Origin of the sequence: Serratia sp. YC16, assembly GCF_009707615.1 — a bacterium.
Classification (GTDB): Bacteria; Pseudomonadota; Gammaproteobacteria; order Enterobacterales; family Enterobacteriaceae; genus Serratia; species Serratia surfactantfaciens.
The window spans coordinates 966044-1021020 of sequence record NZ_WLYN01000001.1 but is presented as its reverse complement, the minus strand read 5'-3'; the positions used below and the strand labels follow the sequence as shown (position 1 = coordinate 1021020).

Here is a 54977-nt window from a genome sequence, read left to right as displayed (position 1 = left end):
AGGCTGCCGACGTGGCGATGCGCCAACCCTTGTTTGCTGCGGATAAACACTTCATACAGCGGCCATTCAACGTGGCTCATGATCTCGATTCCTTATGGTGGCTATGCGGCGGAGGCGGCGTTTTTCGCGGCGTGGGCCATGGCGCCGTCGCGCACCCAGGCGCCGTCTTCCCAGGCGCGGCGCTTGGCCTGCAGGCGTTCGTGGTTGCACTGGCCGCGTCCTTTGATCACCTCATGCAGTTCGCTCCAGTCGATCTCGCCGAAGCGATAGTGGCCAGCGGCATCGTCCCAGATAAGGCCCGGGTCCGGCGCCGTCATGCCCAGCGCCTCAAGCTGCGGCACGGTGTTGTCGACGAATTTCTGCCGCAGCTCATCGTTGCTGTGGCGTTTGATTTTCCACGCCATGCTTTGGGCGCTGTGCGGGGAGTCGGCGTCGCTCGGGCCGAACATCATCAGCACCGGCCACCAGAAGCGATCGATGGCGTCCTGCAGCATGGCGCGTTGCGTGTCGCTGCCGTTGGCCATCGCCATCACCGCCTCATAGCCCTGGCGCTGGTGGAAGCTTTCCTCTTTGCAGATTTTCACCATCGCCCGCGCATAGGGACCGTAGGACGCACGGCATAACGCCACCTGGTTGACGATGGCGGCGCCGTCGACCAGCCAGCCGATCACGCCGATATCCGCCCAGTTGAGCGTGGGATAATTGAAGATAGAGGAGTACTTCATCTTGCCGTCGAGCATCTTTTGGTAGATGTCCTGGCGTGAACAACCGAGGGTCTCGGCGGCGCTGTAGAGGTACAGACCGTGGCCGGCCTCATCCTGCACTTTGGCCAGCAGCACCGCCTTGCGGCGCAGCGTGGGGGCGCGCGTCAGCCAGTTGGCTTCCGGCAGCATGCCGATGACTTCCGAGTGGGCGTGTTGGCCGATCTGCCGAATCAGGTTCTGACGGTAGGCGTCCGGCATCCAGTCTTTGGCCTCGATAGCGATATCCGCCGCGATCTTGTCGTCGAAATGCTGCTGGTACTGTGCTTCAGTTGTCATGCTTGCCTCTTGGTGATTCGTATTTTTCACATTAAACACAAAAATGTGAATCACTTTAACTAACCATAAGGCTACAAACTGATAACAAAAATATCAAACGAGATTTATGTGGTTTTGCGAGCTCAATCACAGGGTGTTGCGTTAATTTATTGATTTAATTTGATAAATAAGGTGGTTAATTCCGCATTAACGGCAAGGTGAGCGGCTTGGCGGTGCCTTTTGTTCTCTTTTTGTTAAAATTGAGCTTGGCGTTGACTGGCATTTATGTGATACGTAATTAAGCTGTATGGTGAAAATTTATGAATTTTGGAGGGCACATGCAGCAGTTACACAGTTATCTTTCTGGCGCCTGGGTGTATGGGCAGGGAGAGGGCCGCCAGATCCGCCACGCCGTGACCGGTGAAGCGCTGTTCCAGGTCTGCTCCGACGGCCTGCCGTTAGCGGCCAGCCTGAGCTATGCCCGTAGCCACGGCGGCCCGGCGCTGGCGAAAATGACGTTCCAGCAGCGCGCCCAGATGTTGAAAACGGTGGCGAAGCACCTGCTGGCGCATAAAGAGGCGCTGTATCAGATCTCCTATCAAACCGGGGCGACGCGCAGCGACGGCTGGGTCGATATCGAAGGCGGCATCGCGACGCTGTTCGCTTATGCCGGCATGGCCGGCCGCGATCTGCCGGACGATACGCTGTGGCCGGAAGATGAGCTTATCCCGCTGTCGAAGCAGGCGCAATTCGCCGCCCGCCACGTACTGACCTCGCGCCCGGGCGTAGCGCTGCATATCAACGCCTTCAACTTCCCGTGCTGGGGGATGTTGGAAAAACTGGCGCCGACCTGGCTGGCGGGCATGCCGGCCATCATCAAGCCGGCCACCGCCACCGCGCAGTTGACGCAGGCGATGGTCAGGCTGATCGTCGACAGCGGCCTGGTGCCGGAAGGGGCGCTGCAGCTGGTGTGCGGCGGCGTTGGCGACATGTTTGCGCACCTGGATTATCAGGATGCGGTAACGTTCACCGGTTCGGCGCAGACCGGCCAGCGGCTGCGCGCGCATCCGCGCCTGTTGGAGAAATCGATCGCGTTCACCATGGAGGCGGATTCGCTCAACTGCTGCGTGTTGGCGGAGGACGTGACGCCGGAAATGCCGGAATTTGCCCTGTTTATTAAAGAGGTGTGTCGTGAAATGACCGCCAAGGCGGGGCAGAAATGCACCGCGATCCGCCGCATCATCGTGCCGGCGTCGCAGGTGGCGGCGGTGCGTCAGGCCTTGCTGCAGCGACTGTCAGGCGTGAAGGTGGGCGACCCGCAGCTGGAGCAGGTGCGCATGGGGGCGTTGGTCAGCCACGAACAGCGTGATGATGTGCAAAGCAAGGTGGAGTTCCTGCTGCGCAACGGTTGCGAGCCGCTGTGCGGCGCAGCCCTGGATAAGCTGGACGTGCTGGGGGACGGCGCGCGCGGTGGCGCATTTTATCCGCCGACCCTGCTGTATTGCGCCGATCCGTTCACCCATCAGGCGGTGCACGGTACCGAGGCCTTCGGCCCGGTGGCGACGCTGATGCCGTATGCGGATACCGAGCAGGCGATCGCGCTGGCGTTGCTGGGGCAGGGCAGCCTGGCGGGATCGCTGGTGACCGCCGACCCGGCGCTGGCCAAGCGCTTTATCCGCGCGGCGGCCTGCGCTCACGGACGTATGCTGATTTTGGATGAGCAGGCGGCGGCGGAATCCACCGGCCACGGCTCGCCGTTGCCGATGCTGGTGCACGGCGGCCCGGGGCGCGCCGGCGGTGGCGAAGAGCTGGGCGGGTTGCGCGCGGTGAAACATTATATGCAGCGTACGGCGATCCAGGGCAGCCCGGCGATGCTGGCGGCCATCGGCGGTGAATGGGTGCGCGGCGCGCCGGTCGCCGAGCATCCGGTGCATCCGTTCCGCAAATATTTCGAGCAGCTGCAGCTGGGTGATAGCCTGTTGACCGCGCGCCGCACCGTGACCGAGGCGGATATCGTCAACTTCGCCTGCCTGAGCGGCGACCATTTTTACGCGCACATGGACAAGATCGGCGCTGCCGATTCGCTGTTCGGCGAGCGGGTAGCGCACGGTTACTTTGTGGTGTCGGCCGCTGCCGGGCTGTTTGTCGACGCCGCCGTCGGGCCGGTAATCGCCAACTACGGCATGGAAAATCTGCGCTTTATTGAGCCGGTGAAGATCGGCGACACCATTCAGGTGCGGTTAACCTGCAAGAAGAAGATCCGCAAGCCGCAGAAAACCGCCGAAGATCGGCCGCATGGCGTGGTGGTGTGGGATGTGCAGGTGCTGAATCAGGAACAGCAGCCGGTGGCGCTGTACAGCATCCTGACGCTGGTGGCGCGCCAGCAAGGGGACTTCGAGGCATAATGCGCGCTTCGCCGCCGCCGGCGCCCCGGCGGCGGCGAGTCATTCAGATCAGCGGCTGCCCGCGCAGCTGTTCCAGCACTTTCAGCGGCGAACGCTGCGGATCCTGCATTTTATTCACCGGCAACAGGAAGGTCTGCTCCAGCATAAACTGGCCGCCCATCGCGGCGTGCGGCGTTTGATCCGAGAAGCAAATCCAACTGCTGCCCGGCGGGAACTCCAGCGCCAGCTGCGGACCCCGTTGCTGATAATCGCTGTCGGCCTTCATCGCGTCATGCAGTTGCAGCATCAGATGGTCATAATGGCTGCGGCGGGTTTTGGTGATGCGCACCTGATGTTGCAACCAGCTGCTGAAGGCGGAGTAACGGGCCAAACGCGGCATAAAGCGTTCCGCCAGATCGGGGAAGGGTTCTCCGACGCGCCATTGGCGATTCTCACCGTGAGGATTGATGTTGGTGAAGATGCGCAGAATGCGTTCGCCGTAGTTTGGACGCGACGGGAAAGCGTCGACGTGCAGCCGGCTGTCGTCTTTGCGCCAGGAGTTCTTGGCGCGCCAGGCGGAAACCGGATGCAAGCGCAGGCTGCCGGTCGGATGGTGCAGCACCTCCTGATACTCGGGCAACAGCCCGGCGATCAGCTGGCGACAGGATTGGTAATAGCGTTCCAGCAGCTGCTGCACCTGCTGCTGGCGCTCCGCAACGGCGACGCCGGTCAGCTTGCCGGACAGAGGCTGATAGCTGATGTTCTTGCGCTTCGGATCGACCAGCGTCGGATCCAGCAGCGGCTTTTCCTGCTCAGACAGGGTGAAGGCCAGTTCAGGCAGAAACAGCACTTTGCCCTGTTCCAGTTCGCTGACCGCGCTGGATGTTTCCGCCGCCGCCCATTGCCGCAACGGCAGCGTCAGTACGGCCTGTTCACGCATAATATCGCCAGTAGGCATGAGATCTCCTCGCAAATCTGTATCGCTTTATTCCCGCCTTTCAGGTTGCCGCGTGGATGGCTGCACTGGTTTGCACAGTGGCTGGCTGGAGCGGCGTCAGAACGCTTTGCGCCGGTCGCCCAATGGCAACGTGAAATAGGTGAGTTCTATTATGGTTGTATCAGCAGGGCGCATTGCGCCGAAGCGTGCGATGGCTTCCTGATAATTAGAATAGTCCTGACAAGGGTATCACCGGCAACGCCAATAAAAAGTAAACGTAGGCTAAACGAGTCCCGCTGTAGGCACGAATAATCAAAAAAGGCACGAATTGTTCGTTAAATGGCGTGTTTTTTATCTTGTTGAATTTTAATGGAAATAAATACCCTGCTTATTTTTCGCCGCTATTCTATTCAGGAGGGAAGATAACGCCGGAGAGAAAAAGTTTTGGGGGGGAATTATTTCATTTTTCCGGATAAATAATTTGGGCCGCCTGGTTGCGACGGCCTAATTATTGGTCAAGCGCCGTAAATGCAGTTTTTGCCTTTTTTCTTGGCCTGATACAGCGCGCTGTCGGCCTCATTGATAAAGCCGATCGGCGTATCGTTGTACATATGCGGCACTTTGGCGCAGATACCGATGCTGATGGTAACGATGCCGTGCGGATTGCCCTGATGCGGGATCTTCAGATCGCGCACCGCATTGATAACGCGTTCGGCGAAAATCAGCGCGCCTTGCACATCGGTATCCGGCAGAATAATCCCCATCTCTTCACCGCCGTAGCGCGCCAGCACGTCGTTGCTGCGGCATGCCAACCCCTTCAGCGTTTGGCCGATCTGCTGCAGGCACTGGTCGCCGGCGACGTGGCCATAGCTGTCGTTGTACTGTTTGAAGTAGTCGATATCCAGCATCAGTAGCGCCACGCTGCGGTAGTTGCGCGAAGCGCGCGCCAGCTCGTTCTTCAGCGCGATATCAAACTGGCGGCGATTGGCCAGGCCGGTCAGGCCGTCCAGCAGCGCCAGCTCTTCGAGCATCTGGTTGATGCTGGTCAATTGATCGCGGGTGCGCATCAGTTCGGCTTCGGTTTGCATGCTGTGCTTGATTTGCCGCAGCAGCACCATGCCCATCGCCAGCAGGATCATCAATAAAGAGAGGCCGCCGGCGGCGAACAGGCCGGCGTCGGTGCGCCAATCCGCCAGCGCGTCGCGTTTCGACAATCCCGCAGCGATCACCAGGGGAAAGCGGTTCACTCGCGAGTAGCCGTAGATGCGCTCCACTTTGTCGAACAGCGAGGTAATGGTGGCGTTGCCGAACTCCGAATGCGGCAAAATCTCGCTGAACAGCACGCCCTTGGCGATGTTTTTACCGATCGACGTTGCCGAGTACGGGCGGCGGTACAGGATGGTGCCATCCGCCAGCAGCAGGTTTAACGAGGCGTCGGTGTTGAGCGCGAAACTATCGTAAAACTGGCGGAAATAATCGATGTACAGCGTGGCCAGCACTACGCCGCCAAAGCTGCCGTCCGGGTTGTTGAATCGCCGCGAAACGGGGATGATCAGATCGCCGGTGGTGCGGCTGCGGATCACTTTGCCGATGTACAGGCCGGCGCCATCGCGATTCTGATGATATTTGAAGTAATCGCGATCGGCGTTGTTGGCGTTCTTGATGAATTTGCCTGAGGCCGTCGCCAGCCAGCGGCCGCGCGCATCGTAAACAAACAGCCCATGCAGCTGCGGCAGGTTGCCGACCTGTGTCTGCATCACCCGCTGCAGCCGCATCAGCTGTGACGGACCCAGTCCGTCGGTCTGAATACGCTCGGTCAGATCGAGCAGATTGCCATCCACCTGCATGAAGGTGTCGTCGGCATGCTGCGCCAGCGAACGGGCGAGGTTGGCGGATTCATGCTCGGCGCTGCGCAGATCGCGCTGGTGCGCGCTCCAGATTTGCCAGCTGTTAAAGAGGATCAGCGTGGCGGCAACGATGATGACAAACACGCCGGCCTGAAATAATAATGGGGAGCTTTTAACGCTGCGCGGCGGCACGGCATCCTGTAGGGGTTGCTGCTGAGTCATGTCACCCTTGTGGTTTGATTACTATTCAATTTGAGTTAAGAGCAATCCTATATTTTATGCATAAATGCGCCAGACCTCTAGCCCTTAACGTGGCGATGTGGGAAAGTCGGGCCGCAAACTGCATCAGCGGCGGCGTAAACACTACGGAGTGAAAGGATCCATGTCGGATTACATCATTATCGCGTTACTGACGTTGGCGGTGTATTACCCCCTCACGCTGGGGGCGCTGGCGGTGATGATGTACTTCGCCTGGCGGCGGCGCCGGTCGCCCTACTGGCGGTTGGGATTGGTGCTGTTGGCGCTGCTGTTCGTTCTGTTCGCCAAGGCGGCCTATGACTGGCACCGCTATAGCTAGCGGCGCCATGAAGGGGTTATTCGACGTTGATCATCCAGTTGACGCCGAATTTGTCGGTCAGCATACCGAAGCCTTTGGCCCAGAAGGTGGCTTGATAAGGCATCGTCACCTGGCCGCCCTGCGCCAGATTATCGAACAGTTTGCGTCCTTGTTCCGCATCGCTGGGGTTCAGCGACAGCGAGAAGCCTTTGTGGGAAGCCCCGCCGCTGTCATCCTGCGGACAGCCGTCTGAAGCCATCAGCACGCCGTCGCCGATCAGCAGGCGCGCATGCATGATCGCATCCGGGTTGACGTCCTGTGGCCCGCCTTGTCGGGCCTCTTCGGGCATATCTTTGAAACGCATGACCATTTCAATTTTGGCATTCAGCTGCTGCACATAGAAGTTAATCGCTTGCTCACAGTTACCGCTGAAGAACAAATAGGGTTGTACCAGCATGACATTGACCTCGGTTAAGACCCGGCAGGCAACGACCGGCCCACGGGCGGGAAAAATGGTTGCTGGCGGCAATAATTGCCGTCGGTGACTTATTAGTGTAGTTCCCCTGCTGCAGAATGCTTGAGCGCGGCGAAGGCGATTAATACAGCGGAGGTTCGCCGGCCGCGCACATTTCATCATCCCGCGGGAAGTCCACCAACGGCGGTTGCACGATCGGCTCGTCACCCTGTGCATTCGGCAGGCGTCGCGGCACGAAAGGCCGTGTCCAAGCCGGTAAATGAGCAGAATGCTAGAGCGTTTTGTACGGAATAGGGTCTTCCATGGATGCTTTTTTACGTTTAAGCGCAGATGGAAAGCGGAACGAAATGAGATTTTTACCGAGGAAAGGGAGGAGATTCACCGCTATTTCAACCGGCTGGCGCCCTTGAAAAATAAGGACACAATTAAGCGCATCGCAAAAGTGACAACCGCTATGTAACCTTAAAGAAACAGTAACGCGGCGGAACCGTCCCAGATGGCGGCCAGTGCGTACAGTAGCGCGAGAATCAGAACAAACGGGCCATTGAACATCGGCGTTTCCTCCCAAAGGATTTGTTCAAAGTTTAGTCTGCCAATATGACGACGAGATGAAATGCGAGCGTTTTTTATACGGTGAAATTCAGACGGACGGAAATGGGTAAACCGCTGATTTTTTACTATAGTCATAGTGTGAAGTTGCGCGTTTGTCGCCGCACACCCTGCATTGAGCTGCTGCGGGCAAGTCGCCCAGAGCAACATCGCGGAGCGGACGGCGTCTGGCGTGAAACAGGTGACGCAATTCTCAGAGGGTGGGTCTGTAAGGATTTGACATGTCATATGAAAATGACGATCTAAACGGTGTTGAGCAACCGAGCGACTACGTGAAAACCACCGCCTGCGAAGTGCGCAGCGGCGTACAAGCAGCGCTCGAGCAATCATGTGCCTGCATCAAGGATAACCCTTGGGCGGGGATAGGCGCCGGCGCCGTCGTGGGCCTGGTCATAGGATTTCTGTTAGGCAAAAGGTAAGAGGGAGAGTAAAGATGGGCATTATTTCCTGGATCATTTTTGGTTTAATCGCCGGTATCCTGGCCAAATGGATTATGCCGGGCAAAGACGGCGGCGGGTTTATTATGACCGTGGTACTGGGGGTCGTGGGCGCCGTGGTCGGCGGCTATATCAGCACCTTCTTCGGCATGGGTCGCGTTGACGGTTTTAACCTGGGCAGCTTTGTGGTGGCAGTCATCGGTGCCCTGGTGGTGCTTTTTGTCTACAGGAAGATCAAAGGCTAAGCAGCCGTTGCTCAACAGGGTCGCCGCGGCGGCCCTTTTTCGTGAAATCAATCCGGCGGCGCGGCGCGGCCGAATCGCTGAAAGGGGAATATCATGGGTCTGTTCGATAGCGTATTGGGTAACATTTTAGGCGGCGGTGCCAACGGCAAAGGCATCGATTACATCGCCATTATGCAGTGGGTCGAGCAACAAGGCGGCCTGCAGGCCATTTTGGACAAGTTCCGTCAGGGGCAGTTCGGCGATATCGTCGGTTCCTGGCTCGGCAATGGCGAAAATCAGCCGATTACCGGCGATCACGTGCAGCAGGCGTTGGGCAGCGATGCGATCAATCAACTGGCTGAAAAGCTGGGCGTCGATCCGGCCCAGGCGTCCAGCACCATTGCGCAGTTCTTGCCGACGGTAGCCGATGCCGCTTCACCAAATGGCGAAGTACAGCAAGACAGCAATGAATTGGGCGACATGGTCGGCAAATTGTTCAAATAATGATTATGCTCCCGGCGTCTGGCCGGGGGCATTCACTCCGCTGATTCCCTCGATCGTCGTCAACGCCTGTTGCAGATGCGCCACCCAGGCGCGCACTTTTTCCGGAATAAAACGTAAAGCGGGGTAGACCGCGTGCAGCGCCATGGGCGGGTAGCGGTATTCCGGCAACACGGGAACCAACGCCCCTGTCGCCAGCTGCTCGCCGATCAACGGCCGCTGAGCGCCGCCGATTCCGGCGCCTGCCTCGATGGCCGCCAGCAGCGATAACGTATTGTTGGCGCGGAACGTGGGCCGCAGAGCGACTATCTCGGCGCCGTGTGGGCCGAGCAGGGTGAGCGTATCACCGTCGTTTAATCCGCTGTAACGAATGTGCGCATGTTTCACCAGCTCCGCCGGCGAACGGGGGGTACCGTGCTTGGCCAGATAGGCCGGCGACGCCACCAGCAGGCGTTGCAACTCACCCAGCCGTTTCGCCACCATGCCGGGCGCGTGCAATTCGCCGAAGCGCAGCGCTACGTCGATGCCTTCGCCGATCACGTCGGCGCGGCGATCGTCCAGCAGCAGCTCGATGGTGAGTTCCGGGTGACGCTGCTGGAACGCGATGGCCAGCGGCGTGACGTGTCGTTGCCCGAAACCGGTCGGTGCGTGAAGGCGCAGATTGCCCTGCAGCCGGTGGTGCTGCCCGTGCAGCGCCTCTTCCGCTTCGTCGACCGCCGCCATAATCGGTTTGATACGCTGATAGTAATCATTGCCGGCCTCGGTCAGGGTGACCGCCCGAGTGCTGCGAAACAACAGCTGCGCTCCCAGCTGTTGCTCCAGGCCGGCGATTTGCTGACTGACCGCCGGCTGCGTCAAACGCAGATCGCGAGCGGCGGCCGACAGGCTGCCCAGCTCCGCTACCCGCAGAAAGGTTTTCATCGCGTTCAGCTTATCCATGATGTGCTTGCCTATAGATTTTTCTTATTAGTGTTAGTAGAAAGTCTCTTCTACCACAAGTATTGCTAATCAATAACACTCTGGGCATCGATAACCCGAGGAGTGGCAAGATGAACGCAATGCGACAGGCGCTGGTGATCGGCGCCAATGGCGTGATTGGGCGCCGATTGATTGAGGAGCTGACCGGCCTGGGTTGGCCAGTGGTGGGCGTTTCGCGGCGGGGTGGGCAACCGGCGCCAGGGGTGAGCCATCTGCAGGTTGACCTGCTGGATGCGGCGGCGACGCGTGACGCGCTGCGACCGCTGAGCGCGATTAGTCACGTTTTCTATGCCGCCTATCAGGATGTGCCGGACTGGGCGGGACTGGTGGCGCCGAACCTGCAGATGTTGCAACACGTTGTCGAAGGACTGGAGCCGATCGCGCCGGCGTTGGAGCATATCAGCCTGATGCAGGGCTATAAGGTCTATGGCGCGCATTTGGGGCCGTTTAAAACGCCGGCGCGCGAAAGCGACGCGGGGCATATGCCGCCGGAGTTTAACATGGCGCAGCAGCAGTATTTGGCGCAGCGTCAGGCAGGCAAGCGCTGGCGCTGGAGCGCCATTCGCCCGAGCGTGGTGGGGGGCTTCTCGCTCGGCAACCCGATGAATCTGGCGTTAAGCATCGCGGTTTACGCCTCCATCAGTAAAGCGCTCGGGCTGCCGCTGCGCTTTCCCGGTAAGCCGGGCGCTTACCACAGCCTGTTGGAAATGACCGACGCCGGGCTGTTGGCGCGCGCCACTCTGTGGGCGGCGACCGAACCTGCGGCGGCCAATCAGGCGTTTAACATCAACAACGGCGATCTGTTTCGCTGGAGCGAAATGTGGCCGAAAATCGCCGCGTACTTCGGGCTGGAATGTGCGCCACCGTTGCCGATGACGCTGGAGAGCATGATGGCCGACAAAGCGCCGCTGTGGCGGGAGCTGGCGCAGCGGCACTCTTTGACCGAGGCTGATTATCGCGCGGTGGCTGGCTGGCGTTTCGCCGATTTCGTCTTTTCCTGGGACTATGACATGTTCGCGGACGGCAGCAAGGCGCGGCGTTTGGGTTTCCATCAGTTTGTTGAAACCGAAACCATGTTTATCACGCTGTTTGATGAGTTCCGCCGTCGCGGCATCATTCCCTGAGTGCGTATTGGCTTCCCCGCCGCGAGGCGGCGGGGAACGGTCTTAGAACGTCAGCATGATTTTGCCGATATGCTCGCTGGACTCCATCAGCGTATGCGCTGCGGCGGCCTGCTCAAGCGGGAAGGTTTTAAAGATCTGCGGTTTCAGCACGCCGCGTTCCAGCAGCGGCCAAACCTTCTCTTGCAGCTCGGCGGCAATCTGCGCCTTGTCCGCGACGCTGCGCGAGCGCAATGTCGAACCGGTATGGGTCAGGCGTTTCAACAGCAGCGGCATCAGGTTTAACTCTTTCACCACGCCATGTTGCGTGCCGATTTGCACGATGCGGCCTTCCATCGCCGCTGCCTGATAGTTCTTGGCGACATAGTCGCCGGCGATCAGATCGACGATTACGTCGGCGCCTTTGCCGCCGGTGACCTCTTTGGTGCGCGTGACAAAGTCTTCGTTGCGGTAATTAATCGCCACGTCGGCGCCCAGCGCCAGACTGGCCTGGCGTTTATCTTCGGAGCCGACGGTGGTGATCACCTGTGCACAGAAGGCTTTCGCCAGCATGGTGGCGACCGTGCCGATACCGGAAGTGCCGCCGTGGATCAACACGGTTTCGCCGGCTTTGAGGTGGCCGCGTTGGAACACGTTGACCCAGACGGTAAAGAAGGTTTCCGGCAGTGCGGCGGCCTCGGTCAGGCTCAGACCCGCCGGCACCGGCAGCGCATTGCTTTCATGTACGGTGCAGTATTCCGCATAGCCGCCGCCGGCGATGAGGGCGCAAACCCGATCGCCAAGAGCGAAATGGGTTACGCCTTCGCCGAGGGCCACCACTTCGCCGGCGATTTCCAGACCGGGGATATCCGAAGCGCCCGGCGGTGGCGCATAGTTTCCCTGGCGCTGCAACACGTCGGGGCGGTTAACGCCGGCGGCGGCAATTTTCACCAGCAGTTCGCCCGCTTGCGGGACGGGTACCGGGCGCTCGGTGACGACCAGAACCTCGGGGGCGCCTGGCTGGCTGATCTCAATCGCTTTCATCTTGCCGGGCAGCGCTGCATTTGTTGACATGGTCACTCTCCTCATCGTGGTGGACGCGGCTATCAGGCGGAACGCCCGCAATAAAGTCTGCCGTTAGCTTAGCGAAATCGAATGAGGTGCGCGTGGTCGAATAGAGCGGTTTTGCGAGGAAGGGGCGAAGCCGCCGCGATGGGCGGCAGGCGATCAATCGTTAGGCGGGATGCGGAAGCCTTTTAACGAGACGATAAAGTGTTCTTTTCCTTTGGAGATCTTGGCGCCTTTATCGCACCACAGGCTGGCAAGCTGGAAGAAATCGTCGCTGTCGATATCGTAGGCCAGTTCGATTTTCTTGGCCGTGCCGGCGCGGATGAGCTTTTCTGCTTCCTGGTGGTTTGCAGCTTTAATTAGGGTCATGGGCGAAATCCTTGGTGTTAAGCCAGAGCGGATAATCGCCAATCATGATATGGCCATATTGTGACATTTTTGTGATGAAAGGATGACAATCAGCGAAGGCGCGGCGTGCGGTGAGCCGCGCCTTTGCGGTGAAAATGCGTTGCCGGTTACCGATCGTACGGGCGAACCAATGCGCTTTTCTTCTGAGATTTGAAATGCTTGTAGAGCGCATAGCCCGCAATGCCGGCCAAGACGGCCAAGAGAGCAAGGGATCCTGTGGCCATGAACATCACCTCCGAAATAAGAATGGCAAAGAGGCGTATTTGTGACATTCATCACTTAGTCGGGCAATGAGAGCAATCTGTAATCGGCAAAGCGCGATGACGAGAGGCAAAAAAAAAAGCGCCTATAGGGAGGCGCATAAAGATTTGCAACACAGCTTGTTAGGTTCAACACCAGGAGGAGTGGTGAACTGACGCTATTCTAAGCGGCCGTGATAGCGGGGTGTATAGGCATTACTCCGAAAGCGCTATTACCATTCATAACCTAACTGAATGTTGTAATCGGGATCCTGGTTGGTGGAATAAGGATCGGATTGGCGGCGGCGATCGGTTTTCTTCACCGGGCCTTCATACGCGGGGTAAGGTTTGGTGCGCGGCTTGCTGCAACCCGGATGATCGCACTCGATATCGACGCGAAAGCCGCTTTTATCTCGTGCTTCCGCCCAGGTAATCGGCGATTTCGCCGCCTTGGGGGCCGGCCCTGGCGGCGCCACCGGTTTAGGGGCAGGGGCAGCACTGGGCTCTGGAGGCTGATAATTCAACTCCAGCGCGCCAAGCGGGGCGCTGCAAGTGGCAAAGGCCAGCAGCGCGGCGCGGCAGGCGGTCGGTAATGTGAGCCATCTCGGCATGGTGAGTCTCCCTGGATGATTTCGCCAGGCAACTATAGAACAGCAGAACGAGAATTACTATCATTTGAGCAGGGTGTTACGGATACGCCAGACGGCGATTCCATCGGCAAGCAGGGTCAAATCCTGTGCGCTTAGCCGCGATTAGCGTCTCATCACGGCGAAAAAGGTTGCTATTGCTGCTCGCTCATGAGTTAATGATGTCGGCCTGTGGTACAGACCTATTTATGCACGACATTTTGAGTAAAGTAGTTCAAATTTAAAGCGTTATCCCGGATAGCCCTTCTCTGACGAATTTCCTTTCCAGTGCCTCCATAAGTAACTGATGACCGGCTATCTCGCCCATGGCGGCTTACATTATTATTGAAGGAAATTAGACATGTCCAACATGATCAAAGGTCAAGTGAAGTGGTTCAACGAAGCTAAAGGTTTTGGTTTCATCACCCCAGCAGACGGCAGCAAAGACGTATTCGTACACTTCTCTGCTATCCAGGATCAAGGCTTCAAGACCCTGGCTGAAGGCCAGAACGTACAGTTCTCTATCGAGAACGGTGCGAAAGGTCCATCTGCGGCTAACGTTACCGCTATCTAATTGGCGTTTACCGCTGATTGAAAAGAACCCGCTGCGGCGGGTTTTTTATGCCTGTAATTTAGCGCAGGGCAAAAAAAAGCCCGCAAGTCAGCGGGCAAAAGTTCCTTGTTACTTCTTCATTTGCGAGCGCTTCTCTGGGGGGGAAACGCCTACGGACAGGTTACGCGGGGCCGGCTTAAGATTCTGCGGCCAAAATGTTAAGGAAGTGAAAAATCCTGATGGCTGCTACGCTGATAGCAGAGTGTGGCAGGACAGGGCGGTGTGTTCTCCCTGCGTTTTGTAATACACTGACGCCAATCGCAAATAATGGGGAAAGGTATGCAGGTTAACGATCGCGTGACGGTAAAAACAGACGGCGGCCCACGGCGGGAAGGCGTCATCCTGGCCGTAGAGGTGTTCAACGAGGGCACCATGTATCTGGTTTCCCTTGAGGATTATCCGGCGGGCGTGTGGTTCTTTAATGAAATAGATAGCCGCGACGGCACCTTTGTGGAGCCGCACCGCGAACGCGGGCAGTGACTTCGGGTAATCTCATTAATCAACTTGTGAAATAGTCTATTTTGAGACTATTTCGTTACGGTAGGATTTATTTTATCTATGTAAAAAAATACCCGTTGCGCTAGCGGGGGATAACGCAGCAGGTATTCTTTTGGCGTTTCCGACGCTTGACACCCGGATTACATTATCACCGGATATTTAACGACGGCCAAAACAGAGTGGGGGGCGTTCTCTGTATGTTTAACGGCTATTGACAAATATTCCACTGGTCAGCGTGTCAGTCAAACGAACAACGTGGTATATGATTTGCTTGTTGTGCGTTTTTATTTTCCGCTTGATGTTTCCCTTGTGGGAAGAGACCGTTTTAGCTTTTATTTGCATCTGGTCTGATATCTGGATGGTACCTTGACCGGACATCCACATGCGTAACATGTTCGATTCAGTCTGGCTCAACGTGACCGGCGTTTGATCCAGGGAGGACTTCTCCACCCGAAGGGACTTTTTCTCGAGATAGTGACTAAGTAGCTGATTCATAGTCTCTGGTTTGATGGATTTTGACGATATGATGACATTCTTGCGAACATATAAGTAATCGTCGAAATGTACGTTGGTAATGGCCATAAAGATAAAGAATAACGTATCCGGGTGCAGTGAAATCACCCGTTTTATTCGCTCGGTGGCGTTTGCTTCGTGGATGAAGCAGTCCTCGTTAATAAACACCAAACTGGGATTCAACTTACTGCATTTTTCATGCAGGCTGTCAATATCCTCAATGGCATTAATATGGCGTTTCTTCACGCCGTGCGAAGTCAGATAGTCGGTTAATCCCAATCTGGTATAGCTACATGAATCCATGATGATCGTTGGCATATCGCACCCCCACTTAAATCCGTTTTACTGCGGTAATATGAGAAAAAGCCTAAAAAGCCGAAAGGCAAAATGAAACAATAATTCAGTGTAGCGAGTGTTCTATCAATAAACGCGACGGCACTCAATGATATTTTCATACTAAACTTATTAATCACATGAATCTATAAGTTTAGCTTAAGTCAGAGCGTTCCACTGACGGCTCCGCTTCAATATGATAGGCCTGATTTGTACTTGGCGCCCGTGCCTGGCGGCATCTCTCGCCGGGATTCTGCCCATCATGTCACGAAACAAAATTTTAGTTTGCTAGGAAAAGTCTTAAAAAAAATTCATGTGTTGTTTTTTTGAAGCTTTTCAGCGGGCTTTTTGAACGCTCAAAAACAACTCACTTTGCGTAGTTGGTTTTTTATGGTTTAAAATCAATCAATTATCTAGCATGACGATATTTTTGAGAATGACAATCACTTCATTTTGTATCATAACGGCAAACAAAAGTTAACGTTATTGCTGAAATGTGTAGCTTAATTGTTGCCATAAATCACCGTTTTACAATGAGTTATATGGATATTTATTTCAGCTGAAATCATTTCCGTGAATGCTAGACGGGAATTGAGTTATTTCTCTAAACAGTTGCGCCGCTTTCTGGCAAACCTGCGCCAAAAAGCAGGTCGGAGTTGTCTCTGGCCTGAGTTGGTTTTAACTTGCTTTTTCCCTTTCAAAAACAGGACGCCGCGATGAGACGGAATCCGTACGGGCAGCCGATAGGCGACGCTCTTCCCCATTGGCAGCCGGCAGGCATGCCCGGACAGACGTTACTGCAAGGACGGTTTTGCCGTCTGGAACCGCTGAACATCGATCGCTGGGGCGATGAGCTCTATCGCGCTTATCAAACCGCCGAAGACGATAGCGACTGGACCTATCTGTTCTGGGAGCGGCCGCAGACGCGCGAGGATTTCCAGCACTATCTCCAGGCCCAGGCAACCAGCGCCGACAGAAACACGATGGTGGTGATCGAGCAGGAGAACGGGCGCGCGGTGGGAACCTGCGCCTTTTTGCGCGTCGATCCCGCCAACGGTGTGGCAGAGCTGGGAACCATCAACTGGTCGCCGTTGATGAAACGCAGCGCCCTCGGCAGCGAAGCGATCTTCCTGATGCTGCGGCATCTGTTCGACGATCTTGGCTACCGGCGCTGCGAATGGAAGTGCGATAACCTCAATCTGCCTTCGCGCCAGGCCGCCGAGCGTTTTGGCTTTCGTTACGAGGGCACTTTCCGCCAGGCGATTGTCGTCAAAGGGCGCACGCGCGACACCGACTGGCTGTCGATCATCGACGGAGAGTGGCCGCCGCTGCGCGCGGCGTTTACCGCCTGGCTGTCGCCGGGCAATATCGGCGATGACGGGCGGCAAGAGCGGCGTTTGCAGACCTTTCACCTCGGTGACCTGCCGGGCGCCTAAGCCGTCTCCGCCAGGCAATGGCGCAACGAATCCAGCGCCAATTGGATGTCCTGCTCCTGCGTCATCCAGTTGACTAACGCGGCGCGGATCCCTGGCTGATGGTTATAGGTGGTCGGGGTGCAGCGTACTACGCCATGCCGATTAAGGCGCTCGAGAAAGCGATCGCGCGCCGCCTCGCGCTCACCTTGCGGATGGCTGAGCGCAAAGCACACCACGTTCAAATTCACCGGTGCCAGCAGGTGGAACCCCTCGTCTGCCGCTAACGCCGCCCCCAGCGCCTGCGCCAGTTGGACGTTGCGCTCGACGATATCCCGGATACCGCTGCGGCCATAGGCTTTCAGCGTCAGCCAGAGCGGCAGGGCGCGAAAGCGGCGCGAGTTTTCCGGCGTCAGATGCAGGTAGTTGTCCGGCCGCAGCGTCGGCGCCTCCAGGTAGGCCGAATGGTTCTGAAACACCTGCATCTGTAGATCCAGATGGTGGGTAAATTGGATCGCGCTGTCGTAAGGCACGTTCAGCCATTTGTGGGCATCGACGGTGATGGAATCCGCATGTTGCCAGCCCTCGAGCCTTGGGGCGTATAGCGGCGAGCAGGCCGCCACGCCGCCGAAGGCCGCATCGACATGCAGCCAAAACGGATAACGCTCCCGCAGCGCCAGCAGACGCGGCAGATCGTCGAAAGCGACGGTGTTGACCGTGCCGGCGCTGGCGAGCACCAACGTGGGCCGGCCTTCGCCAGCGGCGAGCTGCCGCTCCAGTGCTTCCATATCCATGGCTTCAGACTCCGGCAGGCTGGCGACGGTCGTCAACGCTTCGCGGCCGATGCCGAGCATGCTGAGCGCCTTCACGCTGCTGGAGTGTGGATTGGCCGCCAATACCCGGATGGGGCCCAGTGCCGCCAGGCCCTGTTGGGCGACATCGACACCGTGTCGTTGGCCCAGCCACTGTCGGCCAATGGCCAGCCCGGCGAAATTGGCCATGGTGGCGCCGCTGACCAGGCTGCCGTTGAACGCTTCCGGTAGGCCCAGCAGGGATTTCAACTGCGTCACGGCCGCCAGTTCAATCGTGGCTGCGATGGTATCATGGCTGAGCAGGCTATTTTGGTCTGTCACGCTAACCAGCCAGTCAGCGGCGACCGCCGCCGGGGTGCCGCCGCCGGTGACGAAGCCGAAATAACGCGGGCCGGCGCTGGCGGAAATGCCGGCCTGATACTTCTGCCAGAAGTCATCCAGCGCCGCCAGGGCGCCGGCGCCGTTTTCTGCTAATCGGTCATCACCCGGTTGCAGCTGCTGGTGCGCGAGCAGCGGGCAGACCGAGCGCTGTTGCAGCCCAACCAGAAAGTCCTCCGCCAGCTGGCGGGTGTGGTCGAGGATCTGCGGAAACTGAGCGAGATCCTGTTGTAAACGTGGGTGCATGGCGGCTCCGAAAGCGTCAGGAATGGTCAGGTAAACATAGAACATTTGCCTGCCGGCCAAAATCGATAAAAAATACCCTTTTTGGATAGCCTGGTTAACCAATGATGAATGAACGTCTTCCCCTGCATGTCTTGCCGACTTTTGCGATCGCCGCCCGGTTGGAAAATTTGCGTGCCACGGCGCAGCAGGTGCATTTGACGCATGGCGCGGTCAGCCAGCAAATTCAGCAGCTGGAGCAGGCGGTCGGCTACCCGCTGTTTGAACGGCGCGGGCGCGGGCTGCGTTTGAATGCGGCTGGGCGAGAGTTGCTGGCGGCGGTGGAACCGGCGCTGCAGGCGCTGCAGCAGGGCGTGGCCCGCGCCCGACGTGCGGCGGCACGCCAGACGCTGCGCATCAGCGTGTTGCCGTCTTTTGCCCATTACTGGCTGTTGCCGCGTTTGCCGGCCTTTAATCAGGCCTGCGCCGATATTGCGCTCGATATCGATGCCTCATTGACGCTACAGGATCTGTCGCAGCGCGGCTTCGATGCGGCGATCCGCATCGGCGGCGGGCATTGGCCGGGGCTGCAGGCGCAGCGCATCGCGGTGGGTGATGTGCTGCCGGTCGCTTCACCGGACATGGCGCGGCAGTGGCGGGAGGCATTCGAGAGCGGCGGGGATATACCGTTGCTGGAGCACGACGTCAGCCCCTGGCGCGATTGGTTCAACGCACAGGGGCGCTCGTTGTGCGGGCGGCAACAGGCGCTATTCAACGATGCCGGATTATTGATTCGCGCAGCGGAACAAGGATTCGGCATCGCGCTGGCGAAAAAGCTGCTGGTGCAGGACGCGATCGACGCGGGAAAGTTGGTGGCGCTGGCCGCGTCATGCCGCCTGAGCGATGACGACGTTTATCTGGCATGGCCGCAGACCGCCGGGCTGACGCCGGCGGTGACACGTTTGCTGCAGTGGCTGCAGCAGCAGCTGGCGGCGGTTTAACGGCGCAGCCACTCCGGCTGCGAGGCGCCGAGCGTGGTCGCCGGCAGCGCCCATTGCAGTGCGGTGCCCTGCAGGTTTAGCGGCGTGCGCAGGCGTTGCGCGGCGCCCCAGTAAGTCAGTTCCGTTTCCGGATTCTCGTCGGCGGGGCCGGCAGGCGCCAGCGGTTCCGGCCGATAATGCGTCGGATGCGGATGCGCCAACAGCAGTTGCGCCGTGCGCGCCAGCGACAACCGGGCGTGGTAGCCGGCACCGTTTTTCATGCGCTGCGCCATACCGGTCAATACCGCTGCCGCCATCAAATAGCCGGTGGCGTGGTCCAGAGCCTGTACCGGCAGCGGCACCGGCATACTGGCGCTGCGCCAAACCATGCCGGCCTCCGCCAGCCCGCAGCTCATCTGCACCAGACTGTCGAAACCGCGCCGGGTGCGCCACGGCCCGCTCCAGCCGTAGGCATTCAGGCAGACGTCGATCAGGCCCGGCGCCAGCGCGCGCCTTTCCTCCGTGCCATAGCCCAGCTTCTCCAGCGCACCGGCGCGGTAGCCGTGCACAATCACGTCGGCGTTCTTCAGCAGGTGTTCAAACGTATGGCGATCGTGCGCATTGCCCAGGTTGAGGCGCGCGCTGCGCTTGCCCAGCATCACCTCATGCTCGACGCCGGGCTCATCCCAACCGTAGGGATCGATGCGCAGCACGTCAGCGCCCAAACCGGCGAGAAAACGCGTGGCGATTGGCCCGGCGAGAATGCGCGTCAGATCCAGCACCCGTACGCCGTGCAGCGGCCGGGCGGCGGGCAGCGCCCAACCCGGCGGCGGCGCTTCCGGCTGCAGCGAGGTGTGGATCAACGGTTCGAGCGCCACGCTCTTGCCCTGAATATGCTGGCGCCAGTCGGCCGCCGAACGCATTTGGGCCGCGCAGCCGCCGGCCTCGATGACCGCCTGTTCCAGTTCGCTTTTTTTCCAGCTCAGCACGCGCGCCGCCAGCGAGCCTTTATCCGATGCCGCGCCCAGCACCTGTTCCACCGCTCGCCGATGATGCGGCGCATTGGTATGCAGGCGTATCCAGCCATCCGCCGTGGCATAGTCGCCGGCCAGCGCGTCCCACGCCGCAGGCAGCGTCCAACCCAACGGACGCAGCGTCCAGCCGAACCAGAATGAGGCCAGGCGTTGATCGATCCAGGCCTGCGGTGCGTCGGCAGCCTCACGGCGCAGCAATTCGCCGCAGGCCAATCCGGCGGCGCCCCAGGCGGCGGTGGCCAATTCGGTGACGGGAAACGCCGAAGGCAATGCGCCGGCGCCGCTGACGGTGAGCCGGTCGACGGGCGCGGGGCGTTGCCCCAGGCTTTGCCAAATGTCGTCGAGCAGAGTGTGAATAAGAGGTGTCATCGGCCGCTCCTTGCGTGTCGTCGGAAATATAGCCTAGCGTAGCCCACCACCGGCGACCTTGCTAAGGGGCAACGTCGAGCGTGCGGCCGTCGGCCAGTTTGGCGCGCAGACTGTGGGCCGCTATGCCGGCGAAAGGCCGTTCGCTGAAGTTGGCGGTCAGCGTCGAGCCGTCGCTGAAGGTCGTTTGTTGCACCCAGCCTTCCCGATCGAGCCAGCGGAAGTCGGTCAGCGCTTTGTCCCACAGAGCCTGATGCAGCGGCCGGAAAGCGGCATCGGCGCGTTTGATCGCCGGCAAGCGTGCCGCCAGGGTGGCGCGGCTCAGATGGAACATCGGCGCAGTGTTATACAGCTGGCTGAGCAGGCTGCGGCTGGTCTGAACGTCGCTGAACTTCAGATTGTCGTAATTCCAATGGTGGCTGCTGACGATCGCATCGTGGAAAACGGCCTGGTAGAGCGGCAGGCGATAACGCGGATCGAATTCGACCGTGCGGTAGGGCTGTTTCACTCTGGCGGGGCGGAAGAAAAACGCCGGTTGGGTGTTGGGCCACCAAGCACCGAGATAATAGGGCGAGGACTTATCCTGATTCATCTGTTTATCGCCCCAGCCGAATCCCCAGGTTTCCATGCCGTGGGCGAACATCAGGCTGCGGGCGGTCACCGCGTTGCCGTCCTCCGAGCCGAGCGGCAACTTAAGGGTGGCGCTGAACCAGGCCAGCCGGGCGTTGCGCGCCTCGGCCATCTGCGCTGCGCCGGTCGGGTGGCCGGGCTGATAGTCATCGGACACCATGCCGGTGCCGTCCACGTCGAGAAACAGGCTGTTCAACCCGGCCAGTTGCACCAGCTCGCGCATGCGCTGTTGAGAATAGGGCCGGACGCAGCCCGGATTAAGGTAGTAACCCTGTTTGCCGAAGCCGGGTTTCTTGCTGCCGTCGGCGCGCACGATGGCGCAGGTTTCGCGCAGCGCCGTCGGCAGTTGCGCGGTGAGCCAGCTGTCGTTCACGCCGCGCGCAATGGCAGTATCATAGGAGTCGTAGCTGGCGATCAGATAGCCGGCCGCTTTGGCGGCGGCCACCGCTTGCGGGTGCAGGAAGGCGGCGGTCCAGTTGTCGGTGCCCAACCACAGGCGCGGCAAACCGGCCTGGCGCAGCGCATCGATCAGCGGTTTGGCCAGCCCTTGCCCCCAACCGTCCACTGGGGTTAACCAGCGTCCCAGCTCTTGCTGCGCCCGCTCACGCACTGCGGCGGCCTGGCGCTGCTGCGCCAGCAGGAAATCGGCGTCATCCGGCGTCGCGCCCAGCGCGAACTGCGCCGTCAGCGCCTGGTTGATGCCGTCTATCAGGGGCTGTTGTTGCCAGCCTTCCGGCGTTTTGCCCGCCAATTGCCGCAAGGACTTCCTGCTCTCGGCATCCATCTGCTGCCGCAGCGCTTCGGCGGCGGGAGAGGCGAGGTAGTGCAGCAAGCCCTGCCAATCTTTGACATCTTCCGCCGCCAGCAGCTGGTCGCCCCACAGGTAGATATGGGTTGCGCCGATCAGCTTTTCGCCTTCGGGCGCCTGTTTCATCTTTTCGCGCAGGCTGCTGAACTGGCCGCTTTGTTGCAGAATCTCGCGGTAACGGCGGGCGCCGGACAGCGGCGTGTTCCCCACGTGCAGCAGCACCTCGAATGCCTGTTGTTGATTGAAGCGGTTGAACTGATGCTCGGCGCGCATCGCCAGCTTTTCCTGCTCTGAAGCGAAGGTGACCCGGTTGCTGAACGGCGTCAACATCAGCCAGCTGTAGACCTTGTCCTGATGTTGCTGGCTCCACAGCGGCAGTTTCAGATCCCAGTTGGTATCCAGCGGCGTCATTTCCGTCGTCAGGTAGTTGCGCCAGACCGGGTTGTCGAGCGGAATGCGGCTGCCTTCGCCGATCGGCAGCAACAGCGCCGCCGCCTGCGGAGGCAGACGATACCAGCTCAGGGTTTGCGGCCGGTCGCTGCGGAAGCTCAGGCGCAGATCGCCGTCTTCCAGGCGGGCGCTCACGCTGACCGCGCTTTGCGGCCATCGCCAGCTGGCGCGCTGTGGCGACGTGGTGAGGTCCGCCACCTGTTGCGTGGGCTGAGCCAAGTTGACCGGTACCGCACCTGCGGCGATGCGCAGCGTGGCGGGATCGAGTTCAAACTGCACGTCGCCTTGCCGCAGCAGCAAGGCATCGGCGGAAAAGCTGACGAGCAGCGCAAGCGCGAGCGGGGAAAACCGTTGTTTCATCGGAGGCGTCCTTGAAAGATGAAGGAGGGCAGTTTACCGATAAGCACACCGCTACCCAACGTTGCCGCGCCCTATTTGTGACATCGAAATATCAGTGCGGTATTTCAGTTTATTTTTCGTTTAATAAATTAGCCTTTACTTCATTATCCGACGTCACTATACTCAGCCAAAATTTCGGTGGAGAAACCCAATTGGACAGTTGCAGTTGTAATAAAATAAATAAGGCAAGCTGACCAATTCTCTTCTGATTTGTTGCTTGCCGCTAGCGGCGGGCAGCACCCCTCTCCAGTTATTTCTGAGCTGTGCATACCCGAATAAGAAAACGTTTCCTGATGCCAGGTGGCTTCAGGTGAATTGAGTTGGACGTTATTATGGTATTCTGCAGCCACAGCCTTTTCCCTCCAGGCATGACACGCTGATTCGCTGATTTATTTTCAGCGCGTTTTCGCGTGTGCTAAACAGCACATGATTTTATCTCCTGTCGTTAATTAAGGGGAAAGTCATGGCTATGACTCCTTTCGTTTTAAATTTATTGCTGGCGATGTGCCTGGGCGCGGTGATTGGCGCCGAGCGCCAGTGGCGCCAACGCATGGCCGGTCTGCGCACCAATGCGCTGGTGGCGACCGGCGCGGCGGTCTTCATTCTCAGCTCTATGTCCACCGATCCGGCCAGTGCCGGCCGCGTGGCCGCGCAGATCGTATCCGGCATCGGCTTCCTCGGCGCCGGCGTAATCATGCGTGAAGGGCTGAACATTCGCGGCCTCAACACCGCCGCCACGCTGTGGTGTTCTGCGGGCATCGGCGTGCTGTGCGGCCTGGGCCAGCATTGGGATGCGGTGGTCGCCACGCTGGTGATCCTGTGCGCCAATATCCTGCTGCGCGAAGCCGCGCAGCGCATCAACCTGCAGCCGCAACAGCAGGCGACCGATCTCGAACTGTGCTATCGCATTCAGGTGACCTGCGGCGAGCAGGATGAAATTCTGGTGCGCACCCTGATATTGCAGGCGTTGAACGGCGTGGCCTTGCGGTTGCAATCCTTGCGCAGCGCCGATATTGCCAGCCCTGGGCAATTGGAAGTGTGCGCGGAAATTAACGCCACGCCGGCCGCGCAAAAAGAAATTGAGGGTATTGTCTGCCGCATCAGCCTGGAAAAAAGCGTGAGCGCCGTTCGCTGGCGCGTTGCGTCCGAATTACCGGTCTGATTAATCATATAAATACTTATTAACTTGATTACATGTTCGGGTTTATTCAGGCACGCCGTGAATAACGTTGGGCATTAAGGAGGCGTTATGGACGATGACCCCGGAAGGGAAATAATTCTTGCGTGGCTGGCCGGGTGATCTCGCCATTCAGTCGCGCTAATTAAACAAATTCCAAGCTGTGCATAGTCACCTGTTTATCGGGCGGGAGAACCCTGTGCGCAGAACTAAAATAAGAGAATAGCGTTATGACTCAGATTAATGAAAGAACGCGCCGCCGTGATAAAGACGCGGTGAGCTACGCCATTGCGCAAGAGGCGACCAACAGCATCGCCCAGACGCTGGCAAACCTGAAGTGCAACCGCAACGGCTTGACCCAGGACGACGCCGATGAACGGCTGGAACAGTTTGGCGCCAACCAGGTCGCCCACGACAAGGCACCGCATGCCCTGATCCAGCTGATCAAGGCCTTCAATAACCCGTTTATCTTCGTGCTGATGGTGCTGGCTGCGATCAGTTTCTTTACCGATTATTGGCTGCCGCTCCAGAGCGGTGAAGAAACTGAACTCACCGGCGTCATCATCATCCTGACCATGGTCACGTTGAGCGGGCTGTTGCGTTTCTGGCAGGAATACCGCACCAACAAGGCGGCGGAAGCGCTGAAATCGATGGTGCGTACCACCGCTACGGTGCTGCGCCGCAGCAGCTACAGCGCGCATCCGCTGACGCTGGAGGTGCCGATCCGCGAACTGGTGCCGGGGGATATCATTCAGCTCTCCGCCGGCGACATGGTGCCGGCCGACGTGCGCCTTATCGCCTCGCGCGATCTGTTCATCAGCCAGGCGATTTTGACCGGTGAAGCGATCCCTATCGAGAAATACGATGCGATGGGCAACGTGGCGCAGAAGTCGAGCGAAGGGGAGGTCTCCAGCGAGAACGCGCTGCTTGAGCTGTCCAACATCTGCCTGATGGGCACCAACGTCGCCAGCGGCACCGCGACGGCAGTGGTGGTGGCGACCGGCGGGCGCACCTACTTCGGCTCGCTCGCCAAGTCGATCGTCGGTTCGCGGGCGCAAACCGCGTTCGATCGCGGGGTGAACAGCGTCAGCTGGCTGTTGATTCGCTTCATGCTGGTGATGGTACCGGTGGTGTTGCTGATCAACGGCTTCACCAAAGGCGACTGGAGCGAAGCGGCGTTGTTCGCGCTGGCGGTGGCGGTCGGTCTGACGCCGGAAATGCTGCCGATGATCGTCAGCTCCAACCTGGCGAAAGGGGCGATCGCCATGTCGCGCCGCAAGGTGGTGGTGAAGCGCCTGAACGCCATTCAGAACTTCGGCGCCATGGACGTGCTCTGTACCGACAAGACCGGTACGCTGACGCAGGATCGCATCATTCTCGAGCACCACATCGACGTCAATGGCGCCAGGGATAACGAGGTGCTGCACCTGGCCTGGCTGAACAGCTTCCACCAGAGCGGCATGAAGAACCTGATGGACCAGGCGGTGATCCGCTTCGGGCGCGGCAAACCGGGGATCGAAGCCCTGGGACGTTTCAGCAAGGTGGATGAGCTGCCGTTCGATTTCGTGCGCCGCCGTCTGTCGATCGTGGTGGCGGATGAGCATGGCAGACAGCAGCTGATCTGTAAGGGCGCGGTGGAGGAGATGCTGGAGATCGCCACCCACGTGCGCGAAGGCGACAAGACGCTGGAACTGGATGAAACGCGTCGTGCGGCGCTGCAGGCGCTGGCTCGCGAGTATAACGAAGATGGCTTCCGCGTGCTGGTGCTGGCGACGCGCGAGCTGGATGCGCAACGCTCGGCCGAACCGCTGAGCGTGGCCGATGAGCGCGACATGGTGGTGCAGGGGCTGCTGACCTTCCTCGATCCGCCGAAGGAGAGCGCGCAGCAGGCGATCGCCGCACTGCAGGAAAACGGCGTGACGGTGAAGGTGCTGACCGGCGACAACCCGGTGATCACCTGCAAGATTTGCCGCGACGTCGGGTTGGAGCCGGGCGAGCCGCTCTCCGGGCTGCAGATTGAACAGATGGATGACGAAGAGCTGGCGCGCGAAGTGGAGCTGCGCACGGTGTTCACCAAGCTGACGCCGCTGCAAAAATCGCGGGTGCTGAAAATGCTGCAGGCCAACGGCCATACCGTCGGTTTCCTCGGCGACGGCATCAACGATGCCCCGGCGCTGCGCGACGCCGACGTCGGCATTTCGGTCGATACCGGCACCGACATCGCCAAGGAGTCGGCGGACATCATTCTGTTGGAAAAGAACCTGATGGTGCTGGAAGAGGGGGTGATCAAGGGGCGCGAGACCTTCGGCAATATCATCAAGTACCTGAACATGACTGCCAGCTCCAACTTCGGCAACGTGTTCTCGGTGCTGGTGGCCAGCGCCTTCATTCCGTTCCTGCCGATGCTGGCGATCCACCTGTTGATTCAGAACCTGATGTACGACATTTCTCAGCTGTCGCTGCCGTGGGACAAGATGGACAAAGAGTTCCTGCGCAAGCCGCGCAAGTGGGATTCCAAAAACATCGGGCGCTTTATGCTGTGGATTGGGCCGACCTCGTCGATCTTCGATATTACGACCTATGCGCTGATGTGGTACGTGTTCGCCGCCAACAGCGTGGAACACCAGGCGCTGTTCCAGTCTGGTTGGTTCATCGAGGGGCTGCTGTCGCAAACGCTGGTGGTACATATGCTGCGCACCCAGAAGATCCCGTTCATTCAGAGCACCGCGGCGCTGCCGGTGTTGCTGACCACCGGGTTGGTGATGGCGCTCGGCATCTACATTCCGTTCTCGCCGCTCGGTGCCCTGGTTGGCCTGCAGCCGCTGCCGTGGGAATACTTCCCGTGGCTGGCCGCGACGTTGGTCAGTTACTGCGTGGTTGCGCAGATGATGAAGCGTTTCTACATTCGCCGCTTCGGCGAGTGGCTGTAAGCCGCCTCGGCGTTCACTTCGGGGGCGAAATGCTTCGCCCCCTCACCGCTACAGCAGTTTGTTGACCAACAGGCCGAGCATGATGGTCAGCGTGAAGGAAAACAGCGTGCCGAGCAGCACATACTCGGTACGCATCTTATCGTCGCTCTGGCGCAGATCGCCGAAACGGAAGATGGATTTGGCCGCCAGCAAAAAACCGATCGCCGGGATCTGCCCCAGCAGCACAAAGGTCAGGATCAGCGTTCTCTCCAAGTAGCCAATCTGTTTGCCTGCGCGCAGCAGCGAGTCGTTGTCGGCCTTGGCCGAAGGCGGCATTTGCGGCGTCCAGCGCGCCAGCAGTTGCCCGATCAGCAGACTCATCGGCAGATAAATCAGGCTGTAGGCCACCAGCACCAGACCGGTTTGCCAGCTCCCCAGTTGCCGCCCCAGCGCGGCGAGCAGTTCAGCGGCATTCGGCGTCAGCCCTAGCCACAGCAAGGCGATCACCGCCAGATGCAATCCCTGATCGAGCAGGAAACTGCGGGCCGGGCTCAGGCGGGCCATGGCGGTGACTTTCAGCCAATCGATCAGGTAGTGGCTGAGGGCGATGACCAGCAGGCTGGCCAGCACCTGGCGTGAAGAGAGCCCGCCGTGCAGCAGGCCGAAACCGGCCACCACCCAGGCGGCCAGCACCCCGTGCAGCAAGGCGTGCAACAGCAGAAAACGCGAGCGCGCGCGATGTTGGATTTTATCTTCCACCCAACTCCGCGGCTGCAGCGGAAAATCCGCCAGCAAGTGGGCGAGCAACAGCCAGGCCAGCAAGGGCGCATAGGTCAGATCCATAGTCAGACGATCCTGTTAATGGCGTGAATAAACCGCATGATTTCCTCGTAGGCCGCGCGTTTCAGCGCGGCGGAGACCGTGGAGGCGGCTTTTTGCAGTTGGTCCGCCACGGCCGCGCCGCTGTCGGCGAACATTCTTGCCTGGACGATGCGCGCTTCGGTCTGTGACAGGCGGCTAATCACATGATCTAACATCGGCAGCAGATCGCTGACAATGGCGTTTGTCCGATCGTTGTCGGTTTTCAGAGCCAGCCGGCAATTTTTCGTCATGGCGTCCAGTGCGCTACCGGAATTGATAAAGGCGCTGCCGTAACCGATGGCGTCGGGCCGCTGGCTGCCCAGCCCGACGGCGATGCGCGCATCCCAGTGCGCGGCGCCCATCGCCCGCAGGGCAAGGCGAACGTACACCGCCAGAAACAGCCCGTCCTCGGGGGCGGCCTGCGCCTGGAAGGCGTCGCCGCGGAAAATCTCCACCTGATGCAGCCGCCCATCGCGCTGCAGCCGTTCGAGCAGGCTGTGCAGCCCGTTAAGATAGTTGACGGTGTCTGACCGGCGAGAATCGACCAGATCGCCGCTGATTACGCTGATTGGCGTCGGCATGGCGTGATCCGTTGTTGGCAGAAGGAAGACTATAAATTCGCATCTGGATGCGAATAAGTCAATAATTCGCTTTTGGGGGCGAATTTGTCAACTTTTCGCCTGTGGGGGCGAAATTCTGCGGTGAGGCGAAGGGGATGCGCAGCCGGGAATACGCGGGCCCGTCAGGCTCGCCACCGGCGACGTAGAGGGGAAGGGGCCGGCAACCGGCGTTTAGAAACTTTTGACCAGCACTTCACGCGGCATTTCGCTGCCGTGTTTCAGCAGGTGTTCAAACGATCTTTCGCTGCTTTTCAACTGCTGCAAAAACTCCTGTGGCGACAGATCGTGTTTTTTGCCGCTCATGTAAGCCAGCGCCAGTTCTTTTGCCTGATAGCGGGAGAAGTTGTACATGGTGTCCTCGATACGGTGAATGTCAGTGCTCACGATTGTAGCGAAAGAGCACATAATGAACAGCGGCTTTGGCGTATGGAATCGATAGCTGAAACTTAACTCGCCGATAGCCGGGCGTGCGCGATGACATGTCGCGTGAATTTATATTCGTTTAAACGAATATGATTTTGAAATGTTCCAGCGCTGGATTATAGTGGGGCAAAGAATACCAGGAGCGCATTATGTCGTCATTGACGCCGCTGAAGCTGTTTAAAAACTTGTCGGACGATACGCGTCTGACGCTGGTGCTGTTGCTGCGCCACGCCGGCGAGCTGTGCGTGTGCGAGCTGTCGGGTGCTCTGGCGCTGCCGCAACCCAAAATCTCAAGGCATCTGGCGATGCTGCGCGAAAGCGGGCTGTTGCTCGATCGGCGCGACGGCAAATGGATACATTATCGCCTGTCGCCGCATATGCCGGCCTGGGCGGCGGCGATTATTGAGCAGGCTTATCTGTGCCGTCCAGAGCAGGTGGCGGCGTTGGGGCAACGCGTGGCGAAAGGCTGCTCGTAACGGTAAAAAAATTTGCCGTTATATATTCGAAAAAACATATATGTAAGCTTGAGAGAGCAGTGAGGCAGCGATGATAGTGGCGGGGACGATCTTTATTCTGACGTTGATCTTGGTTATCTGGCAACCGAAAGGGTTGGGTATTGGCTGGAGCGCGTCAATCGGGGCGGGGTTGGCATTGCTGAGCGGCGTGGTGCACGTCGGCGATATTCCCGTGGTGTGGCAGATAGTCTGGAATGCGACCGCGACCTTCATCGCCGTCATCATTATCAGCCTGTTGCTGGATGAGAGCGGGTTTTTCGCCTGGACCGCCTTGCATGTCGCCCGTTGGGGCAACGGTAAAGGGCGCTGGCTGTTTACCTACATGCTGTTGTTGGGCGCGGTGGTGGCGGCGCTGTTTGCGAACGACGGCGCCGCGCTGATCCTGACGCCGATCGTGATCGCCATGCTGTCGGCGCTCGGCTTTCGCCCTGCGGCGGTGCTGGCTTTCGTGATAGCGGCAGGCTTTATCGCTGATACCGCCAGCCTGCCGCTGGTGGTGTCCAATTTGGTGAATATCGTTTCGGCGGATTTCTTCCACTTGGGCTTTACGGAGTATGCGGCGGTGATGGTGCCGGTCAACCTCGTCGCCGTGGCGGCGACGCTGGTGATGTTGCATCTGTTCTTCCGCAAAGATATTCCCCTGCGCTACGCGTTGGCGCGCTTACCGGTACCGCGGGAAGCGATCCGCGATCGCGCGACGTTTAGGACCGGCTGGGCCGTATTGGCGCTGTTGCTGATCGGCTTCTTCGGCCTGGAGCCGCTCGGCGTACCGGTGAGTTTGGTCGCCGCCTGCGGTGCGCTGGTGCTGCTGGCGGTGGCGAAACGCGGGCGGGCGATCGATACCGGCAAAGTGCTGCGCGGGGCGCCTTGGCAGATTGTGATTTTCTCGCTGGGCATGTATCTGGTGGTCTATGGGCTGCGCAATGCCGGCTTGACCGATTTGCTGTCCGGCGTACTGGATGCGTTGGCGCGGCAGGGGCTGTGGGCGGCGACGCTCGGCACCGGTTTCCTGAGCGCGTTTCTCTCCTCCGTCATGAATAACATGCCGACGGTGCTGGTGGGGGCGCTGTCGATCGACGGCAGCAGCGCGGAAGGCGTCATCAAGCAGGCGATGATTTACGCTAACGTTATCGGCAGCGATCTCGGCCCCAAAATCACCCCGATCGGCAGCCTGGCTACGCTGCTGTGGCTGCATGTGTTGGCAAGGAAGAACATCGTCATTACCTGGGGCTATTATTTTCGCGTAGGCGTGATGATGACGCTGCCGATCCTGTTCGTCACCCTGGCCGCGCTGGCGCTGCGGCTGTCCGTTTTGCCATAACCGGAGCAACTGACATGAGCGACATCAAAATTTATCACAATCCCGCCTGCGGCACGTCGCGCAACACGCTGGCGCTGATCCGCAACAGCGGCGCTGAGCCGGAGGTGATTTTGTATCTGGAAACGCCGCCCAGCCGCGAACGTTTGACAGCGCTGCTGGCCGAGATGGGCATGACGCCGCGCGCCTTGCTGCGCAAAAACGTCGAGCCCTACGCCGAGCTGCATCTGGACGACAGCGCCTGGAGCGATGAACAACTGATCGACTTTATGCTGCAACGGCCGCTCCTGATCAATCGCCCTATCGTAGTGACGCCGCTCGGCACGCGTCTGTGTCGCCCATCGGAGGTGGTTTTGGATATTCTGCCGGATCCGCAGCGCGGCGCCTTCAGCAAAGAGGACGGGGAGCCGGTGATCGATGCGCAGGGCCGGCGGATCATACGTTGATCCCCCGGCGCCTGTTTTACCCCAAATCGCCGCCGGCGACCGGCAGCACCGTTCCGTTAATGTAACTGGCTTCGGCGCTGGCGAGGAACAGAATAGCGGCGGCTTGTTCATCAACGCTGCCGTAGCGGTGCATCAGACTGCTGTCGAGCGTTTGCTCAACCACCTGCCGATACCAACTTTCCTCCTGTTGCGTCGGGGATTCGCGATTGCGTGGCGTCAGCCGCGGCGGCGCTTCGGTGCCGCCCGGCGCCGTGGCGTTGATGCGAATGCCGGCGCCGGCATATTCAAAGGCCAGTGATTGGGTCAGGGCGTTGACGCCGCCTTTGGCTGCGGAATAGGGAACGCGATTGACGCCGCGCGTGGCGACCGAAGAGACGTTGACGATCACTCCGCTCCCCTGCGCCAGCATATACGGCAACGCGGCGCGGCAACCCCATAGCGTCGGGAACAGCGAGCGCCGAATCTCCGCCTCAATCTGTTGCGGCGCATAGTCGGCAAACGGTCGTGCCCAGATGGTGCCGCCCACGTTGTTCACCATAATATCCACGCGTCCAAAGTGCTGTTGCACCTGATCCAGCGCATCGCGCGCTGCTTCCCAATGCTCCAAGTCGGCCTGCAGGGCGATGATATCGGCGCCGCGTTCGCGTAAAACGGCCACGACCTCTTCCAGGTAGGGGGAGCGATCGATCAGCGCCAAACGGGCCCCTTCCCGAGCCGCGCGTTCGGCCACCGCTTTGCCGATGCCTTGAGCGGCGCCGGTTATTACCATCACCTGGCCGCTGAAACGTGATTTATCCATGGTCAACTCCTCCCATCGGCCTGGCTGGGGGCGAACTTCTCATAATGGAAGCTATGCGGGATAAAGGCGCGTCGCTGAAAATCGCCAAGCACCGCTTCCACCATCGGCGGCGGCCCGCACAGATACACATCCAGCTCACCGTTATTAAGCAGGCTTTCGTCGAAATGCTGGGTGACATACCCTTTATGCGTCGAAAACGACGTTTCACTGGCCACGCAGGTCAGATAGCTGAAATTCGCCAGACGCTGGCGATACGCCTCCAGCTGTTCCAGCTTGACCAGATCGTGGTCATGGGTGACGCCGTAGATCAGATGCACCGGCTGTTCGCTGCCGCCGAGTGCCAGATATTCCAGCATGGAAAGGAACGGCGCCAGCCCGGTGCCGCCGGCCAAAAATAACATCGGCCGCACCGGCGCACGCAGATAGAAACTGCCCTGCGGGCCGCGCAGACGGATCGCGTCGCCGGGGCTCGCCCGTTCGGTCAGATAACGGCTCATCATGCCGCCGGGCACGTTGCGCAGCAGAAAAGAGAGCTGCCGGCTGCCGGGCGGCGAACTGAACGAATAGGCGCGGCTGGCCGCACTGCCGGGAACGTCGATATTCACATATTGCCCCGGCAGGAACGCGATGCCGCGTTCATCATCCAGCGTCAGGCAGAACTCGATGGCGCTGTCCGACAGGGCGGTGGCGGAGGTGACGGTGGCGGTAAACATTTCGCTGGCGGTTTTACACATCGTCGAAGGCATCGGCACCTCGATGACGCAGTCCGAGAGCGGCACCATCTGACAGGTCAACACCCGCCGCTGTGCGGCTTCCTGCTCTGACAGCGCTTCGTCCAGATAGTCATCGCCCAACTGGTATTCTCCCTGTTCACAGTGGCATTTACAGGTGCCGCATACGCCGTCCGAGCAGTCCATCGGCAGATTGATCTTTTGTCGGTAGGCGGCGTCGAGTACTTTTTCATTCGGGTTGCATTGAATAAAGCGGCTGACGCCGTCTTCAAAATTAAGGGCAACGGTAAAAGACATACCTCACCTCCTGCATTAAAGATGATAAATATCAATTACATGATTGATATAGTCATTATCCAGACGAATTTTCTTGCGCTTAATTTGTAGCGCCTCCCCGCTAAGATCTATCCACAGTCGGGTTGAGCCGAAATAGGTGTCCGTGTGGTTGTAGCGGTGATAGAAGGTGGCCCAGTGGTAGTTCACCTCGGCCTGTTCCGCACCGGACGATAACAGCTCCACGTTGCTGATAAGATGCACCGTGCGCGGCTCCGGCATGCTGCTGGCGGCTGAGCGTTCGGTTTTTATGCGGTAAACGCGGTCTTCCAGGCCTTCGCGATTGGCGTAATAAATCAGCGAAATCTCGCTGTGAGGGTCCGTCGTCTGGCGATCGTCGTCAGCCCAGGCCGGCATCCAATATTCGACCTGCGGATGGTAACAGGCCAGCCAGTCATCCCACTGCCGGTCATCCAGTAGGCGTGCTTCGCGGTACAGGAACTGTTCCACCCGCTGTTGCAGGTTAAATGTGCTCATTGCGCCACCTCGTCGCGTCGTTGCTGGCGCTCCAGCTGGCGCAGCAGAATGTTTTGCCAATGATGATGCTGGCTGAGATACAGGGCCTCATCTTCCGGGCGCGGACCGGTCATGTCAGGTACGATCCCCAGCGCTTTGGCATTGTCGTCAGCCTGGCCCTCCAGCCAGCGGGTAGCGCCGCGGCTCAGATCGCTCCAGGGCATGTTGCCGGCGTTGAACCCGAGCTGGCAGGCGCGGAATTCCTCCAGATCGTCCGGCGTACCCATGCCGCTGACGTTGAAGAAATCCTCATACTGGCGAATGCGCAAGGCTCGCTCGTCGGCGTTTTCGCCCTTCGGCGCAAAGCAGAATACGGTCACTTCGGTTTTATTGACGGCAATCGGGCGCACTACGCGCAACTGGCTGGAAAGCTGGTCCATGATGTACAGATTGGGGTAAAGGCACAGGTTGCGGGTTTGGTTCACCATCAGGTCGGCACGGTGTGCGCCGAAGGCGTCGTTCAAACGGGTGAAGTGCCGATAAATGGGGCGGGACTCCGGGTTCAGCACCCGGGTCCACAACAGCAGATGACCATTCTTGAAGCCGTAGGCGCCACCGTCGTTTTTTGACGACCAGCAGTTGGCGTCCATGGTTTGGGTGCCGCTGGCGGCATCCCGATGCGCCATGGTGGAGACATAGTTCCAGTGCACCACGCTGACGTGGTAACCGTCCGCACCATTCTCCATCTGCAGCTTCCAGTTGCCGTCGAAGGTGTAGGAGGATGAGCCACGCAGAACTTCCAGCCCGCTCTCAGCCTGATCGACGATGAGATCGAGGATCTGTCGCGTTTCACCCAGATAGTCCTCCAGCGGTTGCACCTCATCGCTCAGGCTGCCGAACAGAAATCCGCGATAAGATTCAAAACGCGGCAGCTGTTTCAAATCGTGTGAGCCGTCCCGCTTGAAACAGGGGGGATAGGCGCCGGTTTTCTCGTCCTTGGCTTTCAGCAGGTTGCCGGCGTTATTGAAGGTCCAGCCGTGGAAGGGGCAGGTGAAGGTACTTTTATTGCCGGCCTTGCGGCTGGCCAACATTGCGCCCCGATGCGAGCAGCTATTGATCATGGCATGCAGCTGCATGTCTTTGTCGCGCGTGATCATCACCGGCTGACGCCCAACGGTGAGCGTGTAATAATCGCCTGAGTCGGCGATTTGGCTTTCATGCGCCAGATAAATCCAATTGCCTTCGAAAATGGCTTTCATTTCCAATTCAAACAGCGCCTCATCGGTAAAAATACCGCGGTTGCACTGATATATGCCATTTTCTTTATCAATGATTAAAGCATGATTTATTTTTTCTTTCAGCTTGGATATTGTCGGGTTCAATAATGAGTGCATATTCATGGCCTCATATAAAAGGGATTGACGGGCAATCAATAGCCGATTGCCCGTTATTGGCGTCGCTATTCTCTCGTGCGAAAAAGATTAATCTTGCAGCGCGCGGGGACGGTTTATTCTGTTTTGTTCGATGCGGTCCGCAGCGGCATAAAGCGTGAAATCAAACTGCACTTCGGTATGCGGGCCGGGCAGATCGCGTTTTGCCGCCAGCGCCGAATCGGTGATTTTCACCGGGGTGGCGATCAGCTCATCGCGGGTAGCGAAAGCAAAGTCATCCCACAGATAGCGGTCGCCATTGAGGTTGATTTGCGTCGTCAGGTGTTTATGCGCCGGTGCGGAGACGAAGAAATGAATATGTGCAGGGCGGTTGCCGTGGCGCCCCAGTCGATTAAGCAAAGCCTGAGTGGGCCCATCGGGCGGGCAGCCGTAGCCCGACGGCACGATGCTGCGCGCCGCGTAGCGGCCATCGGCGTGGGTGGTTATCCGCCGGCGCAGGTTGAAGCCGCTCTGCGATTTATCGAAGAAAGAGTAGTTGCCCAACGTGTTGGCGTGCCAAATATCGACCACCGCCCCCGCCAGCGGCTTGCCGTCGGCGCCTTTGACCTGGCCGTGCAGCCACATCACCTCGCCGTCGTCGTCGCCGTCGTCCATCCGCGCGAAGCCGGCGCTCAGTGGCGCATTGGCCACATACAGCGGCCCCTCGATGGTGCGTGGCGTACCGCCGCTCAGCCCTTGTTGACGTTCGCGCTCGTCGTCGCGCAGATCGAGGTAGTGTTCCAGCCCCAAGCCGGCGGCCAGGAGCGCCGCCTCTTGGTGTTCGCCCAAGACGTGCAGATAGTTGATCGCCTGCCAGAATTCCTCAGGGGAAATATCATAGCGATCGATGAGCTGACAAATATCGCCCAGCAGATGATGCATGATTTTTTTGAAACGCGGATCACCATTGTCATTAGTAAAACCGCTGCTGATTTCCAGCAGTTTGATAATGTCTTGACGTTGATTGAAGGAAATAGACATTGTGAATTCCTCATTGCTTATAATGTAGGTTATACAGAGAACAGGAATTAACAGCTAACCTTGCGGGTTATTATCCCGGTGTTTTATTTGTCATCGTCGCGGATCGATGACGGGTGTCGGCATAACGCCGTTACGCGAATTTTCATATAAGGGTAAAGCGGCAGGGCGAATAACAGCTCGTGCAGCTCGGCATTGCTTTCCACATCGAAAATGCTGACGTTGGCGTAGCTACCGGCTACGCGCCAAAGATGTCGCCATTTTCCGCTCGCCTGCAGGGTTTGCGAATACGCTTTTTCGCGCGCTTTTATTTCGTCGGCGAGCGCTTTAGGCATATCGAGCGGTAATTTCACGACCATTTCAACTTTGAACAGCATGGCGTAGTACCTCGTGGTTATTTGCGGCGGTAAAAGCGCAGTTTGTCTTCATCGATATCGAGCCCCAGGCCAGGGCCTGACGGTAGACTGACGTGACCGTTGGCGAAACGCAGCGGCGTGGTGACCACGTCGTCTTTCAGCAACAGCGGGCCGAACATCTCGCTGCCCCAATCCAGCTTCAGCGTCGACCAGGCGTGCAGCGAGGCGACGGTGCCCAGCGTGCCTTCCAGCATGGTGCCGCCATAGACGCCGACTCCGGCGGCCTGTGCGACCTGTGCCAGTTTCAGCGCCTGCGCCGGGCCGCCGGCCTTGGCTATCTTCAGCGCGTAGGCGCCGGTAAAGCCGCCCGCAGCCAATGCATAACCGTCGTGAGCGTCGGCCACCGCCTCGTCGGCCAGGATCGGCAGAGTGAAGCGCTGACTGAGGCGGATTAACGCCGTGCGATCCCATTGCGGCACCGGCTGTTCGACCAGATCGATGCCGATCTGCTGCAGCGCCGCCATTCCGCGTACGGCGGTGGCGGCATCCCAGGCCTGGTTAACATCGACGCGAATGCTGATCTCCGGTCCCAGCGCTTGCTTGATCGCCAGGGTGTGGTGCAGATCTTCCTCCAGCGGCCGGGCGCCGATCTTCAACTTGAAGGCGCGATGACGGTCTTCCGCCAACAGGCGTTGCCCTTCGATGATGTCTTGCTGCGTATCGCCGCTGGCCAGCGTCCACAGCACCGGCAGAGTGTTGCTGAGCGCGCCGCCGAGCAGGGTGCTGACCGGTAGGCCGAGGCGTTTGCCCTGGGCATCGAGAAAGGCGGTTTCCAGTGCCGACTTGGCAAAGGTATTGCCCTGGACCTGGCCATTCATCAACGCAACCAGCGGCGCCAGACCGCTGAAGCTTTTGCCGCTCAGCAGCGGCGCGAGGTAGCCGTCGATCGCCGACTTGATCCCCTCCGGGCTTTGCGGGCCGTAGCTCAGCCCGCCGATAGTGGTGGCTTCCCCCCAGCCGATCAGGCCGTCGGCGCAGGTCATGCGCACCAGCGTCAGCGTTTGGCAGCCCATAGTGGCCATCGACAATTTGTGTGGCCGAATAGTGGGGATATCCACCAGCCAGCTGTCGATGCGTTCAATGCGAAGTTCCATGTTTCATTCCTTTTCAGTAAGAAACTCGACAACGCAGCGGTTGAAGAGATCCGGACAGGCGATGTTGGAAATATGCGATGCCGGCAACCGCCGCAGGTCGGCGAGTGGCGCATTGGCGACTAAAAACTCGGCGTCCGCCACCGTCGTGACCGGATCTTGCTCACCGGCAATCACCCGCATCGGCCGCGTCATCGAGGCGACCTCGGCGCGCAGGTCGGCCCGCGCCAGCGCCTCGCAGCAGGCGGCGTATCCCTGTGGATTACCGGCTGCCAGCGCCGCCACCAGCGCCGCCACCTGCTCGGGGTGGCGTTGCGCGAATGCCACGCAGAACCAGCGCGCGGGGGAGGCGGCGGCGATCGGCGCCAACCCGTGTTCCCGTACCTGCTGCGCGCGTTGTCGCCAGCCTTCGGCGTCGCCGATGCGGGCGGCGGTATTGGCGACCACCAGCCGGCCGATGCGCTCGGGGTGATAACGACTGAGCCAGAGCCCGGTCAATCCTCCCATCGAAATGCCGCAAAAATGGGCGTTCGGCGCATCCAAATGGTCGAGCAGGGTGATGACGTCTTCAGCCAACTGCTGCAGTTGCAGTGGCGCTTTCGCCAACGGGGTGGCTCCGTGGCCGCGCTGGTTGTAACGCAATAGGCGAAAGCGTTCGGTCAGCGCCGCCAACTGCGGTTGCCACATCTCGAAAGTGGTGCCCAGCGAGTTGGACAGCACCAGCAGCGGTGCGTCGGCCGGGCCGTCGAGACGATATTCAATATCCATGATTGACCTCATACCCGTTCGATAATCAGCGCAATGCCCTGACCGACGCCGATGCACATGGTGCACAGCCCGTAGCGCCCGCGCGTTTTCCTCAATTGCCAGGCGGCGTTCATCACCAGCCTGCCACCGGAGGCGCCCAAAGGATGGCCGAGCGCAATCGCGCCGCCGTTCGGGTTCACCTGCGGCGCATCGTCGCGCAGTCCCAGCTCGCGGGTCACCGCCAGCGCTTGCGCGGCGAAGGCTTCGTTCAGTTCGATCACGTCCATCTGTTCGAGGGTCAGGCCGGCAATATGCAACACTTTGCGCACCGCCGCCGCCGGGGCAAATCCCATGATCGCCGGTTCGATGCCGGTGACAGCGCTGGCCACGATGCGCGCCATGGGCTGCAGGCCATGGCGCGCCATGCTGCGCTCCCCGGCCAGCAGCAGCGCACAGGCACCGTCGTTCAGGCCGGATGCGTTGCCGGCCGTGATGCTGCCCTGCGGGGCGACCACCGGCCTGAGTTTTTCCAGTGCGGCTAAGGTGGTGGCGCGCGGATGTTCGTCCTGGCTGAAGGTCAACGGCTCGCCCTTCTTCTGCGGGATAAGCACCTCGATCAGTTGGTCGCTGTAAAAGCCGCTTTCCTGCGCGGTGGCGGTGCGTTGCTGGCTGCGCAGGGCGAAGGCGTCCTGATCGCGACGGCTGATGTCGAATTGCGACGCCACGTTTTCGGCGGTCTGTGGCATCGTGTCCACGCCATACAGCGCCTGCATTTGCGGGTTGATAAAACGCCAGCCCATGGTGGTATCTTCAATCTTCATCGCGCGGCTGAAGGCGCTTTCCGCCTTGCCCATCACATACGGCGCCCGCGACATGCTTTCCACGCCGCCGGCGATCATCAGCCCGCTCTCGCCGGTTTTGATGGCGCGCGCCGCAGCCGCCACCGCATCCAGGCTGGAGCCGCACAGGCGATTGATGGTGCAGCCGGGCACCTGCACCGGCAGACCGGCGAGCAGAAGCGCCATGCGCGCGACGTTGCGGTTGTCTTCCCCCGCCTGATTGGCGCAGCCGAGCAGCACGTCATCCACCTGGTTCCAGTCGAGCGTCGGATGACGTGCCTGCAGGGCTTTCAGCGGCAGAGCGGCCAAATCGTCAGCGCGTATGCCGGCCAGGCTGCCGTTGAGGCGACCGAAGGGCGTGCGGACGGCGTCACACAGATAAGCTGGATTCATGGCGCGGTTCCCCGTGTTGAAGGGTGAAAGTCAGTGCGACCGGGGTGACCTCCTGCAGCTGTTGCGGAGTCAGGCCGGCAAATATTTCGCGCACCACCAGTCCCTGGTGGGTGACATCCATCACCGCCAGATCGCTGTAAATGCGGTCGATGCAGCCGACGCCGGTCAACGGATAGCTGCATTGGCGGACGATTTTGCATTCACCCGTTTTGGTCAGGTGTTCGGTCATCACAAACACCTGGCGTGCGCCGATCGCCAGATCCATCGCGCCGCCGACCGCCGGAATCGCCCCCGGTGCGCCAGTGCTCCAGTTCGCCAAATCGCCGCGTTCGGAGACCTGATAGGCGCCCAGCACGCAAATATCCAGATGGCCGCCGCGCATCATGGCGAAAGAGTCGCCGTGGTGGAAAAAGCAGCCGCCTTTCAGCAGCGTAACCGGTTGTTTGCCGGCATTGATCAATTCCGGGTCCTCTTCGCCCGGCGTCGGCGCCGGGCCCATGCCGAGAATGCCGTTTTCGCTGTGCAGGAAGATCTCTTTATCGGCGGGCAGGTAGTTGGCGATCTGAGTAGGTATGCCGATGCCCAGATTGACGTAGGCGCCTTCGGGAATATCGCGCGCGATGCGCTCAGCCAGCTGTTGATGGGTCAGTTTGCTCATGATGCGCTCCTTAAGCCGAAAGCCGTGCTGCACGGGGAGAAGAGGGCACCAGGCGTTGTACGAAGATGCCGGGCGTGATGATGTTCTCCGGATCCAGTTCGCCCAACGGCACCATATGGTTGACTTCGACGATGGTGCAGTTGGCGGCCATCGCCATAATCGGCCCGAAGTTGCGTCCGGTTTTGTCATAGCGGAGGTTGCCCCAACGGTCGGCTTGTTCTGCCTTGATCAGCGCGAAGTCGGCCTTCAGCGGCAGTTCGAAAACATATCGGCGGCCGTCGATCTCGCGGGTTTCCTTCCCTTCCGCCAATTGGGTGCCATAGCCGGTTGGGGTATAGAAACCGCCGAGCCCGGCGCCGGCGGCCTGGATGCGCGCCGCCAGATTGCCTTGCGGAACCAGCTCCAGCTCCAACTCGCCACGGCGGTAGAGGTCGTCAAACACCCAAGAATCAGCCTGCCGCGGAAAAGAACACACTACTTTGCGCACACAGCCGGCCTTCAGCAGAGCCGCCAGACCAAAATCGCCGTTGCCGGCATTGTTGCTGATCAGCGTAAGCGCGCGTGGCCGGTGACGGATCAGAGCATCCAACAGTGCGTAGGGTTGCCCGGCCGGGCCGAATCCCCCAACCATAAGGGTGGCGCCATCCGGAATATCTGCGACGGCGGCGTCTGCGGACGCCATGCTTTTATCGATCATCAGTTCTCCTCAAGGCTCGGTTAGGACGTTGCGCCAACAAATAGCGGGTTTGAAATTAGCCTAGAGGATGAAAAAAACATCATCAAGTGCGAATATCAGAACATTGTGCGATTATCGATACATTGAGGGTTTAGGTCTGCATTTTGTGATGCAGGCAGCTAAATCGGCATCGGATGCGATACGCAGGGCTTTACTGCCGTATTGAGCGTGTAAATTGAGTGCAGATACTAATGGGAGGCCTGAATGAGTGAAGTTCCTGAATTTGGCACTGAAGAACTGCGTCGCCTGCAGGAGATCGGTGATTTAAGCAACGACCAGTACAAGGGCGACCCTAATTTTATGGCCTCGCTGGCCAGAGGGCTGGAGGTGTTGCAGGCCTTCAAGCCGCAATATTCGCAGATGTCGGTGTCCGAGATCAGTCAACAAACCGGCATTCCGCGCGCGGCGGTGCGCCGTTGTTTGTATACCCTAAGAGCGCTGGGATTCGTGCATTGTCCCGATGGGCGCCACTATCGTTTGCTGCCGCGCGTGTTGACTATTGGCCACGCTTATCTTTCCTCCTCCGAGCTGGCGAAGGCGGCGCAAAACTCGCTGGACTATCTCAGCAAATTGCTTAATGAATCCTGCTCGGTGGCGACGCTGGACGGCGATAACATTTTGTATATCGCCCGCGCCTCGGTTAAACGCATCATGACTATCGATCTGGGGCGCGGCAGCCGTCTGCCGGCTTATGCGACGTCGATGGGGCTGGTGTTGCTCAGCGCGCTGGACGAGGGAGAACTGGAGGATTATCTGTCGCGGGTCACTTTCGAACCGCTGACCGAGTTTACCGTCACCAGTGCGGAGCAGCTGCAGGAACAGTTGGCCAGGGTACGCAGGCAGGGGTATGCCATCAACGATCAACAGCTGGAGATCGGCCTGCGTTCCATTGCGGTGCCGATGCATTCACGTAAAGGCGGGGTTGTGGCGGCGATGAACGTTGGCGTCAATGCGTCGCAGATCTCGGCGGCGGAGCTGCGCGAACGAGTGCTGCCGCAGCTGCAGCGCACGGCGATGGAGCTGGCGCTGCTGCTGTAGGGCGAGCGGATTAATGCAGTTCGGCGCCGCTGCGGTCGGCCAGCGCTTCCAACAGCGGGGCGGAAGGCACGAAGAACAGAGTGCCGGTCACCGCGTGGCTGAAATCGAGCAGCCGATCGTAGTTGCCGGCCGGGCGGCCGATGAACATGTTTTCCAGCATCTGCTCGATCGGCTGCGGAGAGCGCGCGTAGCCGATAAAGTAGGTGCCGAATTCGCGCAGGCCGGGGCGGCCGAACGGCATGTTGTCGCGCAGGATCTTCACCTCGTTGCCTTGCTCGTCAGTGATGGTGGTCAGAGAACTGTGCGACGACGACGGTTTGACCGCTTCATCCAGCTCGATGTTGGATTGTTTGTGGCGGCCGATGATCTTCTCCTGCGTCTCCACGCTGAGCGAGTTCCAGCCCTGCATGTCATGCAGGTATTTTTGCACCAGTACATAGCTGCCGCCGCTGAACGCCGCGTCTTCGTCGCCGATCACCGTGTAGTCGAAGGCCTCGTGCCCCTCCGGGTTTTCCGTGCCGTCGACGAAGCCGATCATGGCGCGCTGATCGAAGTAACGGAAGCCGTGCACCTCCTCGATTACCGTTACGGCGTCGCCGAGCTTGCCGATCAGCTGAGAGGCCAGTTCGAAACACAGATCCATTTCATCGGCGCGGATATGCAGCAGGATGTCGCCGGGCGTGGCGACCGCGACGCGCTCCCCGCTGCCGATCGGGCTGAACGGGTGCAGCTGGCGAGGGCGCGGCGCGCCGAACAGCGTATCCCAGGCTTCGGAGCCGAAGCCGCAGACGCAGGTGAGATTGCCCGCCGGCGCGCGTTTGCCGACCGAACGCACTACGGCGGCGATATCGCCGCACCAGGCGCGCACCGCCGCCAGCTGGGCGGGAACCGGCGACAGGGTGGCGACGATGAAGATGGCATGGCGCGTTACCGGCGTGAATACGGCTTGCGGCGAAGTGTTATTTGCATTCATTGCATTCGGCTCCAGTGTGTTCGGGTGAAAGAGATCAGATCAAATTAAAGTGCTCGTCGGGTTTCATCGGCGGCGGCAGCGGGCTTTGGTCGTTCATTTCCAGCAGGTTGCGCTCGATGGTATTACAGATGGCGTTTAACGGCAGATGGTTGGCCGACACGCCGAACGGATCTTCCAGCTCTTCGGCCAGTGAGTCCCAGGATAAGAAGGTATAGGAAATGAACACCGAAACAAATGGTGTCATGTAATGCAGGTCGGTTACCAGGGCGAAAGGCAGCAGGCTGCAGAACAGGTAAACGGTGCGCTGCAGGATTAGCGTATAGGCGAACGGCACCGGGGTGCTCGCGAGCCGTTCACAGCCGCCGAGGGCGTGGGACAGCTCGCTCAGCTTGTTGTCGAGCAGCTCGAAGGTGATGTCGCTCAGCAGGCCCTGATGGCGCAGTTTGCCGATCTCCTGACCCAGCATCAGCAGAATGCGGTTGGTCGGCATCGGGCTGGCGATCACTTCGGCCAGCTCCTTGCTGTTGAGATTGTGGTACAGATCGGCGGTCGGATCGGTGGCGCGCAGCTGATGTTTCAGACTCCAGCTGAAAGCGATCAGCAGCTTGGCGACCTTTTGCTGCACCGCCGGTTCATCCGGCAGCAGGCTTTTGATCTGACGCAGCAGGGAGCGCTCGGTAATCAGCAGCGAACCCCACAGGTTGCGCGCTTCGACAAAGCGGCTATAGCCGGCGTTATTGCGAAAGCCGAGAAAGATGGCGATGGCGATGCCCAGTAGGCTGAACGGTGCGATGGTTAAATGCACGCCGAGCTGCTCGTACCATTGGTAGCTGATCACCGCCACTATCGACATCAGCACGTTCAGCGACAGGCGAAAGGTGATCTTTGACAGCACGGAACCGTGCCAGGCGAACAGGCGAAAAAACCAGTTCTGGTTCGGGCGAATTATCATGACGTTGGCGCTTCCTGGTGTCCTGCTATTGAGAATAGTCGATTCTTATCCGGCGGCGTTATGCCGTCGTCGTCGATTGCCAGAGCCGCTGCGGATGCGTATAGACGGTGGCGCGTCCCGGCTTGCTGAACCCCACCAGCGTCAGGTTGCTGCGTTCGGCCACCTCCACCGCCAGGCGGGTGGCGGCGGAAACGGCGAACAGGATCTCGACGCCGCACATGGCGGATTTTTGCACCATTTCATAGCTGGCGCGGCTCGAGACCAGCGCTGCGCCTTGCCACCATGCCTGTTGGCTGCGGTAGCCCAGCAGCTTGTCGAGCGCCACGTGGCGGCCGACGTCTTCGCATCCGCCGCTGAGCGCGCCGTCCGGTTGGATCCAGGCCGCCGCATGGGTGCAGCCGGTCAGTTTCCCTACCGTTTGCACCCCTTGCAGCTGCGCCAACGCCCGGTCGAGCAGAGCCAAATCGAAGCGTTGCGTGAAGGGCAGCGGCGCGATGGGTTGAGCGACCTCCTGCAGCTGTTCCACCCCGCAGACGCCGCAGCCGGTGCGGCCGGCCAGGCTGCGGCGCTTCTCTTTCAGCTGCATAAAGCGGCGGCTCGAGAGCTCCACATGCACTTCGATGCCGTTGCAGGCCGACTGTTGACGAATGTCGTAGATATCGTCGGGGGAGGCGATGATGCCTTCGGACAGCGAAAAACCGATGGCGAAGGCCGCCAGGTCTTTCGGCGTCGCCATCATCACTACGTGGGAAATGCCGTTGTACACCAGGGCGACCGGCACTTCTTCCGCCAGCCAGTCTTGTTGCGCCTGAGCCAGATCGTTGCGCTGCCAGACTGCGTGGCGCGACAGGCAGGCCGAGTCGGCATCGCCGGGTTCGTCGAGAATCAAATGCTTGTTCATGATGGTTTCGCGGCGCCGGCGGATACAGCGCCGGCGTCAGATAGAGTCTGATGAGTGATAGCCGATTTTATCATAGATGGCGTGCTTGAACAGGGCGAAACGGGGCGTCTTTGCCACCGCCTTACGGCGCGGCGCGCCACTGCCCGAGATAGCTCGTGACCGCCCGCGTCGCCTCGCGGCAAATGGCCGGCGAAACGGTGCCTTCCCGCGCATAGCCGTATTTCATGCAGGCGAACGCCAATTCTATGGCGATCAAGACGACGTCGGGATCTGACGGCAGCGCATCAAGTTCGGGCAGCTCGCGCACTTTGGCACGGAACATCTCGCCGATCGTCAGGTTCTTGGCGGCGTGCGCCTCTTGCTCCGGTTCAGTGAACGCGCCGCTCAGCAGCAGGACGCTCGCCGCCGGATGCGCGTTGTAGTAGCGGGCGGTGGCCGCCACGGCGGCATTCACCCAATCGTGCAGAGTGCCGGCGCTCTCGAGCTCCGCTTCACGCAGCGCCTGCGCCAGTTGCGCCATATGCGTCTGCGCCAAATGTGAAAACAGCGCGTACTTGTCCGGGAAGAACGGGTAGATCGCGGCGCGCGGCACATCGGCCGCTTCCGCCAGAGCGGGAATGGAGGTTTTTTCCGGCCCGAGGGTGGCGACCATCTGTTCGGCGGCGCTCAGCACTTTGGCCATGCGCGCCGCCGCGCGTTCCTGAACCGGCACGCGCACATTTTTTTTTGCTTGCGGCATCGCTTTTTCCGACATAAGTTGTATTTTAATGATCCGACATTTGTTGGATTATACTGAAATTGAACCCGTCAACCAAGCGCCATAACACCAGAGGTTTCGTATGGAGAATTACGCCAATCAATCTCACTGGCAGGAGATTCAACGATTCCTGCCGGAAAATTTTCGGCTGCGGCCGGGGGAAGAACCGACCGAGGTGTGGTGGCCCTGGCGGCAGCACCGTATTCATCTGGACTGCTATCGCCGCCCGGAGGCGCCGGTGAAAGTGATCCTGTTTCATGGGGTCGGCACCAACGGCCGACAGATGTCGACCATCCTGGGAGCGCCGCTGGCGCGCCGGGGGATAGAGACGATCGCCGTCGACATGCCGGGGTACGGAATGACGCAGATGGGCGGCCAACGGCGGCGCGTGCGTTACGACGACTGGGTGCAGATCGGCAGCGATCTGATCGACGCGGAACGGGCGAAGGATGCGCGGCCGATTGTGCTGTACGGCCTGAGCGCCGGCGGGATGGAGACTTACCACGTGGCGGCGTTGAACCGGCAGGTGAAAGGCATTGTCGGCATGACGTTTCTCGATCAGCGTGAACAGCAGGTGCGCGACGAGACGGCATTGAATCTGTTGATGAGCCGCCTGGGCATTCCGTTGGCGCGACTGATGGCCGCCACGCCGCTGGCGGGTATGGCGATGCCGATGGCGCTGGCGAGCAAGATGCATGCGCTGGTCAATGACAAGGCGGCGCTCAAGGCGTGCCTGGCGGACAACACCTCGGCGGGAGCCTGGGTGACGATGCGGTTTTTGGCCTCGTACGCGGAGTATGCACCCGCCATTGAACCGGAAGCGTTCGACGTTTGCCCGGTTCTGTTGACGCAACCGGCGCAGGATCGCTGGACGCCGTTGCACCTGAGTGAACTGTTTCTGCGGCGCATTCGGCGGGTGCCGGTGACCACCGTGATGCTCGAGAACGCCGGGCATTATCCCCTCGAGCAGCCGGGCCTCGATCAGATGGTTGAAGCGGTGCATCGTTTTTGCCTGGCCGCGGCGGAGCGGTGAGGCGATGGCGCATGTTCTGAAGACGCCACTGCAGCTCAGCATGTTATCCACAGTTTTAGTGGATAACGTGTGTGCAAGGCAGAGTGAAACCGTTAGCAGGCGTAAAAAAAAATCGCTCAGAAAATTATTATATTACGCGTCAAACTGTGTTCTGACGGGGGATAGGGGGGTTNGACAATCCCTCACTCATCCTGCCCATCGATACGCCAACGGGCTGAGTGCTGCATTATCCACAGTTTTGGTGGGTATCATGTGTGCAAACACACGTGAAGAACGCCAAAAGTTGCAGGAAAAATCACTCAGAAAATTATTATATTACACGGCAAAGTGCGATCCGCCGGGGGATTAGGGGTTGCACGCGTTCGCGTTTTGTTTATGCTTTACTGTATAAATATACAGTTTGGTTATGAATATGCTGAGCACTTCAAGGTTGTATGCTTTTTCACCAGGTGAGCCCCTGACGTTACCGCTGTTTGCCGATCGTGTGGCCTGCGGCTTCCCTTCACCGGCGCAGGACTATGTCGAGAGCCGGCTGGATATCGGCGAGCTGCTGGTGCGCCATCCTAACGCCACCTATTTCGTGCGCGCCAGCGGCGAATCGATGATCGACGGCAATATTCGGGATGGCGATCTGCTGATCGTCGACAGCGCCCTGACGCCAGAGCACGGCAATATCGTGATCGCCGCGGTGGACGGCGAATTCACCGTCAAAAAACTGCAGCGCCGGCCCGACGTGCGGCTGTTGCCGATGAATCCCGCCTACGCGCCTATCGTGTTCGACGACGAAGCGCAGCTGGAGATCTTCGGCGTGGTGACCTTTATCGTCTACGCGGCACTGTAGCCATGTTCGCCCTGGTAGACGTCAATAGCTTCTACGCTTCCTGCGAAACCATCTTCCGACCCGACCTGCAAGGGCGGCCGGTGATCGTACTGTCCAACAACGACGGCTGTGTGATCGCCCGCAACGCCGAGGCGAAGGCGCTGGGCGTGCCGATGGGCGCGCCTTATTTCAAGATCAAAGAGGAGATGCGCCGCCGTAACGTCGCGGTGTTCTCCTCCAACTACGCGCTGTACGCCGATATGTCCCGCCGGGTGATGGACACGCTGGAGGAGATGGCGCCGGCGGTGGAGATTTATTCGCTGGACGAAGCCTTTCTGCGGCTGGACGGCGTGGCGCACTGCGAGGCGCTGGAACCGTTCGGTCATCGGGTGCGCGATCGCATCCGGCGCGAGCTGCATTTGACGGTCGGGGTCGGCATTGCACCGAGTAAAACGCTGGCCAAGTTGGCTAACTTTGCCTCCAAGAAATGGCGGGGGACCGGCGGCGTGGTGGACTTGTCCGATCCGGCGCGCCAGCGCAAGCTGCTGGCGTTAATCCCGGTGGAGGAGGTGTGGGGCGTGGGCCGCCGCCTGACCCGTCAGCTGCAGGCGATGGGCATTCACACCGCGCTGCAGCTGGCGGACTGCGATACCCGGCTGGCGCGTAAAACCTTCAGCGTGGTGCTGGAGCGCACGATACGAGAGCTGCGCGGCGAGTCATGCCTGCAATGGGAGGATGAAGCGGCGGCCAAAGAGCAGATCATCTGTTCCCGTTCGTTCGGCCAGCGCCTGACGCATTACCCGCACATGCGCGAGGCGATCTGCAGCTACGCCGAACGCGCCGCCGAGAAGCTGCGGCAGGAAAAGCGCTACTGTCGCAATGTGTCGGTGTTTATCAAAACCAGCCCGCATTCGGCGGGCGAAGGGTATTACAGCAATATGGGCACCGCCCGGCTGCAAACGCCGAGCAACGACAGCCGTGACATTATCGCCATGGCGGTGCGTGCGCTGGAGAGCATCTGGCTGGAAGGGCGACGCTACTTGAAGGGCGGCGTGGTGCTGGGGGATTTCAGCGCCGCCGCCATGGCGCAGATCGACCTGTTCGACGACTGTCCGCCGCGCCGCAACGGCAGTCAGCTGATGGCGACCATCGATCGTCTGAATCAGGAGGGGCGCGGGCGTGTGTGGTTCGCCGGGCAGGGGATCGTCAAGCCGTGGCAAATGAAGCGCGAAATGCTGTCGCCGGCTTACACCACCCGGCTGGCGGATATCCCGCTGGTGCGGTTGGGGGAGCGGGAGCCGCGTGATGCCGAGCCGAAGGCGGAAAAACGCCGCGGGTGACAGCCGGCGGCGTGAGTAGGCTATGCGTTACTTCACCGCTGCCGGATCCGGCTTATCGGGGGCGATGCCATACAGCACCATGGCGCGGTTGACCTCGCTGCGGGCGATACGGCCTTCGTCAGCCAGCAGTTTCAACGCGGCGAGCGCGATGAAATGGCGGTTGACCTCGAAGAACTCACGTAGCGCCTCGCGGGTGTCCGAGCGGCCAAAGCCATCGGTGCCCAAGGTGATAAAGGCGCGGTCCGGCAAGAACGGTTTGATCTGATCGCCGACGATCTTCATATAGTCCGTCGCCACCACCACCGGGCCAGGATGCGCCGCCAGCAGACTCTGTATATAAGGGACTTTCGGCGGGTCTTCCGGGTGCAGCAGGTTCCAGCGTTCGGCCGCCATGCCGTTACGGCGCAGTTCGCTCAGGCTGGTGGCACTCCAGATATCGCTGGCGACGCCAAAGTCCTCGGCCAACAGCGCCGCCGCCGCCAGCGCCTCGCGCATGATGGCGCCGCTGGCGACCAGCTGAGCGCGCGGGCTCTCTTGGTTTGCCGTTTCGTTCTGTTTGAGCAAATAGGCGCCCTGGATAATCCCGTCCTCCACGCCCGCCGGCATCGGCGGCTGCGGGTATCCTTCGTTGAGCAAGGTGATGTAGTAGTAAATATCCTCTTGTTCAACGAACATCCTGCGCATGCCGCTCTGAACGATCGCTGCGAGTTCATAGGCATAGGTCGGATCGTAGGAGACGCAGCTGGGAATGACGGAAGACAGCACGTGGCTGTGGCCGTCGTCATGCTGCAAGCCTTCGCCCATCAGGGTGGTTCTGCCGGAGGTGGCGCCGAGCAGGAAGCCCTTGGTGCGCGCGTCTGCCGCTGCCCAGGCGAGATCGCCCACCCGCTGCAGCCCGAACATGGAGTAAAAGATATAGAACGGGATTGTCGCGACATCGTGGTTGCTGTAGGCGGTGCCGGCGGCGATCCAGGTCGATATCGCGCCGGATTCGTTGATGCCTTCCTGCAAAATCTGGCCGTCTTTGGCCTCTTTGTAGTAGCTGAGCTGCCCGGCGTCTTGCGGGGTATACAGCTGGCCGAGCCAGGAATGGATGCCAATCTGGCGGAACAGGCCTTCCATGCCGAACGTGCGCGATTCGTCCGGCACGATGGGCACAATCAGTTTGCCGATGTTGGCGTCTTTGAGCAGCGTGCCGAGGATATTGACGAAAGCCATGGTGGTCGACATGTTGCGTTCGCCGCTGCCCTTCAGCAGGCCGTCGAAGCGCGATAGTTCCGGTATCGCCAGCGGAGCGGATTGGCCGAAGCGGGCAGGGATGTAGCCGCCCAGCGCAGTGCGCGTCGCGGTGATGTACTTCGCCGCCGCGCTGTCGGGTTCAGGCTTCAGGTAAGGGATCTCTGCCAGTTGGGCGTCGGAGATTGTCAGCCCTAAACGGTCGCGGAAGGCTTTCACCGCATCCTGGCTCATTTTTTTCAGCTGGTGGTTGATGTTCTGCCCTTCACCGGCTTCCCCCATGCCAAACCCTTTGACGGTTTTGGCCAGCACCACCGTCGGTCTGCCCGTGGTATGCACCGCCTGATGGTAGGCGGCGTACACCTTTTGCGGATCGTGGCCGCCACGGTGCAGCGCCCAGATCTCATCGTCGCTCAGGTCGGCGACCAGCTCGAGCAATTCCGGGTACTTGCCGAAGAAATGCTCCCGCACATAGGCGCCGCTTTGCGATTTGAAGGTCTGGTAATCGCCGTCGACGCACTCCATCATCCGCTGCATCAGCAGTCCGGAGCGGTCTTTTTGCAGCAGTTTGTCCCAGCCGCTGCCCCAGATCACCTTGATTACCTGCCAGCCGGCGGCTTTGAAGGTGCCCTCCAGTTCCTGAATGATCTTGCCGTTGCCGCGCACGGGGCCATCCAGCCGCTGCAGGTTACAGTTCACGACGAAGATCAGGTTATCGAGTTTTTCTCGTCCGCCCAGCGCAATCGCCGCCAGCGATTCCGGTTGATCCATCTCGCCGTCGCCGAGGAACGCCCACACCTTTCTTCCCTGGTGAGGTTTCAGCTCGCGGTATTCCAGATAACGCATGTAGCGCGCCTGGTAGGCGGCGGTCAGCGGCCCCAGCCCCATCGAAACGGTGGGATATTGCCAGAAATCCGGCATCAGCCGCGGGTGCGGGTAGGAGGAGAGGCCACGGTGCGCGGATTCGCGACGAAAGTTGTCGAGCAGCTCCTCGTCGATGCGGCCTTCGAGATAGGCACGGCCATAAATACCGGGGGCGGAGTGGCCCTGGATATACACCATGTCGCCGGCGAAATCATCGGTGCGCCCACGGAAGAAGTGCATGAATCCCACATCGTAAAGCACTGCGGCCGACTGGTAGGTGGCGATATGCCCGCCAACGTTGGAATGTTTGCCGGCGCGCAGCACCATCGCCATGGCGTTCCAGCGAATAAATGCATTGATGCGCGCTTCAGCGGCCAGATCGCCGGGATACGTCGGCTGCTTATAAGCCGGAATGGTGTTCACGTAGGGCGTGGTGACCAGGCTGAAGAAATCGCCGTGTTTTCGCTGATCGGCTTCGGCCATTTTCTCCAGTAAAAAATGCGCGCGCTCACGGCCATCGATATCGGTGACGCCTTCAAATGCCTCAAGCCATTCAGCCGTCTCTTGCGGGTCAAGATCTGCTTTAACCACGGGTTGGTTCATAAAAGCTCCAAATGTACTTACCTGATAAGGCGCTGAGCGATACAGGGGTTTATTGAATTGCAAGTGCAAGAGTTGCAAATGCAACAATGGCGAAAGCCACTCTATCCCTTTACAATTGCAATTGCAACTCACCGCTTTTGACGAGAAAAATGACATGACAGATAAACAACCCGACCTGTGGTTCTCCTTTGTGCGCGCGCATCGGGCGATGATCAGAAAGATAGAGGCGAAGTTGTCGGAGGCGGGGCTGCCGGTTTACGCCTGGTATGACGTGTTATGGGGATTGGAAAGCGGGGAAAACGGCACACGCCGCATGCATGAGCTGGCGGACGTGTTGGTGATTGAGCGTTACAACCTGACCCGCCTGATGGATCGCCTGGAAAAAGAGCGGCTGGTCACGCGTTTTCGATCGGATGACGATCGCCGGGCCTCCTTCGCGACTATCACCGAGGAAGGCAAGGCCCTGCGGAAAAAGATGTGGGAGATCTACCGCACGGTGGTCAACACCCATTTTCTCAACCAGTTCAGCGAAGAAGAGATCGCACGCTTCTCCGACGCGTTGGACAACGCGATGCAGCTGGCCAGAGAGTGATCAGGCAGCGGGTGTGATGTGCAGAACGCGCAGCGCATCGGCGATCAGCGCCGAAGGGATTTTCTGCTCGTCGGCCAGCAGTTTGAGGGCGCAGAGCGCAATCCATTCCGCCTGCGGGTAGTGGATTTCGCCGCGCACCCGTGAATCTGAGCCCACCGCGGCAAAGCGGGCGGGAATGAATCGCTTGAGCTGATTGGCAATCAGGTGCGAGTAGTCGGTGACGGCGACGACGGGGGCATTCCCGGCACCCAGGCACGTTTTCAGATGGCATTTGCCGCCGCTGTCCTGGCGCTGCATGTCGGCGAGTTCGGCGTCCTGCGCCAACCGCGTGTAGCTGGGGCAGCTCCAGATTTCAGACGCAATCCCCCAGTTTTTCAATACCTCGGCCGCCTGCTGAACGCGGGCGAGCGCACGGCCGGCGCCGCACAGACGAACCTGCAACGGTGAGTCTGCCGCGGTGGCGACGCGATACATTCCCCTGAACGCCTGTTCTGCGACAAACGGCTCCCCTGAAGAGAGGGGGCCATTGTCTGCGTTGGTCGCGAGATACACCATCTTTCTCGTTCCCTCCAGATAGAGCGCGCGCAGGGCGTGATGGAGTATCGCGCCGGTTTCTCTGGCATTGGCCGGATCGAAAGGCAACCAGCCCGGCATGGCCGTGAGCTGAAGCGGGAACCAGGCCTGAACGCCTTTCGGCAAATCGGCACTGCCGGTATCTGCATCGCTGATGAAAATCCCCTTGCGATTGGTTTCCGGCTCAAGCCCGCGGAGCATGTCCACCGAGGGCGTGTTGACGAAGTAAAACAGCGGCTTCTCATAACGCTCTGATTGATGGCCAAACCAGAGCGGCCAGGCGGTGGCGTAGCGGGAAATCGGCGGCTCGGCGCGCCTTCTGCCGTCGATAAGCCAGATGTCGCCGCTGGCGTTGAGTTCGCCCAGAGTTTGCGCCGTCCAGGCGCTGGCAGAAGGGCGCGAAGCGCCGGCTTTTTGGCTGGCGGAGGTCATCTTGCGGATACAGGCTTCGGCCAGGGTTTGGGTTCTGGCCGAGGCGGCGGGCAGTGTTATACGTTGAGGCGACATGCGGAGCATTCTCTTTAAGTTGCAAGTGCGATGATTGTAATTGCAATTCATGGTATGTGCCAATGACTTCTGAACAGGTCGCAGCCATCCAGGTGTGTCCCGCGGCGATATATTCAGGTTCTGCAGACGCGATCCTATTTGTTTCACCGACCAGACAGCCGCCATCCGTTGTCCTTATTTCTGCAGTTTTTTATAAATGACGGGCAGCTAAAAACGGTTTGCCGATAGGGATAATGCGCGTGTCAATCCGCGTTAAACGAGAATATCGGCATCTTAAAAATAAAACGAAATAAGGATGAAAGCATATGCCTGGATTTAATTATGGCGGTAAAGGAGATGGGACTAACTGGAGTTCTGAACGCGGTACGGGCCCTGAGCCAGGGGGCGGCGATAAAGGCCATTCCGGCGATCGCGATCGCGGCGGCGCCGGCGTTGGCAACAGCCCGGAACAGCAACAGATAGCGGCGATCCAAAACGATCCGGCGCTGCGCATGAAGCTGGAGGCGGTGATTAAGGCGGCGCGCAGAATTAACCCGGATGCGAAATTGCATATTGAAAGCGTCAGCCCATCCGGCACGCTGAGCCTTTCCGCCACCGGTTTGACGGCCGAGCAGGCGAAGCACATTGGCCTGGGGGGGCTGGTGATGGGGGTCAACGCCAAGGGGGTGACAGTGGCGATCGGGGATATCGAAACCGGCCATGCGCGCAAGCCCTCAACTCCTGGCAAAGGCGGCAACAATGGCCTGAATGCCGGGCAGATCGGCGCCTCTTCGTTAGGCAGTTTCGTGACAGACTCGCATCGCGATCGGCCCGTCAGCGGCTGGCATGGCAACGGCAAAACCGGCGAATTCTCGACGACCCGCACGACCGGGAGTTACTACGGTTTTCATCATTTGAAGGTGGAAAAGCAAGACGGAGTGGCGACCTACAACCTCTACTATAAGGCCAATAAGAACCGGCCCGCGTTTATCGCCGTGGTGAGAGGGGATAACCTGAATGCCATGGAGGTGAAATATGCCAACGGCAAACCGGTAAAATCGCCCGGCTCGGTAAAAACGATCGTTAAGGAATTCGTCGAATATCAAAATGCGGAATTAAAAGCCATCAAGGATGGCGTCAGCCTGGCCGCAGGTATCAATAAAGATATCGCGGAAAAGATAGGCGCGAAATACGCCAAACTCGCCAAGGATTTGGAGGCGGGAATACAAGGAAAATATATCCGCAACGTGCAAGATGCGGAGAAAACCTACGAGCAATTGACGAAGGGCCTGAACAAAAAACTCAAGGCGCAGGACAAAGCGGCGATTGTCACCTGGCTGAAAATGATCGATGCGGAACAGTATGCCCGCAATGCGCGGGTATTGGGCAAGGTCTTCACCGGGGTGGATTGGGCGATCAAAGGCGCGGATCTGGTAAACGCCGCGATTGAAGGTTTCTCAACCGGCAACTGGAAAGCGTTCCGCAACCAGCTCGAAGCGCTCGGGTTGTCGATCGGCGCAGGGTATACGCTTTCCGCTATCGCCGCGTTTTTCGCGCCGACGCTGGTGTCGTCGACGGTGGGCATTTTCGCCTTCGCTTACCTGTTTGGCTGGGCCACCAGCTATATCGATGCGGAACGTGCGGGGGAGCTGGAGAAGTGGGTCGCTGACCTGTAACGGCATGAGGGGGCTGGCCCCCTCATTTTACCCCTCACACCCTCTACCTCTTTCACACCACCGGCGCCACTGTCAGCAGCAGATTGGCGAAACGGCGCTGTTCGCCGGAGGCGATCACCAGCAGCGTTCGATCCGATTTGACCGCGGCGTAAAACGCCTCGCGCGGCAGGTGTTCGACCGGGCAATGAGCCGGTAGCAGCTGCCGGTATTCGGCTTCGATGGTGTTGGTGAAGTCCGGCGGGCAGGCCATCAGCGCAGCGCTTTCCACGTTGATGCAGGCCAGCAGTTTTTCCAGGATCGGCGGGGCGGCGAGGGTGCCGGGCGCCAGGTTCAGATAGACCACGGTGGCGTCTTTCGGCGCGTGGGTCACGCAGGCGTAGTTGCCGTCGGCGATCAGCACC

General features: G+C 59.6%; 56 protein-coding genes (2 of these 56 running past the window's edge). 21 read left to right on the top strand and 35 right to left on the bottom strand.

Translation table 11 applies throughout. The features are described 5' to 3' along the window. Together paaB and paaA are read right to left on the bottom strand one after the other, a co-directional pair. Positions 1-80, bottom strand: partial view of a 1,2-phenylacetyl-CoA epoxidase subunit PaaB gene (gene paaB, locus GKN89_RS04800; protein ID WP_004935173.1) — the start only. It extends 208 nt beyond the left edge of the window; 80 of the gene's 288 nt are visible here — the first part of the coding sequence; the start codon lies at positions 78-80; its stop codon lies beyond the left edge, outside the window. A gap of 21 nt (positions 81-101) precedes the next feature. Then, entirely contained in the window at positions 102-1040 is a 939-nt protein-coding gene (gene paaA / locus GKN89_RS04795; RefSeq protein WP_154746443.1) for a 1,2-phenylacetyl-CoA epoxidase subunit PaaA, read from the bottom strand. A 317-nt stretch (positions 1041-1357) separates the two neighbouring features. On the opposite strand from paaA, the gene paaZ reads away from it, so the two are divergent. Beyond that, positions 1358-3424, top strand: a complete 2067-nt coding sequence (gene paaZ / locus GKN89_RS04790; RefSeq protein WP_154746442.1) for a phenylacetic acid degradation bifunctional protein PaaZ — start codon at positions 1358-1360, stop codon at positions 3422-3424. Between the two features lie 43 nt (positions 3425-3467). On the opposite strand, the gene GKN89_RS04785 is transcribed toward paaZ, so the two are convergent. After that, complete coding sequence (locus tag GKN89_RS04785; protein WP_019453494.1) at positions 3468-4361, bottom strand: Kdo hydroxylase family protein; 894 nt, start codon at positions 4359-4361, stop codon at positions 3468-3470. Between the two features lie 494 nt (positions 4362-4855). Further along, positions 4856-6409 (bottom strand): sensor domain-containing diguanylate cyclase, encoded by a 1554-nt coding sequence (locus tag GKN89_RS04780; protein ID WP_063918598.1) that lies wholly within the window; start codon positions 6407-6409, stop codon positions 4856-4858. Between the two features lie 160 nt (positions 6410-6569). Between GKN89_RS04780 and GKN89_RS04775 the strand changes: the two genes are divergently transcribed. Further along, on the top strand, positions 6570-6764 hold the full coding sequence (locus GKN89_RS04775; protein ID WP_154746441.1) for a hypothetical protein: 195 nt from the start codon (positions 6570-6572) through the stop codon (positions 6762-6764). A gap of 16 nt (positions 6765-6780) precedes the next feature. Here GKN89_RS04775 and yjdN read toward each other — a convergent pair whose 3' ends face one another. Continuing rightward, positions 6781-7200, bottom strand: a complete 420-nt coding sequence (gene yjdN / locus GKN89_RS04770; protein WP_019453497.1) for a VOC family metalloprotein YjdN — start codon at positions 7198-7200, stop codon at positions 6781-6783. Between the two features lie 848 nt (positions 7201-8048). Here yjdN and GKN89_RS04765 point away from each other — a divergent pair. From GKN89_RS04765 to GKN89_RS04755, 3 genes are all read left to right on the top strand, one after another. Continuing rightward, the gene (locus tag GKN89_RS04765; protein ID WP_019453500.1) at positions 8049-8246 is read left to right on the top strand and encodes a YqjD family protein; all 198 of its coding nucleotides are present in this window, start codon (positions 8049-8051) and stop codon (positions 8244-8246) included. A 14-nt stretch (positions 8247-8260) separates the two neighbouring features. Further along, a complete protein-coding gene (locus GKN89_RS04760; protein WP_019453501.1) occupies positions 8261-8509 on the top strand; it encodes a GlsB/YeaQ/YmgE family stress response membrane protein in 249 nt (82 codons plus the stop codon). A 93-nt stretch (positions 8510-8602) separates the two neighbouring features. Further along, a complete protein-coding gene (locus GKN89_RS04755) occupies positions 8603-8992 on the top strand; it encodes a YidB family protein (protein ID WP_019453502.1) in 390 nt (129 codons plus the stop codon). Between the two features lie 3 nt (positions 8993-8995). Here GKN89_RS04755 and GKN89_RS04750 read toward each other — a convergent pair whose 3' ends face one another. Further along, the gene (locus tag GKN89_RS04750) at positions 8996-9928 is read right to left on the bottom strand and encodes a LysR family transcriptional regulator (protein WP_154746440.1); all 933 of its coding nucleotides are present in this window, start codon (positions 9926-9928) and stop codon (positions 8996-8998) included. 110 nt (positions 9929-10038) lie between these two features. Between GKN89_RS04750 and GKN89_RS04745 the strand changes: the two genes are divergently transcribed. Then, a complete protein-coding gene (locus GKN89_RS04745) occupies positions 10039-11091 on the top strand; it encodes an SDR family oxidoreductase (protein WP_154746439.1) in 1053 nt (350 codons plus the stop codon). Between the two features lie 42 nt (positions 11092-11133). Here GKN89_RS04745 and GKN89_RS04740 read toward each other — a convergent pair whose 3' ends face one another. From GKN89_RS04740 to GKN89_RS04725, 3 genes are all read right to left on the bottom strand, one after another. Further along, the gene (locus GKN89_RS04740; RefSeq protein WP_019453505.1) at positions 11134-12141 is read right to left on the bottom strand and encodes an NAD(P)H-quinone oxidoreductase; all 1008 of its coding nucleotides are present in this window, start codon (positions 12139-12141) and stop codon (positions 11134-11136) included. A gap of 153 nt (positions 12142-12294) precedes the next feature. Continuing rightward, positions 12295-12504, bottom strand: coding sequence for a hypothetical protein (locus tag GKN89_RS04735; RefSeq protein WP_019453506.1), 210 nt, complete (start codon positions 12502-12504; stop codon positions 12295-12297). Between the two features lie 511 nt (positions 12505-13015). After that, on the bottom strand, positions 13016-13393 hold the full coding sequence (locus tag GKN89_RS04725; RefSeq protein WP_019453508.1) for a hypothetical protein: 378 nt from the start codon (positions 13391-13393) through the stop codon (positions 13016-13018). A gap of 376 nt (positions 13394-13769) precedes the next feature. Here GKN89_RS04725 and cspE point away from each other — a divergent pair, with 376 nt between their 5' ends. Further along, positions 13770-13982 carry a transcription antiterminator/RNA stability regulator CspE gene (gene cspE / locus GKN89_RS04720; RefSeq protein WP_004935122.1) on the top strand — a complete coding sequence of 71 codons (213 nt, stop codon included), beginning with the start codon at positions 13770-13772 and terminating at the stop codon, positions 13980-13982. 318 nt (positions 13983-14300) lie between these two features. Beyond that, positions 14301-14501, top strand: coding sequence for a protein DsrB (gene dsrB / locus GKN89_RS04715; protein WP_019453509.1), 201 nt, complete (start codon positions 14301-14303; stop codon positions 14499-14501). 219 nt (positions 14502-14720) lie between these two features. On the opposite strand, the gene rcsA is transcribed toward dsrB, so the two are convergent. After that, complete coding sequence (gene rcsA, locus GKN89_RS04710; protein ID WP_019453510.1) at positions 14721-15350, bottom strand: transcriptional regulator RcsA; 630 nt, start codon at positions 15348-15350, stop codon at positions 14721-14723. Between the two features lie 731 nt (positions 15351-16081). Here rcsA and GKN89_RS04705 point away from each other — a divergent pair. Further along, the gene (locus GKN89_RS04705) at positions 16082-16801 is read left to right on the top strand and encodes a GNAT family N-acetyltransferase (protein WP_195933984.1); all 720 of its coding nucleotides are present in this window, start codon (positions 16082-16084) and stop codon (positions 16799-16801) included. Here GKN89_RS04705 and GKN89_RS04700 read toward each other — a convergent pair. Beyond that, complete coding sequence (locus GKN89_RS04700; RefSeq protein WP_154746438.1) at positions 16798-18213, bottom strand: pyridoxal-dependent decarboxylase; 1416 nt, start codon at positions 18211-18213, stop codon at positions 16798-16800. The genes GKN89_RS04705 and GKN89_RS04700 overlap by 4 nt on opposite strands. 101 nt (positions 18214-18314) lie before the next feature. Between GKN89_RS04700 and GKN89_RS04695 the strand changes: the two genes are divergently transcribed. Beyond that, the gene (locus GKN89_RS04695) at positions 18315-19190 is read left to right on the top strand and encodes a LysR substrate-binding domain-containing protein (RefSeq protein ID WP_154746437.1); all 876 of its coding nucleotides are present in this window, start codon (positions 18315-18317) and stop codon (positions 19188-19190) included. Here the strand turns inward: GKN89_RS04695 and GKN89_RS04690 are convergent. The 3 genes from GKN89_RS04690 to GKN89_RS04680 form a co-directional block, all read right to left on the bottom strand. Beyond that, a complete protein-coding gene (locus GKN89_RS04690) occupies positions 19187-20572 on the bottom strand; it encodes a CoA transferase (protein WP_154746436.1) in 1386 nt (461 codons plus the stop codon). The genes GKN89_RS04695 and GKN89_RS04690 overlap by 4 nt on opposite strands. A 61-nt stretch (positions 20573-20633) precedes the next feature. After that, a complete protein-coding gene (locus GKN89_RS04685) occupies positions 20634-22817 on the bottom strand; it encodes a glycoside hydrolase (RefSeq protein WP_154746435.1) in 2184 nt (727 codons plus the stop codon). A 143-nt stretch (positions 22818-22960) separates the two neighbouring features. After that, positions 22961-23206: a hypothetical protein gene (locus tag GKN89_RS04680; RefSeq protein WP_154746434.1), complete on the bottom strand. Its 246-nt coding sequence runs from the start codon at positions 23204-23206 to the stop codon at positions 22961-22963. A gap of 113 nt (positions 23207-23319) precedes the next feature. On the opposite strand from GKN89_RS04680, the gene GKN89_RS04675 reads away from it, so the two are divergent. Beyond that, on the top strand, positions 23320-24018 hold the full coding sequence (locus tag GKN89_RS04675) for an MgtC family protein (RefSeq protein ID WP_025159855.1): 699 nt from the start codon (positions 23320-23322) through the stop codon (positions 24016-24018). 245 nt (positions 24019-24263) lie between these two features. After that, a complete protein-coding gene (gene mgtA, locus GKN89_RS04670; RefSeq protein WP_154746433.1) occupies positions 24264-26963 on the top strand; it encodes a magnesium-translocating P-type ATPase in 2700 nt (899 codons plus the stop codon). Between the two features lie 48 nt (positions 26964-27011). Here the strand turns inward: mgtA and GKN89_RS04665 are convergent, their stop codons facing one another. From GKN89_RS04665 to GKN89_RS04655, 3 genes are all read right to left on the bottom strand, one after another. Continuing rightward, on the bottom strand, positions 27012-27785 hold the full coding sequence (locus GKN89_RS04665) for a DUF3307 domain-containing protein (RefSeq protein WP_019453518.1): 774 nt from the start codon (positions 27783-27785) through the stop codon (positions 27012-27014). A gap of 2 nt (positions 27786-27787) precedes the next feature. Further along, positions 27788-28384, bottom strand: coding sequence for a hypothetical protein (locus GKN89_RS04660; RefSeq protein ID WP_154746432.1), 597 nt, complete (start codon positions 28382-28384; stop codon positions 27788-27790). 210 nt (positions 28385-28594) lie between these two features. Beyond that, the gene (locus GKN89_RS04655; protein WP_019453520.1) at positions 28595-28774 is read right to left on the bottom strand and encodes a hypothetical protein; all 180 of its coding nucleotides are present in this window, start codon (positions 28772-28774) and stop codon (positions 28595-28597) included. 221 nt (positions 28775-28995) lie between these two features. Between GKN89_RS04655 and GKN89_RS04650 the strand changes: the two genes are divergently transcribed. The 3 genes from GKN89_RS04650 (at position 28996) to arsC (ending at position 31125) form a co-directional block, all read left to right on the top strand. After that, the gene (locus tag GKN89_RS04650) at positions 28996-29322 is read left to right on the top strand and encodes a metalloregulator ArsR/SmtB family transcription factor (protein WP_019453521.1); all 327 of its coding nucleotides are present in this window, start codon (positions 28996-28998) and stop codon (positions 29320-29322) included. Between the two features lie 70 nt (positions 29323-29392). After that, positions 29393-30682, top strand: coding sequence for an arsenic transporter (locus GKN89_RS04645; RefSeq protein WP_154746431.1), 1290 nt, complete (start codon positions 29393-29395; stop codon positions 30680-30682). Positions 30683-30696: 14 nt separating this feature from the next. Further along, positions 30697-31125 carry a glutaredoxin-dependent arsenate reductase gene (gene arsC / locus GKN89_RS04640; RefSeq protein ID WP_063918585.1) on the top strand — a complete coding sequence of 143 codons (429 nt, stop codon included), beginning with the start codon at positions 30697-30699 and terminating at the stop codon, positions 31123-31125. Between the two features lie 16 nt (positions 31126-31141). Here arsC and benD read toward each other — a convergent pair whose 3' ends face one another. The 11 genes from benD to GKN89_RS04585 form a co-directional block, all read right to left on the bottom strand. Then, positions 31142-31924, bottom strand: coding sequence for a benzoate diol dehydrogenase BenD (benD, locus tag GKN89_RS04635; protein WP_154746430.1), 783 nt, complete (start codon positions 31922-31924; stop codon positions 31142-31144). A gap of 2 nt (positions 31925-31926) precedes the next feature. Continuing rightward, positions 31927-32952 (bottom strand): benzoate 1,2-dioxygenase electron transfer component BenC, encoded by a 1026-nt coding sequence (gene benC / locus GKN89_RS04630; RefSeq protein ID WP_154746429.1) that lies wholly within the window; start codon positions 32950-32952, stop codon positions 31927-31929. Positions 32953-32967: 15 nt separating this feature from the next. Further along, positions 32968-33465 (bottom strand): benzoate 1,2-dioxygenase small subunit, encoded by a 498-nt coding sequence (gene benB / locus GKN89_RS04625; protein WP_063918582.1) that lies wholly within the window; start codon positions 33463-33465, stop codon positions 32968-32970. Further along, positions 33462-34838, bottom strand: a complete 1377-nt coding sequence (locus tag GKN89_RS04620) for a Rieske 2Fe-2S domain-containing protein (RefSeq protein WP_154746428.1) — start codon at positions 34836-34838, stop codon at positions 33462-33464. Before GKN89_RS04620 ends, benB begins: the two co-directional genes overlap by 4 nt. A gap of 87 nt (positions 34839-34925) precedes the next feature. Then, positions 34926-35855 carry a catechol 1,2-dioxygenase gene (catA, locus tag GKN89_RS04615; protein WP_154746427.1) on the bottom strand — a complete coding sequence of 310 codons (930 nt, stop codon included), beginning with the start codon at positions 35853-35855 and terminating at the stop codon, positions 34926-34928. An 83-nt stretch (positions 35856-35938) separates the two neighbouring features. Beyond that, positions 35939-36229: a muconolactone Delta-isomerase gene (catC, locus tag GKN89_RS04610; RefSeq protein WP_063918580.1), complete on the bottom strand. Its 291-nt coding sequence runs from the start codon at positions 36227-36229 to the stop codon at positions 35939-35941. A 17-nt stretch (positions 36230-36246) separates the two neighbouring features. Then, on the bottom strand, positions 36247-37362 hold the full coding sequence (locus GKN89_RS04605) for a muconate cycloisomerase family protein (RefSeq protein ID WP_154746426.1): 1116 nt from the start codon (positions 37360-37362) through the stop codon (positions 36247-36249). Positions 37363-37365: 3 nt separating this feature from the next. Then, entirely contained in the window at positions 37366-38127 is a 762-nt protein-coding gene (gene pcaD / locus GKN89_RS04600) for a 3-oxoadipate enol-lactonase (RefSeq protein ID WP_063918578.1), read from the bottom strand. 8 nt (positions 38128-38135) lie between these two features. Further along, the gene (gene pcaF, locus GKN89_RS04595; RefSeq protein WP_154746425.1) at positions 38136-39338 is read right to left on the bottom strand and encodes a 3-oxoadipyl-CoA thiolase; all 1203 of its coding nucleotides are present in this window, start codon (positions 39336-39338) and stop codon (positions 38136-38138) included. After that, positions 39316-39996 (bottom strand): 3-oxoacid CoA-transferase subunit B, encoded by a 681-nt coding sequence (locus tag GKN89_RS04590; RefSeq protein ID WP_154746424.1) that lies wholly within the window; start codon positions 39994-39996, stop codon positions 39316-39318. The genes pcaF and GKN89_RS04590 overlap by 23 nt, the downstream gene beginning before the upstream one ends. A 10-nt stretch (positions 39997-40006) precedes the next feature. Then, on the bottom strand, positions 40007-40693 hold the full coding sequence (locus tag GKN89_RS04585; RefSeq protein WP_015378315.1) for a 3-oxoacid CoA-transferase subunit A: 687 nt from the start codon (positions 40691-40693) through the stop codon (positions 40007-40009). Positions 40694-40936: 243 nt separating this feature from the next. Here GKN89_RS04585 and GKN89_RS04580 point away from each other — a divergent pair, with 243 nt between their 5' ends. Next, complete coding sequence (locus GKN89_RS04580; protein WP_015378314.1) at positions 40937-41770, top strand: IclR family transcriptional regulator C-terminal domain-containing protein; 834 nt, start codon at positions 40937-40939, stop codon at positions 41768-41770. Positions 41771-41780: 10 nt separating this feature from the next. On the opposite strand, the gene GKN89_RS04575 is transcribed toward GKN89_RS04580, so the two are convergent. The 4 genes from GKN89_RS04575 to GKN89_RS04560 form a co-directional block, all read right to left on the bottom strand. Then, on the bottom strand, positions 41781-42743 hold the full coding sequence (locus GKN89_RS04575; protein WP_154746423.1) for a Dyp-type peroxidase: 963 nt from the start codon (positions 42741-42743) through the stop codon (positions 41781-41783). 34 nt (positions 42744-42777) lie between these two features. Further along, complete coding sequence (locus GKN89_RS04570; protein ID WP_154746422.1) at positions 42778-43695, bottom strand: bestrophin family protein; 918 nt, start codon at positions 43693-43695, stop codon at positions 42778-42780. Between the two features lie 58 nt (positions 43696-43753). Beyond that, on the bottom strand, positions 43754-44596 hold the full coding sequence (gene fdhD, locus GKN89_RS04565) for a formate dehydrogenase accessory sulfurtransferase FdhD (protein WP_154746421.1): 843 nt from the start codon (positions 44594-44596) through the stop codon (positions 43754-43756). A 121-nt stretch (positions 44597-44717) separates the two neighbouring features. Then, the gene (locus GKN89_RS04560; protein ID WP_230328917.1) at positions 44718-45335 is read right to left on the bottom strand and encodes a TetR/AcrR family transcriptional regulator; all 618 of its coding nucleotides are present in this window, start codon (positions 45333-45335) and stop codon (positions 44718-44720) included. Positions 45336-45435: 100 nt separating this feature from the next. Between GKN89_RS04560 and GKN89_RS04555 the strand changes: the two genes are divergently transcribed. From GKN89_RS04555 to umuC, 3 genes are all read left to right on the top strand, one after another. Continuing rightward, positions 45436-46386, top strand: a complete 951-nt coding sequence (locus GKN89_RS04555) for an alpha/beta hydrolase (protein ID WP_154746419.1) — start codon at positions 45436-45438, stop codon at positions 46384-46386. A 406-nt stretch (positions 46387-46792) separates the two neighbouring features. Further along, positions 46793-47227, top strand: a complete 435-nt coding sequence (umuD, locus tag GKN89_RS04550) for a translesion error-prone DNA polymerase V autoproteolytic subunit (RefSeq protein WP_154746418.1) — start codon at positions 46793-46795, stop codon at positions 47225-47227. A gap of 2 nt (positions 47228-47229) precedes the next feature. Next, positions 47230-48546: a translesion error-prone DNA polymerase V subunit UmuC gene (gene umuC / locus GKN89_RS04545; RefSeq protein ID WP_154746417.1), complete on the top strand. Its 1317-nt coding sequence runs from the start codon at positions 47230-47232 to the stop codon at positions 48544-48546. 27 nt (positions 48547-48573) lie between these two features. Here umuC and aceE read toward each other — a convergent pair whose 3' ends face one another. Beyond that, a complete protein-coding gene (aceE, locus tag GKN89_RS04540) occupies positions 48574-51249 on the bottom strand; it encodes a pyruvate dehydrogenase (acetyl-transferring), homodimeric type (protein WP_154746416.1) in 2676 nt (891 codons plus the stop codon). Between the two features lie 154 nt (positions 51250-51403). Here aceE and GKN89_RS04535 point away from each other — a divergent pair, with 154 nt between their 5' ends. Then, on the top strand, positions 51404-51841 hold the full coding sequence (locus tag GKN89_RS04535) for a MarR family winged helix-turn-helix transcriptional regulator (protein WP_015378305.1): 438 nt from the start codon (positions 51404-51406) through the stop codon (positions 51839-51841). On the opposite strand, the gene GKN89_RS04530 is transcribed toward GKN89_RS04535, so the two are convergent. Then, positions 51842-52921, bottom strand: coding sequence for a pyruvate dehydrogenase (lipoamide) (locus tag GKN89_RS04530; RefSeq protein ID WP_154746415.1), 1080 nt, complete (start codon positions 52919-52921; stop codon positions 51842-51844). Positions 52922-53226: 305 nt separating this feature from the next. Here GKN89_RS04530 and GKN89_RS24505 point away from each other — a divergent pair, with 305 nt between their 5' ends. Next, positions 53227-54576: a colicin-like pore-forming protein gene (locus GKN89_RS24505; protein WP_021505755.1), complete on the top strand. Its 1350-nt coding sequence runs from the start codon at positions 53227-53229 to the stop codon at positions 54574-54576. Between the two features lie 52 nt (positions 54577-54628). Here the strand turns inward: GKN89_RS24505 and GKN89_RS04520 are convergent, their stop codons facing one another. Beyond that, on the bottom strand, positions 54629-54977 hold the 3' portion of the coding sequence (locus GKN89_RS04520; RefSeq protein WP_019453017.1) for an RbsD/FucU domain-containing protein. It continues 68 nt past the right edge of the window; only the last 349 of its 417 coding nucleotides appear in the window; its start codon lies off the right edge, out of view — the gene reads right to left on this strand; it ends in the stop codon at positions 54629-54631.

Coding starts and splice junctions, on each gene's coding strand:
- paaA (WP_154746443.1), bottom strand. CDS start 1,040: ATGACAACTGAAGCACAGTACCAGCAGCATTTCGACGACAAGATCGCG.
- paaZ (WP_154746442.1), top strand. CDS start 1,358: ATGCAGCAGTTACACAGTTATCTTTCTGGCGCCTGGGTGTATGGGCAG.
- GKN89_RS04785 (WP_019453494.1), bottom strand. CDS start 4,361: ATGCCTACTGGCGATATTATGCGTGAACAGGCCGTACTGACGCTGCCG.
- GKN89_RS04780 (WP_063918598.1), bottom strand. CDS start 6,409: ATGACTCAGCAGCAACCCCTACAGGATGCCGTGCCGCCGCGCAGCGTT.
- GKN89_RS04775 (WP_154746441.1), top strand. CDS start 6,570: ATGTCGGATTACATCATTATCGCGTTACTGACGTTGGCGGTGTATTAC.
- yjdN (WP_019453497.1), bottom strand. CDS start 7,200: ATGCTGGTACAACCCTATTTGTTCTTCAGCGGTAACTGTGAGCAAGCG.
- GKN89_RS04765 (WP_019453500.1), top strand. CDS start 8,049: ATGTCATATGAAAATGACGATCTAAACGGTGTTGAGCAACCGAGCGAC.
- GKN89_RS04760 (WP_019453501.1), top strand. CDS start 8,261: ATGGGCATTATTTCCTGGATCATTTTTGGTTTAATCGCCGGTATCCTG.
- GKN89_RS04755 (WP_019453502.1), top strand. CDS start 8,603: ATGGGTCTGTTCGATAGCGTATTGGGTAACATTTTAGGCGGCGGTGCC.
- GKN89_RS04750 (WP_154746440.1), bottom strand. CDS start 9,928: ATGGATAAGCTGAACGCGATGAAAACCTTTCTGCGGGTAGCGGAGCTG.
- GKN89_RS04745 (WP_154746439.1), top strand. CDS start 10,039: ATGAACGCAATGCGACAGGCGCTGGTGATCGGCGCCAATGGCGTGATT.
- GKN89_RS04740 (WP_019453505.1), bottom strand. CDS start 12,141: ATGTCAACAAATGCAGCGCTGCCCGGCAAGATGAAAGCGATTGAGATC.
- GKN89_RS04735 (WP_019453506.1), bottom strand. CDS start 12,504: ATGACCCTAATTAAAGCTGCAAACCACCAGGAAGCAGAAAAGCTCATC.
- GKN89_RS04725 (WP_019453508.1), bottom strand. CDS start 13,393: ATGCCGAGATGGCTCACATTACCGACCGCCTGCCGCGCCGCGCTGCTG.
- cspE (WP_004935122.1), top strand. CDS start 13,770: ATGTCCAACATGATCAAAGGTCAAGTGAAGTGGTTCAACGAAGCTAAA.
- dsrB (WP_019453509.1), top strand. CDS start 14,301: ATGCAGGTTAACGATCGCGTGACGGTAAAAACAGACGGCGGCCCACGG.
- rcsA (WP_019453510.1), bottom strand. CDS start 15,350: ATGCCAACGATCATCATGGATTCATGTAGCTATACCAGATTGGGATTA.
- GKN89_RS04705 (WP_195933984.1), top strand. CDS start 16,082: ATGAGACGGAATCCGTACGGGCAGCCGATAGGCGACGCTCTTCCCCAT.
- GKN89_RS04700 (WP_154746438.1), bottom strand. CDS start 18,213: ATGCACCCACGTTTACAACAGGATCTCGCTCAGTTTCCGCAGATCCTC.
- GKN89_RS04695 (WP_154746437.1), top strand. CDS start 18,315: ATGATGAATGAACGTCTTCCCCTGCATGTCTTGCCGACTTTTGCGATC.
- GKN89_RS04690 (WP_154746436.1), bottom strand. CDS start 20,572: ATGACACCTCTTATTCACACTCTGCTCGACGACATTTGGCAAAGCCTG.
- GKN89_RS04685 (WP_154746435.1), bottom strand. CDS start 22,817: ATGAAACAACGGTTTTCCCCGCTCGCGCTTGCGCTGCTCGTCAGCTTT.
- GKN89_RS04675 (WP_025159855.1), top strand. CDS start 23,320: ATGGCTATGACTCCTTTCGTTTTAAATTTATTGCTGGCGATGTGCCTG.
- mgtA (WP_154746433.1), top strand. CDS start 24,264: ATGACTCAGATTAATGAAAGAACGCGCCGCCGTGATAAAGACGCGGTG.
- GKN89_RS04665 (WP_019453518.1), bottom strand. CDS start 27,785: ATGGATCTGACCTATGCGCCCTTGCTGGCCTGGCTGTTGCTCGCCCAC.
- GKN89_RS04660 (WP_154746432.1), bottom strand. CDS start 28,384: ATGCCGACGCCAATCAGCGTAATCAGCGGCGATCTGGTCGATTCTCGC.
- GKN89_RS04655 (WP_019453520.1), bottom strand. CDS start 28,774: ATGTACAACTTCTCCCGCTATCAGGCAAAAGAACTGGCGCTGGCTTAC.
- GKN89_RS04650 (WP_019453521.1), top strand. CDS start 28,996: ATGTCGTCATTGACGCCGCTGAAGCTGTTTAAAAACTTGTCGGACGAT.
- GKN89_RS04645 (WP_154746431.1), top strand. CDS start 29,393: ATGATAGTGGCGGGGACGATCTTTATTCTGACGTTGATCTTGGTTATC.
- arsC (WP_063918585.1), top strand. CDS start 30,697: ATGAGCGACATCAAAATTTATCACAATCCCGCCTGCGGCACGTCGCGC.
- benD (WP_154746430.1), bottom strand. CDS start 31,924: ATGGATAAATCACGTTTCAGCGGCCAGGTGATGGTAATAACCGGCGCC.
- benC (WP_154746429.1), bottom strand. CDS start 32,952: ATGTCTTTTACCGTTGCCCTTAATTTTGAAGACGGCGTCAGCCGCTTT.
- benB (WP_063918582.1), bottom strand. CDS start 33,465: ATGAGCACATTTAACCTGCAACAGCGGGTGGAACAGTTCCTGTACCGC.
- GKN89_RS04620 (WP_154746428.1), bottom strand. CDS start 34,838: ATGCACTCATTATTGAACCCGACAATATCCAAGCTGAAAGAAAAAATA.
- catA (WP_154746427.1), bottom strand. CDS start 35,855: ATGTCTATTTCCTTCAATCAACGTCAAGACATTATCAAACTGCTGGAA.
- catC (WP_063918580.1), bottom strand. CDS start 36,229: ATGCTGTTCAAAGTTGAAATGGTCGTGAAATTACCGCTCGATATGCCT.
- GKN89_RS04605 (WP_154746426.1), bottom strand. CDS start 37,362: ATGGAACTTCGCATTGAACGCATCGACAGCTGGCTGGTGGATATCCCC.
- pcaD (WP_063918578.1), bottom strand. CDS start 38,127: ATGGATATTGAATATCGTCTCGACGGCCCGGCCGACGCACCGCTGCTG.
- pcaF (WP_154746425.1), bottom strand. CDS start 39,338: ATGAATCCAGCTTATCTGTGTGACGCCGTCCGCACGCCCTTCGGTCGC.
- GKN89_RS04590 (WP_154746424.1), bottom strand. CDS start 39,996: ATGAGCAAACTGACCCATCAACAGCTGGCTGAGCGCATCGCGCGCGAT.
- GKN89_RS04585 (WP_015378315.1), bottom strand. CDS start 40,693: ATGATCGATAAAAGCATGGCGTCCGCAGACGCCGCCGTCGCAGATATT.
- GKN89_RS04580 (WP_015378314.1), top strand. CDS start 40,937: ATGAGTGAAGTTCCTGAATTTGGCACTGAAGAACTGCGTCGCCTGCAG.
- GKN89_RS04575 (WP_154746423.1), bottom strand. CDS start 42,743: ATGAATGCAAATAACACTTCGCCGCAAGCCGTATTCACGCCGGTAACG.
- GKN89_RS04570 (WP_154746422.1), bottom strand. CDS start 43,695: ATGATAATTCGCCCGAACCAGAACTGGTTTTTTCGCCTGTTCGCCTGG.
- fdhD (WP_154746421.1), bottom strand. CDS start 44,596: ATGAACAAGCATTTGATTCTCGACGAACCCGGCGATGCCGACTCGGCC.
- GKN89_RS04560 (WP_230328917.1), bottom strand. CDS start 45,335: ATGCCGCAAGCAAAAAAAAATGTGCGCGTGCCGGTTCAGGAACGCGCG.
- GKN89_RS04555 (WP_154746419.1), top strand. CDS start 45,436: ATGGAGAATTACGCCAATCAATCTCACTGGCAGGAGATTCAACGATTC.
- umuD (WP_154746418.1), top strand. CDS start 46,793: ATGAATATGCTGAGCACTTCAAGGTTGTATGCTTTTTCACCAGGTGAG.
- umuC (WP_154746417.1), top strand. CDS start 47,230: ATGTTCGCCCTGGTAGACGTCAATAGCTTCTACGCTTCCTGCGAAACC.
- aceE (WP_154746416.1), bottom strand. CDS start 51,249: ATGAACCAACCCGTGGTTAAAGCAGATCTTGACCCGCAAGAGACGGCT.
- GKN89_RS04535 (WP_015378305.1), top strand. CDS start 51,404: ATGACAGATAAACAACCCGACCTGTGGTTCTCCTTTGTGCGCGCGCAT.
- GKN89_RS04530 (WP_154746415.1), bottom strand. CDS start 52,921: ATGTCGCCTCAACGTATAACACTGCCCGCCGCCTCGGCCAGAACCCAA.
- GKN89_RS24505 (WP_021505755.1), top strand. CDS start 53,227: ATGCCTGGATTTAATTATGGCGGTAAAGGAGATGGGACTAACTGGAGT.